The sequence below is a fragment of the Bacillus sp. 3255 genome, from assembly GCF_031456485.1.
GTDB lineage: Bacteria > Bacillota > Bacilli > Paenibacillales > NBRC-103111 > Paenibacillus_E.
This window is the reverse complement of sequence record NZ_JAVDUS010000017.1, coordinates 1-56914: the sequence shown is the minus strand read 5'-3', so window position 1 is coordinate 56914 and position 56914 is coordinate 1. Positions and strand designations below refer to the sequence as shown.

The 56914-nt window shown below is 44.4% G+C and carries 69 protein-coding genes and 1 pseudogene (1 of these 70 cut by a window edge); 61 read left to right on the top strand and 9 right to left on the bottom strand.

The window, feature by feature from the left end; translation table 11 throughout:
- The 24 genes from J2X61_RS23945 to J2X61_RS23830 all read left to right on the top strand — a co-directional run.
- Window positions 1-22 carry the end of a helix-turn-helix transcriptional regulator gene (locus J2X61_RS23945; RefSeq protein WP_310191245.1) on the top strand. The gene continues 290 nt to the left of window position 1, outside the view, so the window shows 22 of its 312 coding nt (coding positions 291-312); the start codon falls outside the window, past its left edge; the stop codon is at window positions 20-22.
- A 386-nt stretch (window positions 23-408) separates the two neighbouring features.
- Complete coding sequence (locus J2X61_RS23940) at window positions 409-558, top strand: hypothetical protein (protein WP_310191243.1); 150 nt, start codon at window positions 409-411, stop codon at window positions 556-558.
- Window positions 559-582: 24 nt separating this feature from the next.
- Entirely contained in the window at window positions 583-834 is a 252-nt protein-coding gene (locus J2X61_RS23935; RefSeq protein ID WP_310191240.1) for a DUF7667 family protein, read from the top strand.
- Window positions 835-1011: 177 nt separating this feature from the next.
- The gene (yyaC, locus tag J2X61_RS23930; RefSeq protein ID WP_310191238.1) at window positions 1012-1539 is read left to right on the top strand and encodes a spore protease YyaC; all 528 of its coding nucleotides are present in this window, start codon (window positions 1012-1014) and stop codon (window positions 1537-1539) included.
- Window positions 1524-3086 carry an ATPase gene (locus J2X61_RS23925; RefSeq protein WP_310191235.1) on the top strand — a complete coding sequence of 521 codons (1563 nt, stop codon included), beginning with the start codon at window positions 1524-1526 and terminating at the stop codon, window positions 3084-3086. The genes yyaC and J2X61_RS23925 overlap by 16 nt, the downstream gene beginning before the upstream one ends.
- A complete protein-coding gene (locus tag J2X61_RS23920; protein ID WP_310191232.1) occupies window positions 3083-3562 on the top strand; it encodes a DUF1360 domain-containing protein in 480 nt (159 codons plus the stop codon). The genes J2X61_RS23925 and J2X61_RS23920 overlap by 4 nt, the downstream gene beginning before the upstream one ends.
- Before the next feature lie 5 nt (window positions 3563-3567).
- Window positions 3568-3804 (top strand): HTH domain-containing protein, encoded by a 237-nt coding sequence (locus J2X61_RS23915; protein ID WP_310191228.1) that lies wholly within the window; start codon window positions 3568-3570, stop codon window positions 3802-3804.
- A 3-nt stretch (window positions 3805-3807) separates the two neighbouring features.
- A complete protein-coding gene (locus tag J2X61_RS23910; protein ID WP_310191225.1) occupies window positions 3808-4692 on the top strand; it encodes a RecT family recombinase in 885 nt (294 codons plus the stop codon).
- Between the two features lie 2 nt (window positions 4693-4694).
- Entirely contained in the window at window positions 4695-5462 is a 768-nt protein-coding gene (locus J2X61_RS23905; protein ID WP_310191222.1) for an MBL fold metallo-hydrolase, read from the top strand.
- The gene (locus tag J2X61_RS23900; protein ID WP_310191219.1) at window positions 5459-6082 is read left to right on the top strand and encodes a hypothetical protein; all 624 of its coding nucleotides are present in this window, start codon (window positions 5459-5461) and stop codon (window positions 6080-6082) included. The genes J2X61_RS23905 and J2X61_RS23900 overlap by 4 nt, the downstream gene beginning before the upstream one ends.
- A gap of 13 nt (window positions 6083-6095) precedes the next feature.
- A complete protein-coding gene (locus J2X61_RS23895) occupies window positions 6096-7016 on the top strand; it encodes a replication protein (RefSeq protein ID WP_310191216.1) in 921 nt (306 codons plus the stop codon).
- Window positions 6985-7308 carry a hypothetical protein gene (locus J2X61_RS23890; RefSeq protein ID WP_310191211.1) on the top strand — a complete coding sequence of 108 codons (324 nt, stop codon included), beginning with the start codon at window positions 6985-6987 and terminating at the stop codon, window positions 7306-7308. Before J2X61_RS23895 ends, J2X61_RS23890 begins: the two co-directional genes overlap by 32 nt.
- A complete protein-coding gene (gene dnaB / locus J2X61_RS23885) occupies window positions 7305-8702 on the top strand; it encodes a replicative DNA helicase (RefSeq protein WP_310191208.1) in 1398 nt (465 codons plus the stop codon). Before J2X61_RS23890 ends, dnaB begins: the two co-directional genes overlap by 4 nt.
- A gap of 4 nt (window positions 8703-8706) precedes the next feature.
- Complete coding sequence (locus J2X61_RS23880) at window positions 8707-9051, top strand: hypothetical protein (RefSeq protein WP_310191204.1); 345 nt, start codon at window positions 8707-8709, stop codon at window positions 9049-9051.
- Between the two features lie 10 nt (window positions 9052-9061).
- Window positions 9062-9361 carry a hypothetical protein gene (locus tag J2X61_RS23875; protein WP_310191202.1) on the top strand — a complete coding sequence of 100 codons (300 nt, stop codon included), beginning with the start codon at window positions 9062-9064 and terminating at the stop codon, window positions 9359-9361.
- On the top strand, window positions 9358-10521 hold the full coding sequence (gene dcm / locus J2X61_RS23870; RefSeq protein WP_310191200.1) for a DNA (cytosine-5-)-methyltransferase: 1164 nt from the start codon (window positions 9358-9360) through the stop codon (window positions 10519-10521). The genes J2X61_RS23875 and dcm overlap by 4 nt, the downstream gene beginning before the upstream one ends.
- Window positions 10451-11200, top strand: coding sequence for a DUF5651 domain-containing protein (locus J2X61_RS23865; protein WP_310191197.1), 750 nt, complete (start codon window positions 10451-10453; stop codon window positions 11198-11200). The genes dcm and J2X61_RS23865 overlap by 71 nt, the downstream gene beginning before the upstream one ends.
- A gap of 160 nt (window positions 11201-11360) precedes the next feature.
- The gene (locus tag J2X61_RS23860; protein ID WP_310191194.1) at window positions 11361-11597 is read left to right on the top strand and encodes a hypothetical protein; all 237 of its coding nucleotides are present in this window, start codon (window positions 11361-11363) and stop codon (window positions 11595-11597) included.
- A 14-nt stretch (window positions 11598-11611) separates the two neighbouring features.
- A complete protein-coding gene (locus J2X61_RS23855; protein WP_310191192.1) occupies window positions 11612-12169 on the top strand; it encodes a hypothetical protein in 558 nt (185 codons plus the stop codon).
- A 22-nt stretch (window positions 12170-12191) separates the two neighbouring features.
- The gene (locus J2X61_RS23850) at window positions 12192-12647 is read left to right on the top strand and encodes a hypothetical protein (RefSeq protein ID WP_310191189.1); all 456 of its coding nucleotides are present in this window, start codon (window positions 12192-12194) and stop codon (window positions 12645-12647) included.
- A gap of 57 nt (window positions 12648-12704) precedes the next feature.
- Window positions 12705-12956 carry a hypothetical protein gene (locus J2X61_RS23845; protein ID WP_310191186.1) on the top strand — a complete coding sequence of 84 codons (252 nt, stop codon included), beginning with the start codon at window positions 12705-12707 and terminating at the stop codon, window positions 12954-12956.
- Between the two features lie 3 nt (window positions 12957-12959).
- Window positions 12960-13169 carry a hypothetical protein gene (locus tag J2X61_RS23840; protein ID WP_310191183.1) on the top strand — a complete coding sequence of 70 codons (210 nt, stop codon included), beginning with the start codon at window positions 12960-12962 and terminating at the stop codon, window positions 13167-13169.
- 11 nt (window positions 13170-13180) lie between these two features.
- Window positions 13181-13711, top strand: a complete 531-nt coding sequence (locus J2X61_RS23835) for a pyrophosphohydrolase domain-containing protein (protein WP_310191179.1) — start codon at window positions 13181-13183, stop codon at window positions 13709-13711.
- Window positions 13712-14167 carry a hypothetical protein gene (locus J2X61_RS23830; RefSeq protein WP_310191176.1) on the top strand — a complete coding sequence of 152 codons (456 nt, stop codon included), beginning with the start codon at window positions 13712-13714 and terminating at the stop codon, window positions 14165-14167.
- Between the two features lie 549 nt (window positions 14168-14716).
- Here the strand turns inward: J2X61_RS23830 and J2X61_RS36455 are convergent.
- Window positions 14717-14968, bottom strand: coding sequence for a MerR family transcriptional regulator (locus J2X61_RS36455; protein ID WP_396135487.1), 252 nt, complete (start codon window positions 14966-14968; stop codon window positions 14717-14719).
- A 537-nt stretch (window positions 14969-15505) separates the two neighbouring features.
- Window positions 15506-15709: a hypothetical protein gene (locus J2X61_RS23825; RefSeq protein ID WP_310191175.1), complete on the bottom strand. Its 204-nt coding sequence runs from the start codon at window positions 15707-15709 to the stop codon at window positions 15506-15508.
- A 139-nt stretch (window positions 15710-15848) separates the two neighbouring features.
- Between J2X61_RS23825 and J2X61_RS23820 the strand changes: the two genes are divergently transcribed.
- From J2X61_RS23820 to J2X61_RS23810, 3 genes are read left to right on the top strand one after another with little or no spacing between them, the layout of a single operon-like run.
- Window positions 15849-16370 carry an ArpU family phage packaging/lysis transcriptional regulator gene (locus tag J2X61_RS23820; RefSeq protein ID WP_310191172.1) on the top strand — a complete coding sequence of 174 codons (522 nt, stop codon included), beginning with the start codon at window positions 15849-15851 and terminating at the stop codon, window positions 16368-16370.
- A 27-nt stretch (window positions 16371-16397) separates the two neighbouring features.
- A complete protein-coding gene (locus J2X61_RS23815) occupies window positions 16398-16580 on the top strand; it encodes a hypothetical protein (RefSeq protein WP_310191170.1) in 183 nt (60 codons plus the stop codon).
- 6 nt (window positions 16581-16586) lie between these two features.
- Window positions 16587-18179: a recombinase family protein gene (locus tag J2X61_RS23810; RefSeq protein ID WP_310191166.1), complete on the top strand. Its 1593-nt coding sequence runs from the start codon at window positions 16587-16589 to the stop codon at window positions 18177-18179.
- Between the two features lie 41 nt (window positions 18180-18220).
- On the opposite strand, the pseudogene J2X61_RS23805 reads toward J2X61_RS23810, so the two are convergent.
- Window positions 18221-18364 (bottom strand): annotated as a pseudogene (locus J2X61_RS23805) (LuxR C-terminal-related transcriptional regulator); the annotation flags it as partial.
- 122 nt (window positions 18365-18486) lie between these two features.
- Between J2X61_RS23805 and J2X61_RS23800 the strand changes: the two are divergent.
- Window positions 18487-19614 (top strand): tyrosine-type recombinase/integrase, encoded by a 1128-nt coding sequence (locus tag J2X61_RS23800; RefSeq protein ID WP_310191162.1) that lies wholly within the window; start codon window positions 18487-18489, stop codon window positions 19612-19614.
- A 50-nt stretch (window positions 19615-19664) separates the two neighbouring features.
- Here J2X61_RS23800 and J2X61_RS23795 read toward each other — a convergent pair whose 3' ends face one another.
- Window positions 19665-19874: a helix-turn-helix domain-containing protein gene (locus J2X61_RS23795; RefSeq protein ID WP_310191160.1), complete on the bottom strand. Its 210-nt coding sequence runs from the start codon at window positions 19872-19874 to the stop codon at window positions 19665-19667.
- 878 nt (window positions 19875-20752) lie between these two features.
- Between J2X61_RS23795 and J2X61_RS23790 the strand changes: the two genes are divergently transcribed.
- From J2X61_RS23790 to J2X61_RS23780, 3 genes are all read left to right on the top strand, one after another.
- Entirely contained in the window at window positions 20753-21013 is a 261-nt protein-coding gene (locus J2X61_RS23790; RefSeq protein ID WP_310191157.1) for a hypothetical protein, read from the top strand.
- 48 nt (window positions 21014-21061) lie between these two features.
- Entirely contained in the window at window positions 21062-21466 is a 405-nt protein-coding gene (locus tag J2X61_RS23785) for a hypothetical protein (RefSeq protein ID WP_310191154.1), read from the top strand.
- A 242-nt stretch (window positions 21467-21708) separates the two neighbouring features.
- A complete protein-coding gene (locus J2X61_RS23780) occupies window positions 21709-22167 on the top strand; it encodes an HAD domain-containing protein (RefSeq protein ID WP_310191151.1) in 459 nt (152 codons plus the stop codon).
- 17 nt (window positions 22168-22184) lie between these two features.
- On the opposite strand, the gene J2X61_RS23775 is transcribed toward J2X61_RS23780, so the two are convergent.
- Window positions 22185-22469, bottom strand: coding sequence for a hypothetical protein (locus tag J2X61_RS23775; RefSeq protein ID WP_310191148.1), 285 nt, complete (start codon window positions 22467-22469; stop codon window positions 22185-22187).
- 94 nt (window positions 22470-22563) lie between these two features.
- Window positions 22564-23415, bottom strand: a complete 852-nt coding sequence (locus J2X61_RS23770; protein WP_310191144.1) for a S1 family peptidase — start codon at window positions 23413-23415, stop codon at window positions 22564-22566.
- A gap of 961 nt (window positions 23416-24376) precedes the next feature.
- Between J2X61_RS23770 and J2X61_RS23765 the strand changes: the two genes are divergently transcribed.
- The 30 genes from J2X61_RS23765 (at window position 24377) to J2X61_RS23620 (ending at window position 54631) form a co-directional block, all read left to right on the top strand.
- Window positions 24377-25048 (top strand): recombinase family protein, encoded by a 672-nt coding sequence (locus J2X61_RS23765; protein ID WP_310191141.1) that lies wholly within the window; start codon window positions 24377-24379, stop codon window positions 25046-25048.
- Between the two features lie 37 nt (window positions 25049-25085).
- Window positions 25086-25595 (top strand): P27 family phage terminase small subunit, encoded by a 510-nt coding sequence (locus J2X61_RS23760; RefSeq protein WP_310191137.1) that lies wholly within the window; start codon window positions 25086-25088, stop codon window positions 25593-25595.
- On the top strand, window positions 25588-27282 hold the full coding sequence (locus J2X61_RS23755) for a terminase large subunit (RefSeq protein WP_310191134.1): 1695 nt from the start codon (window positions 25588-25590) through the stop codon (window positions 27280-27282). Before J2X61_RS23760 ends, J2X61_RS23755 begins: the two co-directional genes overlap by 8 nt.
- Window positions 27283-27388: 106 nt before the next feature.
- Window positions 27389-29560, top strand: coding sequence for a minor capsid protein (locus J2X61_RS23750; protein WP_310191131.1), 2172 nt, complete (start codon window positions 27389-27391; stop codon window positions 29558-29560).
- A gap of 30 nt (window positions 29561-29590) precedes the next feature.
- Window positions 29591-29878 (top strand): hypothetical protein, encoded by a 288-nt coding sequence (locus J2X61_RS23745; RefSeq protein WP_396135494.1) that lies wholly within the window; start codon window positions 29591-29593, stop codon window positions 29876-29878.
- Window positions 29859-32834, top strand: a complete 2976-nt coding sequence (locus J2X61_RS23740) for a hypothetical protein (RefSeq protein WP_310191126.1) — start codon at window positions 29859-29861, stop codon at window positions 32832-32834. Before J2X61_RS23745 ends, J2X61_RS23740 begins: the two co-directional genes overlap by 20 nt.
- A 19-nt stretch (window positions 32835-32853) precedes the next feature.
- Window positions 32854-33201, top strand: coding sequence for a hypothetical protein (locus J2X61_RS23735; RefSeq protein WP_310191124.1), 348 nt, complete (start codon window positions 32854-32856; stop codon window positions 33199-33201).
- Complete coding sequence (locus J2X61_RS23730) at window positions 33155-33688, top strand: hypothetical protein (RefSeq protein WP_310191121.1); 534 nt, start codon at window positions 33155-33157, stop codon at window positions 33686-33688. Before J2X61_RS23735 ends, J2X61_RS23730 begins: the two co-directional genes overlap by 47 nt.
- Window positions 33688-34092 carry a hypothetical protein gene (locus J2X61_RS23725; protein ID WP_310191119.1) on the top strand — a complete coding sequence of 135 codons (405 nt, stop codon included), beginning with the start codon at window positions 33688-33690 and terminating at the stop codon, window positions 34090-34092. Before J2X61_RS23730 ends, J2X61_RS23725 begins: the two co-directional genes overlap by 1 nt.
- A gap of 1 nt (window position 34093) precedes the next feature.
- Window positions 34094-34663: a phage virion morphogenesis protein gene (locus J2X61_RS23720; RefSeq protein ID WP_310191116.1), complete on the top strand. Its 570-nt coding sequence runs from the start codon at window positions 34094-34096 to the stop codon at window positions 34661-34663.
- Window positions 34660-35190 (top strand): hypothetical protein, encoded by a 531-nt coding sequence (locus J2X61_RS23715; RefSeq protein ID WP_310191115.1) that lies wholly within the window; start codon window positions 34660-34662, stop codon window positions 35188-35190. Before J2X61_RS23720 ends, J2X61_RS23715 begins: the two co-directional genes overlap by 4 nt.
- 15 nt (window positions 35191-35205) lie before the next feature.
- Window positions 35206-36732, top strand: a complete 1527-nt coding sequence (locus J2X61_RS23710; RefSeq protein WP_310191112.1) for a phage tail protein — start codon at window positions 35206-35208, stop codon at window positions 36730-36732.
- Window positions 36733-36735: 3 nt separating this feature from the next.
- A complete protein-coding gene (locus tag J2X61_RS23705; RefSeq protein WP_310191109.1) occupies window positions 36736-37170 on the top strand; it encodes a hypothetical protein in 435 nt (144 codons plus the stop codon).
- A 14-nt stretch (window positions 37171-37184) separates the two neighbouring features.
- Window positions 37185-37541: a hypothetical protein gene (locus tag J2X61_RS23700; protein ID WP_310191105.1), complete on the top strand. Its 357-nt coding sequence runs from the start codon at window positions 37185-37187 to the stop codon at window positions 37539-37541.
- A gap of 192 nt (window positions 37542-37733) precedes the next feature.
- Entirely contained in the window at window positions 37734-40232 is a 2499-nt protein-coding gene (locus J2X61_RS23695; protein ID WP_310191101.1) for a phage tail tape measure protein, read from the top strand.
- A 1-nt stretch (window position 40233) separates the two neighbouring features.
- Entirely contained in the window at window positions 40234-40824 is a 591-nt protein-coding gene (locus J2X61_RS23690; protein ID WP_310191098.1) for a LysM peptidoglycan-binding domain-containing protein, read from the top strand.
- Entirely contained in the window at window positions 40817-41935 is a 1119-nt protein-coding gene (locus J2X61_RS23685; RefSeq protein WP_310191095.1) for a phage late control D family protein, read from the top strand. Before J2X61_RS23690 ends, J2X61_RS23685 begins: the two co-directional genes overlap by 8 nt.
- Window positions 41932-42303 carry a hypothetical protein gene (locus J2X61_RS23680; protein WP_310191092.1) on the top strand — a complete coding sequence of 124 codons (372 nt, stop codon included), beginning with the start codon at window positions 41932-41934 and terminating at the stop codon, window positions 42301-42303. The genes J2X61_RS23685 and J2X61_RS23680 overlap by 4 nt, the downstream gene beginning before the upstream one ends.
- Window positions 42300-42710: a DUF2634 domain-containing protein gene (locus J2X61_RS23675; RefSeq protein WP_310191089.1), complete on the top strand. Its 411-nt coding sequence runs from the start codon at window positions 42300-42302 to the stop codon at window positions 42708-42710. The genes J2X61_RS23680 and J2X61_RS23675 overlap by 4 nt, the downstream gene beginning before the upstream one ends.
- A gap of 6 nt (window positions 42711-42716) precedes the next feature.
- Window positions 42717-43838 (top strand): baseplate J/gp47 family protein, encoded by a 1122-nt coding sequence (locus J2X61_RS23670; RefSeq protein WP_310191086.1) that lies wholly within the window; start codon window positions 42717-42719, stop codon window positions 43836-43838.
- Between the two features lie 18 nt (window positions 43839-43856).
- Window positions 43857-44402: a putative phage tail protein gene (locus J2X61_RS23665; protein ID WP_310191084.1), complete on the top strand. Its 546-nt coding sequence runs from the start codon at window positions 43857-43859 to the stop codon at window positions 44400-44402.
- 5 nt (window positions 44403-44407) lie between these two features.
- Window positions 44408-44671: a hypothetical protein gene (locus J2X61_RS23660; protein WP_310191082.1), complete on the top strand. Its 264-nt coding sequence runs from the start codon at window positions 44408-44410 to the stop codon at window positions 44669-44671.
- A 35-nt stretch (window positions 44672-44706) separates the two neighbouring features.
- The gene (locus J2X61_RS23655) at window positions 44707-47460 is read left to right on the top strand and encodes a phage tail protein (RefSeq protein WP_310191079.1); all 2754 of its coding nucleotides are present in this window, start codon (window positions 44707-44709) and stop codon (window positions 47458-47460) included.
- Between the two features lie 18 nt (window positions 47461-47478).
- Entirely contained in the window at window positions 47479-48417 is a 939-nt protein-coding gene (locus J2X61_RS23650) for a C1 family peptidase (RefSeq protein WP_310191077.1), read from the top strand.
- 24 nt (window positions 48418-48441) lie between these two features.
- A complete protein-coding gene (locus J2X61_RS23645; protein ID WP_310191074.1) occupies window positions 48442-48567 on the top strand; it encodes a hypothetical protein in 126 nt (41 codons plus the stop codon).
- A gap of 1 nt (window position 48568) precedes the next feature.
- The gene (locus J2X61_RS23640; protein ID WP_310191071.1) at window positions 48569-48889 is read left to right on the top strand and encodes a BppU family phage baseplate upper protein; all 321 of its coding nucleotides are present in this window, start codon (window positions 48569-48571) and stop codon (window positions 48887-48889) included.
- A 201-nt stretch (window positions 48890-49090) separates the two neighbouring features.
- Window positions 49091-52060, top strand: coding sequence for a fibronectin type III domain-containing protein (locus J2X61_RS23635; protein WP_310191069.1), 2970 nt, complete (start codon window positions 49091-49093; stop codon window positions 52058-52060).
- A 17-nt stretch (window positions 52061-52077) separates the two neighbouring features.
- A complete protein-coding gene (locus J2X61_RS23630; protein ID WP_310191067.1) occupies window positions 52078-53361 on the top strand; it encodes an SGNH/GDSL hydrolase family protein in 1284 nt (427 codons plus the stop codon).
- Between the two features lie 128 nt (window positions 53362-53489).
- Entirely contained in the window at window positions 53490-53894 is a 405-nt protein-coding gene (locus J2X61_RS23625; protein WP_310191533.1) for a phage holin family protein, read from the top strand.
- Window positions 53891-54631, top strand: a complete 741-nt coding sequence (locus J2X61_RS23620) for a DUF1906 domain-containing protein (RefSeq protein WP_310191064.1) — start codon at window positions 53891-53893, stop codon at window positions 54629-54631. Before J2X61_RS23625 ends, J2X61_RS23620 begins: the two co-directional genes overlap by 4 nt.
- Window positions 54632-54689: 58 nt before the next feature.
- On the opposite strand, the gene J2X61_RS23615 is transcribed toward J2X61_RS23620, so the two are convergent.
- From J2X61_RS23615 to J2X61_RS23605, 3 genes are all read right to left on the bottom strand, one after another.
- Window positions 54690-55565, bottom strand: coding sequence for a TIR domain-containing protein (locus J2X61_RS23615; protein ID WP_310191062.1), 876 nt, complete (start codon window positions 55563-55565; stop codon window positions 54690-54692).
- Window positions 55566-55629: 64 nt separating this feature from the next.
- Window positions 55630-56313, bottom strand: coding sequence for a hypothetical protein (locus J2X61_RS23610; RefSeq protein WP_310191058.1), 684 nt, complete (start codon window positions 56311-56313; stop codon window positions 55630-55632).
- Window positions 56313-56795 (bottom strand): TIR domain-containing protein, encoded by a 483-nt coding sequence (locus J2X61_RS23605; RefSeq protein WP_310191055.1) that lies wholly within the window; start codon window positions 56793-56795, stop codon window positions 56313-56315. The genes J2X61_RS23610 and J2X61_RS23605 overlap by 1 nt, the downstream gene beginning before the upstream one ends.
- Window positions 56796-56914 lie beyond the last annotated feature (119 nt).

The window sequence follows — 56914 nt, the reverse complement described above, 5'->3', positions numbered from 1 at the left end:
AGAAAACTTTTCAACCGTTTAAGATTTATCTTCGATGCAATTTATAATTACATACAAAGTATATTACGATATTAAGAATATCGCAACGCGGAACATTCGTTCGTATTTAAACATCTTTCTTTGAAAGAGGTTTATTTCCGCATGCCCTGTATGTAAATAAAAATTACATGGCTGGCATATCATGCAATTCATTGTTGAGAGGAACGGTGAATGCTTTGCAACCTGATTACAAATCATATCTGGTTTCGCTGTTACGCCATGCAGTTCAGAATGATCCGATACCCAAGCCAGTCACTATGCTTCAAATGTTCAGTGATATCGTTAATAAGTCCGCTGAGATCGACGATGACAAGACACTAGAATTCATTCACTGCATGATGCTGCTGCTTAAATCCTTCACGGAAGACGGTGAGTAATATGCGCATCAAAATAAATGGCCAAGATATTGAACCCGGCAGCCGCGTTACTATCGAAAGCTCCAGTTACTCCGATGCTCAAGGTTTACTCGTAGTCATTGCCGGCGCTGTAGCAGCGTGGCTCTGGTACAACTCCTTCTAAAACTTAAAAAGAGGATGTGTTCTCATGATTGGTATTCACGAAGTTCACCGTAAGATGGCAGAAATTGCTTTTATGAATACGAACGAAGAAGGAATCCTTGAATTGGATTCGGTCGCAACTATGAGAGTCATTCAACTTCTTAAGAAAAACATGGAACTTGTCTGGAAGCATGACAGCCTAAAAAGCCTAGCTTTAGAAGCTCAGGTTGCCGGTGACATGAGATGGGTCCAAGAAATCTGCATTCAAATTGAAGAGCTTGAAGCTCAGATGATATGAAAGGAGTCTTCCAAATGGGTATCGATAACCACACATCCGAATCCATCAACCATCTTGTCAGCTTCATAAATTCCTAAACAGCGGCGTTGTTCTGGAAGCTGCAAAGGATTGGCTGCGCGGCGAGATTTATCAAATAGAAAAAGATCTTGGAATTCAATATGAGGGAGAGTGTGCGGTGTGAACTTGAATGAGCTACTTCCCAAAGAATTAAATGCTACCGACGTCACATTCGTTTGTATTGGAACAGACCGCTCAACCGGTGATTCTCTTGGACCTTTAGTAGGTACGTTCCTCAGTGACCTAGGATATGACGTTATTGGGACACTAGAAAATCCTGCTCACGGTATGAACCTAAATGAGCGGCTGGAAGAGTTGAAACCAAACAAAACAGTCATAGCAATCGATTCTGGCCTCGGTCTAGTGACATCTGTAGGGAAAATCAAGTATCAAAGAGGCTCGATACAACCGGGTTCTGGAGTGAACAGAGAAGACCTCCCTAAGGTTGGTGACTATCATCTAATGGGGATCGTGAATGTTGGTGGGTTCATGGAATATTACGTTTTAGCAAATACACGACTATCTCTCGTAATGAGAATGGCTAAAGAAATGGTTCAAGAAATAAAAGTAGTATTGCCATTGACTGCCTCCTTTCATGAGGTGGCGTCCGGAAAAGAAAGAGAGGTAAATCAATGCCTAAAACAATAAAATTCGTCTCACTCCACCTTATCAGTTACACCGGACACGACGAAATCACAGTCAACTTTGGCGACGTCACAAAGCTTACTGGAAAGAACGGTCAAGGCAAATCCTCCATCGGCGGAGCTCCTGTTTGGATCTTTTGGGGGTGCGACTTAACCGGAGGTAAGTTCGATCCTTCGCCTACTGACCGTCCATTTGACCGCGTATACGGTTCTCTGACGCTCACTGTCGCTGGAGTTGAACAAACGCTAGCCCGTGAGATTATCGGCGGTACAAATAAGTTCTATGTGAATCAAGTGCCTATGAAAGCTAAAGAATTCGAGGCTCATGTGGCAGGTTTATTCAGCAAAGAGCAGTTCCTAGCGCTCTACAGTCCGGGCTTCTTCTTCACTCAACATTGGCAGAAGCAACGGGAACAGGTTATGCAGCATGTATCGGCGCCTACAAACACCGAAGTTTTCAAAGCGATGTCTCGCACATCTTCGGATCAGAAAGACAAAGAAATTGTTCTTAACCCTCACGCACTTCGGCTCATGGATGAACTCAAAAAACATTCAATTGCCGACCTGGAGAAGAAGTACACAGACCTAAAGGGTAAAAACGACAAGCTACATATTCAGTCACAAGGAAGCGTCAAAACACTCTCAGATCAGCTTAAAGCGCTGGGTCCTGCTGCTGAGATTGACAGAGAAGCATTGCAAACTGAAGGCGAAGAGCTTGATAGAAAGATTCAGTCTTATGAGGCTGATAAATCAAAGGTTACACAATGGGAGAATCAGCGGAGCCGACTTCAAATGCAGATCGATCAGCTATCCCAACGGATCCTTGATGGCAAGGCAGATCATGCAAGAACAAAAGCGAATGAGATTAGTACGACATGCAATTCCTGCGGCCAAGAGTTGACGGAAGAAGCTAAGGCGACATCGCTCGGAAATAAGAAGACTATGGTGAACGGCATAGCCAAAAGAGTGAACGACATGCTCGCACATAAGAAGGATCTCGTTGCTCAACTTGAAGCCTTGCCGGAAATGGAAGGCCCGAACTATTCTGTTGCAGACTTGATTAGCCGTATCGGTGAAATTAACTCTATCCTGCAGGCAGACATCACACGGTCAAAAGCGGCTGCTGAGTTGGAGAAAGCGAAGCAAAATGAGGTTGATTATCTCAAAGCCAAGAATGACTCAATCTTTGTACTTGATGCAATCAAAGCATTTAAGGCCAAGGAAGCTGAGCTCCAGGTGAGCAAGGTGCAAGAACTTTTCACCACATTATCTGTTCGATTGTTCGATTATGTCGCTTCCACAGGTGAATATAAGCCTGCTTTCGTCATCCAGATGGATGGTAAGGACTATCCGACCTTATCCGCGGGTGAGAAGATCGGCGCCGGCTTAGAACTATCGGATGTACTTTATAAGCAAAGCGAGTTAATTGTGCCGACGTTTGTGGATGGGATTGAATCCTTCACTGGCAAAGTCGCGGTGTATGGGCAACTCATCACAGGACGCGCGGTGCCGGATCAGGAACTGAAAATTGAAACGGAGGTTATTGCATGACCATTCTAACATTCATCATCCTGGCACTTGCGGTTTACCGAATCACTCACCTCATCGTCTATGACAAGATTTTCGAACCAGTAAGAAATAACTTTGTAACACGGGACTTCATTGATTATCAGTTTACTTATACTCTCCAAGGTGGTTTTATAAGACGCTTCATCGGCAGTGTTATGAACTGTTACTGGTGCGCAGGGATATGGGTTTCAGCGGTCCTCATTGGATCCTATCTCATAGCACCGACCATAACCTTCTATGTAGGCCTGATCTTCGCTCTATCGTCCATACAAGCAATTCTAGAGACGGGGGTACTTAAGTCGGTGGGCATGCCGCTTGATATGGTTGAAGTGAAGTCAGAGACTGAAGAGGACCCACTGAGTGTAGCGCGGGGCATTAAGAACGCATTATTTCTGAGTCTTATCTTCTACCTAGTAATAACGTTTATCGCATTAATCGTTATTAGTCTCTTTGGGTGACACATATGAAGAACCAGATGGCAAGTCTGTCGCTGAAGGTTTTTGTTTTATATGTTCACCGTGAGTACAGCACACATGAAATTGCGAAAATTTTAGGTGTTAGCCAGAGAACTGTCTCAGGTTACCTGAAGAAAATCGAATTAACGAGCAGGTCATTAAAAATATTGATTCAAAAACAAAGAAAGTTGAATTTGCTTAACGCTCAGACAAAGCAACAAGAACTTAAATTAGGGAGGATTTAACATATGTCAACTCAGGTACAAGTAATTGGAGATTTCACGCAAGCAGAACTGGACACTATCAAAAACACGATCGCTAAGGGCACGACGGATGCTCAATTTAATCTCTTCGCTCGGACAGCTGCTGCCGCTGGACTCAATCCATTCCTTAATCAAATTCACTGCATTGTTTATCAAAGCGAAAAGTACGGTCCGCAAATGTCCATCCAAATTTCCGTCGAAGGCATTGTAGCACTCGGTAAACGACATCCTCAGTACAAAGGCTTCATTGCTTCGGAAGTGAAAGAAAACGACGACTTTGAGATCGACATGGTTACTGGAGAGCCTAAGCACCGGATTATTTCCATGACGCGTGGAAAGACGGTTGGAGCTTATTGTGTTGCGTATCGTGAAGGTGCTCCGAATATCGCGGTAATCATTACGAACGATCAAGTGGATCACCTTACTAAGGGTCGGAATAAGGATATGTGGACCAGTTATTTCGATGACATGATTGTAAAACATGCAATCAAGCGGGCCTTCAAACGACAGTATGGTGTTGAAATCAGTGAGGATGAATATGCCACACAAAACAACCTAGACTTGAGCCAATCTCAAGAAACTCCGCAACGTAAAGACATCACAAGTGAAGCGACTCACACCAACACTCCGCCAGCTACAGTAATTGAAGAACCCAAAGTCGATCCAGTGAAACAAGCAATGAATGCTATTAACGACCGGTTCAATCAGTTAGGGATTACAGATAAAGCAGCAAGAAATCAGTACCTGAAAGATAACAAAATCACTTTCAAGGATCCGAAGGTACCGACTCTTGCTGAGTTGCAAGGCGCAGTCTTGATGCTTGATCAGAAGATTGCAGATAACGAAGAGCCACTCAACTTGGAGGAATAGCAATGAAAGTTAACATCATCGCCTCCGGATCCAATGGTAACTGCATTCATCTTCAGAGCGGTAGCACGAGCATCTTAATCGATGCCGGCATTGCCAAGACGAAGATCGAGCAGCGCCTGATTGATAATGGAATTATACCTGGGGAACTAACAGGAATATTCATCACCCACGCTCATGGTGACCATATTAAAGGCTTGCCGCTTTCTAATAAGTACCGCATTCCGGTGTTCGCAGGTGAAGAGGAATGGAAAGACATCTCGACTGTTGATGAAGAATTAAAAAATGATATCGACGATTACTCAAGTGTTCTATTAGGTGGCTCATGTGATGATGGATGGTTCCAAGTGGTTGCATTCAATACTCATCATGACGCCTATAACCCTCTAGGGTACGCAATCAAGGGATCATGTGGTGAGAAGGTTAGTGTTTGCTTGGACACCGGTAAAGTAGATAATGACATGCTAGAAGCAATGGCCGACTCAGACATCTATATTATCGAAGCAAATCATCATCCAGATTTAGTCCTAGCATCTAACTACCCGATCAGCACCCAAACCCGAATCCTTTCCGATATCGGCCACTTAAGTAATCAGCAGACAGCAGCAGCTCTTAGCAAACTGGTTAAAGGCAAAGGCGAGAAGATATACCTTACCCACTTATCCAACAGCAACAATACACCGATGCATGCCCGGGCAGAAGTCATGCGAGTTCTTAGGGAAAAAGGATTAAAAGAAGGACATCATTATCATTTGGAGGTGTGCAGTGAATGAAGGCAATAATTCAGAGATGGGAAAACGATAACTGGTATAAAGGAATGTTGAATGAACAATTCTTCGTAGAACCTGCAGGAACAAGCCATTACTATGTTCGTGGAAAAGGTGTTCATGCTGGAAAAACGATTAAATCCGAGCACTGTGACATTGTTATCTTGGGAACAACTTTGAGTGAAATGGTCGGAAACATCGAAGTTCTTGAAGAAGAAAGGGTTCTTCTGCTTAAGCAAATCGAGCGCGAACTTGAGAGACAGAAGCCGGTTGTAATTCCGTTAGATGTAGCGGATGCGATTGAATATTTCCGCTCTTGCGGTTATCGAAATATTGATTTTGTGAAGTATTTATTTGGAGTTGAGCGAGATGGTTTCAATCAACAATCTTTAACAATTAAAGAATTTATTCACGATAACGGCGGCGGCGACCTATTCCTGAAAGCTCTAGTGAATGATTACACGATAGAGACATTGGAGAGTAAAATTGAGGCGGCTATTCGAGCAATTCATAAAGAATGGAAGCAACTTGATTTTCCAGACGTTCAGGAATCCGATGAGCATCTAACAAAATGTATAACTGAGCGTGTTTCAGAAATCATTCGTGAGGATCATGCGACTCAGTAAGTGGGTGAGGTGAATGGCAAGCCCGCAAAAGGAAAAAGGATTCACACCGGTTGCTAATGAGATTCTAGATCAGATATGCCAGTACAATCTCAACGGGGCTCAGCTTCGGATCATTATGAAGATATGGCGGCAGACATACGGATATGGCAAGAAGGATCACGAATTTGCAATCAGCTTCATTCAAATGACAACCAAGCTGGCAAAGAGCACCGTAAAAAAAGAGGTCGCTGCACTTATCAAATCCAAGGTTCTCATTGTCACAAAAGAAGAAACGAACACAGAGGGTCGCATGTTAGGGTTCAATAAAAATTACGAAGATTGGATGGTTCCGAAAGGAAGTGAGTCCGTGAAAAAGACAGGTCAAGTTGATTTGTTCGATGAGTTGGAGGTACATGATTGTGACCCTCCAAACACAAATCTTGAGGTATACGATTGTAACCCTCCAGAGGTATACGATCATGACCCTCAAAGTAAGGAAAATGGTTACTTTGAGGTATACGATTGTGACCCCATTAAAAGAAAAAGATCTTTAAATAAATTATTTAAAGATAAGAGTAACGAGTATATATTCAATTACTTTTATAGTAATTACCCAAGAAGAATATCAAAAGCTGCAGCAAGAAAATCATGGGATAAACTGAGCAAAGAAAAAGGATTCGATGCAGCACGTATTATCTCTAATACAATCAACTTTGCTGAGACATGTAAACTCCTTGAAACAAAAACGAATTTCATACCTCACCCTTCGACTTACCTCAATCAGAAAAGGTATGAAGATTATTCAGTGGTCGATCCCGAGGGCTTAGTGGCGGAGAAGAAATCAAAAGTTGCAGATAACGTCGACTTCTTACTTGGTAATATGGGCGGTGGAACAATTGACAGAACAAGAAGTCAGACTCTTATTGGCGAAGGCGGTCGCGGCCTACCCGAATAAGGCGCCAGATTTTAAAGCCAGTCCGGCAACTTTGCAAATTTGGATTGAACGCTTAGCTTATACTGATCCGATCGTCGCACTTGAAAATTTGAATCGCCACATCGATAACGAGAAATTCTTCCCTGATATTGCCGACATCGTGAAGAAAAGAAAGATCGACACAAATAAGCAATTGAGGCTTCAGACGGAAATGCATTTCTTGCAGCTGGATTCATGGTCTGCCAAGGATGAACCGCCCCCGGATAACTTCTGGAAAGATGTCAGAGCGCGAATAGCAGGTGAAGGAACATGAAAAACATCATAGACACGCTCGGTATCGATATGCCATATGACGAGGCGAGTGAAAACGGGGTTGTCGGCGCGATCCTTGTAAACTCATCGCTTTTCGAGTCGGTCAGTGAGAGATTGAATGGTGAAGAGTTCATTAATCCGGCTCTCAAAACCGTTTATAAAGCCATGGGAGAGGTTGTAGATGCTAAGGATCCGCTAGACCTAATTACACTCACATCACGCCTACAAGACTCCAATAAGCTGCAAACAGTTGGCGGGGTAACATTCTTATCTAACCTGGCCTCTGCTGTCGGAAAGTTATCCAACGTCGATCACTACATCAGACGAATTAAGGAAATGCACCGTAAACGTCAAGCCATTGAATATGCAGCTGACCTGCTTGATAAGTCTGTACAGGATCAGGACGTAACTGAGTTCGCCTCCCAAGCTGAGAAGTATGCTGCAAAGATCAGGGAACAAGATAAGCCGGCCACCACGTTCAAACCAATTAGAAAGGTTCTGCTCAATGTATGGGACCAGTCAGAAGAACGTTATAAGAACCGGCATGAGTCAAAAGGGATAACTGGCATCCCCACTGGTTTTAATGACCTCGATAAGATGACAAAGGGTCTCCAGCGATCTGACCTTATCATTCTAGCTGCCCGGCCATCAGTGGGAAAGACAGCATTCGCCCTTAATATCGCTCAGAAGATAGGTGTAGCAGCCGATGAGGTAGTAGCAATCTTCTCCCTCGAAATGGGAGCAGAGCAGCTAGTAACGCGCATGATGAGTACTGAGGGACATATCGATGCTGAGAAGATGAAAACCGGATTTTTTGAAGGCGATGATTGGGAGAAGATGAGCGGGGCAATGAGTTCACTTGCACAAGCGAGAATTTTTATCGAGGATACACCAACTGTTACGGTGCATGACATCCGGGCGAAATGTCGGGAACTAGTGAAGCAACATGGAAGTCTCGGTTTGATCGTCATCGACTATCTGCAGCTTATCTCAGGTAATGGCAGCAAAGGTGGAGGCAGAGGGAACCGGCAAGAGGAAGTATCGGAAATATCTAGAGAACTGAAGCAGATTGCAAGGGATTTGAATGTCCCAGTCATTGCCCTATCCCAGCTCAGCCGAGGTGTCGAGCAAAGGCAAGATAAGCGTCCAATGATGTCGGACTTAAGAGAATCGGGTTCCATTGAACAAGATGCTGACATTGTAGCTTTTCTTTATCGGGATGATTACTACGACAAGGAAAGCACGAAGAAAAACATTGTTGAAATGATCATTGCAAAGCATCGTAATGGCCCGTTGGGAACTGTAGAGCTTGCATTCCTAAAGCAATATGGAAAGTTCGCCAACCTAGACCGCTCGCACCAGGAAAAGGCGGGTGATGTTATTGAGCAGGGTTAATCAGGTGACGAATGATGAAGAACGGCAACTCATGCAAAGCAGGATCATTAAAGCCTCAATCGTTATTGAAGACATGCCAGATAGTGCAGAGAGAACCCGTTTAGTTGCTGCTTATGATGAGATGGTTCGCATCATGAAGGCTTACGATCGGGCTCAGTACTGCAAGCAATACCCGGGAGTCCGAACTATCTATGAGCAACTTGGGTGGGTTGTGGCAGATGTAAAAACAGAGCAAAGGGATACGTCTGTCCATGACGTAACGGAAAATATCAAATCAGAAGTTAAAAGTAACTCAGGATTACATGAACAGCCAGATAGGGTGGAAGATGATACTCCAGACTGGCTGTAAAGGAGGCTTTATGAAATCCATCACCATTACATTCAGCAACGTAGAAACAGGTCACGACGAAGAGAAGGCGCGGCGCAAAACGCTTGAAGCATTGGACACTCTGATCGATGAACTATGCAAGCCGCCAGTTGATAAAGAGGCAGCGCTGAAAGCATTCTTCGAATCTGGGCAAGGATTGGTCAGTATGGTCCGGGCAGCTGGCAAGGAGACTCTTGTTGGTGAAGATGTAGGTTTATATGCTGAGGAGTTTATTCGGCAGCAGAATGAGATGCATCTTATTGTGTTGCGACAAAGAGGGGTGGTTTCTTGAATACACTCACCAACTCTCTGATAAATGGAATGAATGTGCTTAGCCTTTTCGATGGAATGAGTTGTGGTCGTATAGCTTTAGAACGTGCTGGGATAAAGGTATCAAAGTATTTCGCGAGTGAGATAGACCCGCACGCCATCAAAGTGGCAACAACAAACTATCCTGATACTATCCAAATCGGTGACATAAGAAATGTGAGATGTTCCGACCTTCCTAAGATTGACTTAATGATAGGTGGCAGCCCATGCCAAGGGTTCAGCTTCGCAGGTAAGTTATTAAACTTTGATGATCCTCGTAGCCGATTGTTTTTCGAATATGTTCGGCTATTGGAGACAGTGAAACCGAAATACTTCTTACTCGAAAACGTGAAGATGAAAAAAGAATCCGAAGCAGTCATCACTAAATATCTCGGGGTAGAACCGGTAGTTATTAACTCCTCTCTTGTTTCCGCTCAAAATCGAGTTCGTTTGTATTGGACGAACATACCTGGATTAGTTCAACCAGAGGACAGAGGTATCACATGGGGAGATGTAAGAGAGCGAGGGGTTGAAGCTGAACGGTACTATTACACCGAAAAGGCTTTGCAATGGATGGAACGTCATGGATATAGAAAACAAAAGGTATTGAAGGTTCATGAGGATCACGAAAAAATGCAAATGCTTGAGGCGTCACATCATAAAAACTACTCCTCTCAGAGATTTTTCGGAATTTTAGATAACGGAATAGAAAATGGTGTTCAAAGACAAGCCATTGCAGCTATGCGAGGCCGTTACATTGATGATGGGAATTGGAAAGATGGTCAAGGGAAAACAGTTCAGTATATCGAGTTCCGGAATGACGGCAAGTCTAATTGTCTAACAACAGTTCAAAAAGATAACGTTGTTGTTCCATTTGAACACTATGAGCGTGTGTTGGCTGAGGATTTCGCCTATCGATACATAACACCTTTGGAATGCGAACGACTCCAAACTGTTCCCGATGGTTACACGGATTGTGTGAGCAACACACAGCGTTACAAGATGCTCGGAAATGGATGGACGGTGGATGTGATCTCCCACATTTTCAAAGGAATAAAGGAGGCAAACACGAGTGGAACAACAAACTCCTACAGCAAAACATACCCATTATCGCTCCAAATGCCCGAAATGCTCTTATCCTAATATACTCAAAATTCCGGTTATACAACGTCGTAAAACTCTGGAGTTCGCCTGCAGCTTCTCTGATCCTAAAACAGGAAACTCACTCTGCGGAGCCCATTACACGGTGCTAGTAGAGGAGACAGAGACGTTTGAATTGGCTCAGCATAAGGTGAAGCCTTACATGAACAGCGCTGAGCGAGACGCCTTCATCGTTCTTCTCGCCTTAGCGAATGAACTGCCGGCCGCAATGTCCAAGATTCCAACAATGCCCCAGATGTCCAACTATGCGATTGAACAAGCAAAAGAGTGGATCTCATACGCTGTTAATGAGTGGGTTAAAGAAAAGGACCAGAAAACAACTGCAACGTTGTACCGTGAGAGCCAAGTTTATAAGTTTGGCTTAATGCATAAACGTGAGGCTCGGGAAATTGTCAGGAAGAATGCAGCGCTAGATGCAGAGATGCGAAATGAAACGGTCAAAGAAGAAACGGATATCGTTCTCAACATGGCTCTTGCCACTCTGCAATTTGCTTGCAAAGAGTGTGATGGATCACCAGAGAAGAACGGTGGATGTCCGGTGAAGAGTGCCATGGATAAGCTGGCGATTCCTCCATATGAAGCGATCGAGGCTTGCCACTACGCATACTCGGGACTTACGGATGATGAGATTGCCGAACGCAAGGCGGTGACGACGCAATGAAGTGGCGGGAAGCAAAGAATTATCAACTCGCAGAAATTGCATTCAATGACCAAGGATGCAGCTTGGAACATAAGCTGGCTGCCCTTGAAGAGATAAAACGACGGAAGCGTGAGAGTGCTCACAGCATAGTTCAACAAGCCAAGATAAGGAGGAAGCGAGCATGACAGCGATGTTCAGAACACCAACACTATGTAAGTATCCGGACTGTAAAGCAGTCGCAAGAGCAATGTGGGCTTTTGTCCCTTTGTGCCCGGGGCATCATTTAACAATCCGGCATGAAACGATGAACTACTACGCTAATAAATTCAGCTATCAACACCGGCAGCATTATTTGCAGATAGAACCTTTGGTTCGAGAGGCAAGGGAAGCATATTCGAAGTTAGTAAAGCGGCAGTGAAAGGATGAGAAGAGTTGAGGTTTGTAGGAATTGATCCTGCTACGCGAACTGGATTTGTCGTTTTAGATGAGTGCATGAACGTCCTCGTAGAAGAAGAATTAAGAGGTAAGGGAACAGGTGCAATGAGTATCCCGCAGCTGGTTTCCCTTGAAGATATGCTCTTCAAACGTCTTCAGAAAGAGGACGAAGTGGTCATAGAATCAGCATCGGTAAGCACTCAAATGGCTATTACAACAGGGATGATTCACGGAGGCCTCCGGTCGATGATTCATAGGGCTCGCTTGGATTTTGACGACGTTAACCCGATGCAAACAAAAAAATATGTCGGTGTCACCGGTTGGGTTAAAGAGGGCGGAAAGAATCGCAGGCTCAAGGATGCCGAGAAGAAAGCTGCCGTGAAGCAAGCTGTACTGGAACACTTCGGATACACACACAAGAGTGATAACGTCATTGACGCTTACATCATTGCTCGCATCGCTGTGAATGTTCATCGTTCACGTAATTTGCTTCCAGAAATAGATCGTATGCCTTATCAACTTGAAGTCGTTGAAGCAGTTTTAAATAAAAAATAAACCAAAGGATGAGTGATTCAATATGACAATCAAAACAACAGCTTCTATTAAGAAAATTACAAGTGGTAAAGGTGTAGAAATCGTCTTGAGCCTACCGTCAAGCGTGAGCCTCGATGATTTGAACGAACTGAAGCAGCGCGATGAGTTTTACCTGGCCCTTGGAATTTCCCAAATGGAAGTCCGGGATTACTTGGAACCACGACGCGGACTGCAGGTTGTTACGAATTCCGGCGCTGTTGAGTCAGTTAAGGAAGATGAAAATCAACTGGCGATTGACGATGTGGAAACGAAAGGATCATCCGATGTTGAGGAACAAACAGAAGAAGTTAATGAGCAATTAGAATCAGATGAGGCCCACGAGGAACCAGATCTACCAGAAGAGGACAGTGAGGTGTCTGAGGACGACCTTCCTTTTACTCCGGATCCCGATGAGGAAGAGGATCAAGATGCCCCGTTAACGTTCTTGGACGAAGAGTAATCTTTCAATGCCCCTGCTAGTCGGGGGCTACCGATTAAGGCAAGGGAGGACGCAAACATGTTTCAGGTATCGGATAAATGCTGCAACCAATGCTTGTTCAGCCCAAACAAAATAGTTTCAGATAAGCGCAGGGACAACTTACTCAAAGAAATATGTAAAGAACAAACTTACTTTGTGTGTCATAAAGCGACTATTGCAGGTAAGGAAACTTGCTGCAGAGGATTTTACGAAAGTCTTGGTCATCATTCACAAATGATTAGAATTGCAGAACGTTTAAGTGCTGTTGAATTCGTATCAGTGGAGTCCTAGCCCATGAAAAAAGAGCGAGTCGAAATATATCTACTCCCTCAAATCGTGATTCACGGGAAGACATATCGAGCAACAAACTTCAGGTGGAACCACAAAGGCAAGAAATGGGCCGAGGTTGATTACTGGATCGATGGACGCGGCTGGCAAGCAGTACACGATATTGACAAGATCGGCATGGTAGCTCGGCTGCTATGGAGCCAGAGAACAGAATAGGAGAGTGAACGATGGATAAGCAATATGAACAAGTTAAGCAGTTCCACACAGCATGTGGAATTGAAATGCCGGCTACACCGACGATGTTGGGGCGAGAAGTTGAAACAAGCATTTTATTTGGTAATCGTATGGATGATCTGTGTAAATCCATGAAGAAGTTTTCGAAAACATGGACTAATGCAGAGAATAGTCCTTTCCCTGCAACGTTCCCAGTCCTTGACCGAGCATCATACATGCTTGAAGAACTCACCGAGTTTATGCGAGCTAAGACAATTGAAGATCAAGTGGATGCTTTGGCGGACTTGATTTACTTTGCAATTGGAACATACACGCTAATGGGTGTTAAGCCTGAGCCTATCTTTGACATTGTGCATGCTGCGAATATGGGTAAGGTTGGTCCGGATGGAAAGGTTGAGCGAGATGAACAAGGGAAAATCAAAAAGCCTGTTGGCTGGACCGATGCCTATGCTCCAGAAGAAAAGATTAGGGTTGAGATATACCGACAATCAAACCCGACTAAGAGCTTCCAAGGAGGCGATTGAATGATACAACTACTAGCTGCTGAAGCCGTCGTGTTCGAAGGTTTAAAGGCTGGGAAGTCAGTTGCGCAAATCACTAAGGAATTCAACGATCCCAAAGGAACTAAAACTCATAGCCGAATTAAAAAGATGCGCGAGCTTGGTTTAATAACGCGTGAGGGAACTAAGAGAAATTTTGTGTACTTTTGCTCAGATCAATCTTATGAGATTGTCGAGAAAAGAGAGCCGAAACCTCCAGTAGTATCCTTGCTTACCGAACCAGATGAAACACTAAATGGGATGGTTAAGTTCTCGTTAAGTGAAGATAAGCTGCAGTTTCTGAGAAAGAACTATACGACAATGAGTCGAACGCAATTAGCTAAAAAACTTGGCGTAAATAAGCTTGAGTTAACCTATGTGATGCATAAGCTGGGATTAAAGCAAAAAGAGATTAATGGCGAAGCGGCTGTTGTCACATAATTAAATAAACAAATATAAGTGCTACGGCTACGGTGGTGCGGATCTGATCTCTATTAGAACAGCGTTTTTATTATCCTTCTCCATCTTTTGTAACAGTTCGAATAACTTTAATGCAGCTCTCCATTGTTGTTGGTCTGCACATGTCTGCATGATATCAATAAGGTCTTGCTTAGATGCCATATGATGAATCGAATTAGGGATTGTCACCATCTCCTTTCTACTCAATTTATATCCAAGCAACAGACCCTATATGATAAAACCCCGGTAAGTTATTCATTAGAAATTGATTAGAAATTAGAAAGGTCTTCAGAGTAAGGCAAGTAATTCAATGAATATTAAGGAACATTGGAAAGAGCCACCCCCACCGGCAAGGGGATGGCTCAATAACCAAAAGGGGATGAGATAATGTGGCCCTACATCAATAACATATTCCAGAAAGTGGTAAAGTGCTATGAGTATAATGCCTATCTTACCCCAACAGTAGCGTCCGGAGCATAAGGGAAAATTTGAATATTGAGGGACTTAAAAATTGCAGTGTGAAACACAAATTCAAATAACGGAAGATTCATCTACAGTTTCATATCCTTCTTCCAGTAAGATTTCCTTGATAGTTGAATGTGAGTATAAATGCTCTCGAAGAAAACTAATCCTTCTTAAGACAGACACAGCATCATTAGCATAAAAGGTGGATTTCCCTTGTTGGACAGTGGGTATGAATTCATGGTAAACAGTTAACCAATTTCTGATAGTAGTTCTGGGGATTTCCAACAACTCAGGTAGTTCGCATAAACGGTACTTCATAGTGACACCAACCTAATTCGAAGTGAGGTTTCTTTTTATAGTCAGTGTATGATTCTAAATATTGGAAATTACCTTAAGGGCTCAAGTCTGACGAACAAGTTTTGAATATTGAAGAACTTAAAAAAGTGCCCGAAGGCACTTATCTCTTACGATTGTTAATTATAGAGCAAGTGTAACACTTATACTTCGTACCTTTGATTTGTTGGATATTTTCGCAGTAGACACATTTCACGGTAATGCTCACCCCCAAGGCTATTCTGCCCGGAGTGCTGGAAATTAATGAATATTGTATCGCAGACTTGAAGATAAACAATTAATGATTGATGGCACTACTTGAATATTGAATTAGTTAAAAGCCCAAAGCAATATTTCCTCAGGCCCAATTTGATTATGACATACGTTACATTTTAAAGATATAAAAAAGAGTCATCTAGCCGGCAGGAACGGCTAAATGACTAAGGGGTGGAGTCTTACAGCAATATTATATTCCGTTTATTGGTATGGTGTTAAAGGCAGAAGACCTATCCTTTAAAATGTTCACTCGTAATCAATGCCGTACTTCTTCTTCAGTTCATACAAAATCAAAAATGTTCCAATCATTTGTCCTAGACCAAGACCAGCTTCATATGATTTTTTATCTTCAGCATCAATGTATTTGCTCATTCCTAAGTCACAGAGGATTTGCAATTGTTCATGGACGAATTTATTTAATTCACGATCAGTAGTTTGGTTCTTATCCATTTTAATCACCCACAAAAATATTATCACAGATAGGTGATTAAACAAACCAAGCAGTAGTCCGTCCTTGATGCAACGCAAAATGCCGGAAATGAAGAAAAATGTAACGGAGAATAGCTCCAGTAAAAAGGAGTTGGATTGTTTGGCTCAATTAAGCTTAGGTGACGATTTCTTAAAGGAGATCGATCGGGATTTAACAAAAGAGGCTGTTGAGAGATATTTAGCTGAATATCGCATGTTCAAACACATGGATTTTGAGTCAAGGGAAGCAACAATCACGGCTGCATACTCTGATATGCCGAGGAGCTCACCGACAAACGTCACCAGTGATCAGACCGCTAACATAGCAATTTTCAATGTTGATGAGCCAGCCAGAAGGAAAAAGCATTGCGAGAGGTTGGAAGCCGCAGTTAAGAGGCTGCCGCGGATGGAACGGCTGTTAATGGAAAGTCGTTACCTCTCGGATGATGCTGAATACATCACAGATTATAACGTATACAACCATGTTTTTAATCCGCCGATCGGAGCGACGTTTTATAGGAAGATCCGAAACAAAGCCTTCTACAAGATAGCTCTGGCGCTGGATATCGAGGTTTATAAGGAATCAGAGCCTGATAAGAAGCAGCGGGAGAAGAAGGAAAGCGAGAAAGATGTACAGCCTTAACGACATAGAATAATATGGGTGATGCTTATGGGGAAACGTGAAGGCAAGCAGGTGAAAAAGATAAAGATCAATTTCATTCCTGTAGAAGGCGATGTCTTGGAAGCTATTGCTTCGGCCGTAAATACGAATGTTAGTTCTGTATTAACAAAACACGGCGCAAAGCTTACAATAGGACTCAATGAAATAATTCGTAACCACGCAAAGGTGTGATATATTTTGCAACAAAAACTGACCAAAGAGAAGGCGCGGGCTTATGTCCGCGTCTCTACGCTTAAAGATAGCCAAAAAGATAGCCCTGAGCATCAAGAGGGATTGATCCGCGAAAACGCGGCATCCGACAATGTAGAGATTGAACATGTTTACCTTGATCGTGATACCGGTACAAACATTATTGAGAGGGAAGATGTCCGCAAATTAATTGAGGATGCAAAGAAGGGATTGTACAAAACAATTTACTTTGCATCTCTGTCCAGGTTTAGCCGTGACACTCTCGATGCTCTTTCACTAAAACGGATGTTGGTCAATGCTCTAGGTGTTCGTGTTATCTCAATTGAGGACATGTATGACTCAGGTAAAGAAGACAATGAAATGATCTTCAGCATCATCTCTTCAGTTAACCAAAAGCAATCAGAGAACATCAGCACGTCGTCTAAGCGTGGCAAGAGACAGTCTGCAAAGTCTGGGAACTTCACTGGATCTATTGCACCGTTTGGTTATAAGAAAATTGTTACAGCCGAAGGCAGGAAGTCACTGGAAGTAGTTCCTGAGCATGCTGAAGTGGTTAGGCTGATTTTCGATCTATACATCAATAAAGGTATGGGTGAAAAGTTGATTGTTGGGTTTTTGAATGACCCAATTAATGAGATCATGCCTAGCCCTAAAACTGGCACATGGGGAATAAGCTCAGTTCAACGTATTTTACAGAATGAAACATACACCGGTTATGTCACGTTCTCGAAGCTAGAAACCAGACAAGTCTATGATGACATTAATGATTTGCAGAACAGAAGAAAAGTCCTTAGCTTACGCGATAAAAGTAAATGGGAGAAGACAGACTTTCAAACACATGAAGCAATAATCCCAGCAGAGGCTTTCCAAGAAGCACAACGTATACGCTTGGTTCGTGGAGGCGGAGCTCGGGGAGGGCAGCGCAAATTTGTTAATGCATTCGCTAAGATGATCTTCTGTAAGTGCTGCGGATCGGCAATCGTAGCAATGTCCGGATCCCCGAGACCGGGAGCTAGGAAGTATACTTATCTGGTATGCAGCAAAAGACGCCGGCAAGGTGCTAGTGGTTGTGTAAATAAATCTTGGGTTCCTTATGAAGAGTTTAGAGACGAGCTTATTAATGGGGTAGTCGAGCGGATGAACAGAGCGGTGAACTTCGGTTCTTTCGCAGGTGGTATAACTGATACATCCGAATACGGAAACTCAGTTAATGATTTCGAGAAGGATATCAAACGACTGGAAAAGACGATCGCAGATAATCGGATGCTTCTTTTTGGAATCAGGAAGCAGCATATGCTCCAAGAGATGAATGACAACCAGTATGAATTTGAGAAACAGCAATATGAATTAGAAATTGCTGATGCTGAACAGAAGCTTGGTAGTATCCGGGCCAAGAATGCTCAGCGAAAAGATAAGGATAAACTTCATAAAGACATTAAAGCGGCGCTTAGTCAGATTACAGCTCGGGGTACTTATGATGATGTAGAGTTTACCAGGATCACCTTATCCAAGCTTATTGATCGTATTGAGATATCTGAAGAAGGCGAAGCGGATGTATATACTGTATTGGGGCAGCTATAAGCTAGCCTCTTTTTATTTGTTATGACTTGATAATACGTTACATTGGAAATATGATTTCTCACAGTTTTCTCACTGATGAAAAGCTGCTGTGCGATATCCTTCGTCGTTTTGTCCTGCACTAATAGTTCGAATACTTCGCGTTCGCGGTTTGTAAGTAGAAATTTGTTTTTGTGGTCGCTGCCCATGGATGTGTGGAAACCATTGAAGAAAACCCAGATATATCAATGCTTTGTTATTAGTTGATGCAAATTTGATGCAATTGGTTTATAATTGGTTGCATCAGATAAATATCAATGGAGGATCAATCATGGCAGCATCTTCGGACAAGACAATTAAGTTTAATGAGAATGCGAAAAGTAATCCCTATTGGTTTCAGGTTATGGTTAACGGCAAGCGTGTCACGCGCAGGGGGTTCAAGACTATTACAGAAGCGAAAAAAGCGCGGGCCGCAATTATAACGGAGCTCAGTAAAGGGGAGTACATAGAACCAAACAAGATGAGTTTTGGTTCTTATTTTGAGCAGTGGTTATCTGGTCGGGCCAATATTGCACACTCAACCAGGAAAATGTATGAGTCATACTTTAGAACGCACATTAATCCTGTTCTCGGAGACATTCCTTTGTCGAAGATCAATGCAACACACATGGAGCAACTCATTGCATCAATTCGCGAAAAAGAATTAGGCGATGAAATGGTAAAGCGGATCTTCGCTACCGTGAATGCCTCACTAAATGCCGCGGAGAGGAAAGACCTTATCTCGAAGAACGCTGCCAATAAAATAGAGAAGCCAACTGTCAAAAGGAAAGAACGAGCAGTTTGGGACATCGATACGGTTAGAGAGTTTTTCCAAGCAACAAAGAACGAGAGCCGTTACTGGATCGCCGCTTATTTGGCTGTTATGACGGGAATGCGGCAGGGGGAGATCCTTGCGCTTCGGTGGTCAGATATAGACATGGAAAAAGGAATTATTCAAGTGCGGCGTAATTTGGTGAAGAACATGACCATATTTACCGGATTGAAGACTGAGAAGAGCCGGCGCACAATCGCGATCTCTCAACAAATCATCTCTATTCTCGAAGAGCAAAGACAAAAGAACGAGCTTGAGAAGCAAAATCCAAAAATCAAGTATGAGGATAATGATTTGGTTGTATGTAGTTCCAAAGGGACACCGGCCACGGCAACTAAAGTTATTCATGCTTGGAAAACGATGCAGCAGAATTATAAACCAGAATCAGCTCCAACAATCACATTCCATGATTTAAGACATACACATGCTTCTATCATGTTAAGGCAAGGTGTGCATCCTAAAGTCGTCTCAGAACGTCTAGGGCACTCTACAATTACTCTGACCTTAGACACGTATTCTCACTTGCTGCCAAACATGCAAGAAGAAGCCGCGGATTCATTAGAAAGTACAATTGGATTGAAATTTTAATAAAAAGAAGAGGAACTACCATGTGGGATTATGGCGGCTCCTCTTTCTTATTAGCCCTGATTTTCAGGTTTGTGCTCGATGATCTCATTTGGTTGTACTCCAAAAAAAGTACAAAGTTTATCAATGACATCCAAAGACACATTTTCACCTTTATCAAATTTAGCAATTGTTGAAGGACCGAATCCCAATTGTCGCAGATCAGTTTTTTTCATCTCTTTATCAACAAGCAGTTTAAATAAGGGTTTATACGAAAATGGCATAAAAACACCCCTTTCTGTATTATATCTATCCATAGTAATAAAAAAAGTACAGAAAATCAAATATAATATTTGACTTCTTGTACAGAAAGTGATATATTTAATACAGGAAGTGAAACATTAGGGCTTCCTGAAAGGGTGAGAAGATGAAAGATTGGGTACTGCTTCTAACGGCTTTGGTTCAACTTTGGACAGCGATCATATTGAACCGTAAAAGTCGTAAGGAGGAAGAAGAAAAGAAAAAAGGAACCAGAAAACGACGCGTAGGGCGCAGACGTTAGAGGTTCCTCGGAGGGGTCGAAAGACCTCTCCACCCAATCTTAACATAAATGCTTTACAAATCAAGATCGGGAGGTAATTACTATGAACACAATTACATGGATCGTAATCGCGGCAGCTCTTGTCTTAAGCATCATTGCTCTGGTCCAGTCTATTCGGAATAAGTGATGACCAGGAATACACCTTTCGGCGGCCCGATCACTCCACAACGACAGAGGATGAAATTCATGATCAAGCGTAATGAGGTACTTGAACGGCGAGGTTTACTGAAGTTGCACATGGAGCAGAAAAGGAAAAGGGCATTGAGAGAGAATTTTGGCGCCGAAGATTATCAGTAAAAAGAAAGTAGTTTTGCCGCTCTCAAAACGACGCCATTTGGTTTTAAACGTGTTAAATTTATATCATAGGAAATCAAGAAGAAGGCAGCACCCGAATAAAACAATTCGTAAGCAGGCAGCGCCGCTGCATTGGTGAGAGAAGTAAGCACCGATGGCCGTGCATAAGCCCTGCTCTTTTTATTTTCGCGGGGATCTCGCCTTCTCTTGGTTTTCTATTAAAGATTTTTTTCATATTTCCGATATATGGAATATGGAGGCGATGTTTTGGAAGGTTTAACTACAGTATTTACAAACAATATTAATGCGATGGCTTATTCAGTAGTACAACTTTTACTTATGTATATTGTCGGGCCATCGTTAGTAACCGCGATTATCTTGAGGTTTGCTTTTAATATCCGCGGCAAGGTACATAGCATGATCGTTGGTATTGTTGCGTTTATCGGCCTTTATTTCTTTGCCAAATATGGCATTGTTCATCTTCCAGAAATGATGCAGAGTAAATTGTCTTTATCAAAACTTGATTAGACAAGCCGGCTGCATATGTTGGAAAATGTAGGTGGGAGGTGAGAAAGAATGAGGTACGAAGTATTTAAATCCAGGATCATAGAATCCGATCCAATCGATTGGATTTATGATGATGAGCTGGGGCTATTTGTTTTAACTAGCGATATTCAGATTACGATTTTAACAGTTCGTGATGATAATTTCGACAATGAATTTCATGAGTCTTGGGTAGAACGATATTCAGATCCCAAGGCTTATCGTAAGAAGTATTTGTTGAAATACAATGGAAACACAATCGAAACATTCTATACAGTAGCAGTTGATGGCTATAGAATGGATATTCCGTATCCAAAGAGACCTGAGATGACAATAACTAACGAACAATACAGATTAGGTAAAATCATCAACAGGATTCATCGTGGACATGGATTTGATGATTATTTAGAAAGAGCAGACATAAAAATCGTCGAGTAAGTCTTAAGCACCTCTTGGGTGCTTTTTTTATTACCCGAAACTGCATTTAGAAAGTGAAATGATCCTTAGCGCTGAGGTTGATGTAACGTAGGAGGCCGCCTGAATAAGCCGATGGTACGACCTTATCGTTTTACTTTTTAAGTGCGGTTAAACACGAAACCACATAAATGTACCTAGGGCATTCGTAAATGCCTGTTAAGTGCCAATGTGGACGTTACATGATGAACTAGAGGGGGATACTCATGAAGCTAATCTTTCTAGATATTGACGGAGTAATGAATCATCGAGATTACATGGTGCGCAGTCGATTACACATGATGCAGGAATTTTGCCCAGTAGCCGTCCGAAATCTGCGGGAAGTGATCAAGCGCACCGGTGCTAAGATTATTCTTTCCTCAGTATGGCGAAAAGGATTATCGATCGAGGAAATTAAGAAACTTTTCTCCTGGTATGACCTCGACAAATATGTTATCGGTGCAACTCCTGTATTGGATTGGGAGATCCGCGGCAAAGAGATTCAATTGTTTATGGATGAGCTCGAGCAGCCGGTCGAGCGTTTCGTAATCCTTGATGACGATGACGATATGGGCCAGCTGCTGCCGCACTTGATTCACTGCAAGAGTTATTCGGGATTTGTCAGTGATGAGAGAAGAGAGCAGGCAATATTGCTGCTTGGTGAAGTACCGATCGAGCGGAAATAAAAAACCACTAGCGGGGGCTAGTGGAATTCATTTGGTATTGCAAGGTGAAGCTGGCATACATCATTTCTATCGTCTTTATGAACTAATAATTTTTCCCCTAAAATTAATTCATAACCATTTTCAAAAGAGTCATTCAAGTAGGATTCATAAAGATCAAGTATCGACTTGCCTGTTTCTTGATTAGTAATGATTTCAATATCGTGTGGACCAGAAAAAACATCGGTCAGATCTTTAATACTTAACGAGTTCGAGTGCAATTCCAACAGGAATCTATTGCCACACAGTCTTTGGTTCTCTTTCAATTTCAACGTTAATATCACCTCCATTCCCATCCTATATTTTACCACAAAAAGAAAATGTGCGGAGATGAAATGAGAAAATATGTTCTGGTTGTGGTTAATTCTGTTGCGGGGATGATTTGTACAATTGAATTAACATTTCTTCGAAGTCAAGTAATTTATGTGCCTTGATCACATTTCCTAGATTCATAGGGATATGTGATACTGATACGGGTCTATTCGGGATGTTTTGCATTCGAATTTGACCGGTTGCAGTGAACTGTGGACCTGCATATAAGATGCCTAGTAGAAAAATTCTATTTACTCCCATTTGAAAGCCTGCTCTGTTCGTGAAGCTTCCTTCGTTAACGATCATTACAGGAGAACCGCTCGAACCTGGGTAACAAGCTGCATCAATTAAAAATTCTTCAACGCCATTATAATTAAGTTTTGGATGTGTTGCGGTTATTCCTCTTCGTACGATGGGTTTATTATTGACTGCATCCCATAAACCACTAGGGTATCCAACCATTGTTATCTCTTCCATTACCCCTAGCTCGTTTAATTGTTCAAAACTAGGAATGTATTGTTTTCCTAATGTCCTATAAAACAATTTTTCTCCATGATGGCTAGCATAATTGACATAAGGACCAATCGGCATTACACACAGGTCAACTTCTGGTTCTGGGTGAAGAAACCAACGGCTTTCAAAGTTATCTAACGCGATTGGATAATGCTCAGTATCAACCGGGTTACCCTCTGAGTCAGCAACATTAAAGAGAATGCGGCCAGTTACAGAATTCTCAATCACATGCTTGTTGGTAACAACAACAGGAATTTTAAGTGGACCATCATCAACGTCGAAAGAGAAGAAGAACCCAGTACCGGTACTTGTTCCATTAGCTAATGTACACTCAATGCGTGCAGTCGAATACAACAGTTGCTCAGAAAGACCTAGATTATTTGGCAAATTGAATCCCCCCTAAATATTTACAATTAATAGTATGAAGCAACTGTTTTTGCAATACAAGCCCTAATAATAATAAAGAAACCGTCAGGTTTCTAACCACCATCCCTGCATAACCCCACATTCAAGAACGTAGCAGGGTTAATCATTAGCATCGTTAAGGAGGCAATGAATCATGATGTCGCTCAATAATCAAAACCATACGTTTACCGGAGGCATACCAGCTGCTGTACACGACCCATAGTGATGGACCAGACGCAAACCTTAAGGGAACGGGGTTTTAAAAGATACGCTCTAACGTAACTTAGTACGTATAACAAAGGGCCTTATTAATCTAATATGTAGGGAAAAAAGAGTCGTCTTTAAATTCACTCGTTTTCGGGCAAATTCAGCCGTTTTGGGAATATGTCTGATACTCGATCTTACGAATGCTTGTTCTTACGAACATTTGATCTGGATTTCATGAGAGGTGCAAATGATGATTAGCGGAGAATTGATAAACTCTAAAGGCAGGGACGTGATGAAACCGTGATTTGGTTCATCATTATTCTGGTTGCTGTCGTTCTTCTTTTCGGCATTACATGGGGCTGCTTATTCATCGATTTGTCGGACTTTTTCAACTGGTTTGATTGAGGTAATTTTCGCAAAGGAATTTAACAATGACTGGAAAATAATCTTGCGCCCGCCTCGTTCAATTCTGTAAAAATTGCTTGTTGTGAAAATTTACTCTTGTGAACAGAATGATGCTTCTAATTATGTTTTGTAAACATCTGAGTAAAACCGCATCGATTCTGTTGCAAAACAGTGTCTCAAAAACACCCGTATTAGTGCTTTTTTGGTCCTGTGCGTTTAAGTGGCCGAAACGTTCATAATATCGTCTCTTTGTCCGTCTCTAAATTAATGTATCATTAGGTACGTGTTTTTGATACAATCGAAGTATCAAGAACTCTGGAGGCGGATTATTATGAAAATCGGCTATGCGCGCGTATCGACTGTTGACCAATCACTTGACTCCCAGATCGACGAATTGAAGAAAGCGGGATGCGAACGGATTTACACGGAGAAAGCGAGCGGGGCTAAAGACGATCGGATCGAGCTGCAGAAAGCAATTGATGCATTGCGTCCTGGGGATGTGTTCATGGTGTATAAGCTGGATCGACTTGCTCGTTCTACGATTAAGCTCATTACTACGCTCGATCAAATACAGAAGATGGGTGTGGAGTTTGTCAGCATCAGCGATAAGCTCGATACTACAACTGCAGCAGGCAAAGCCTTATTTGGTGTTCTAGCCGTGTTTGCTGAGTTTGAAAGAAACGTAATCGTTGAGCGGACCAAGGCAGGCCTTGCTGCTTCTCGGGCGAGAGGACGCAATGGCGGACGGCCAAAGACTGATCCGCGCAAATTGACACAAGCTTTAAAGCTTTACGATGGCCAAGAACATACCGTCGCTGAGATCGCTGAACTTACAGGCGTCAACCGTGCGACTCTATATAGATCGTTGAAGGAACGAGATATGAAAGCGAAGATCTCGACCACCGCCAATGATAAAGTAAAAATGAGTAGAAATATCGAAAAAATCGTAAAAAGTATGATCGGCGAGCCAAATACAGATATGAACGAGGCACTCTCTCCATGAGGGTGCTTTTTATTTGCAAAGAAAGGAGAAATGTCACATGTCAGAAGAAAAACAGGTCCAACAATCACACCAACCAAACCTCCAGCACGGAGTATTCCCATTCATCCGGTCCGGACTGCATCCGTGTAATAAATGCGCTAAGCGGCAGCAGTGTCCTAAGTTCCAGAAGGGCAATGATTGCTATTACCTTGCAGAGTTCCAGAAAGGAATAGAGAACGCGGTAATGGATCTGGACTTTGTAGCTGAGCAGGATCGTCCTATCGCCCAACTGCTTGCGAAGGAAATGGGCATCCTAGCTCTCTGTGAAATGTATTTCACTGAAGAGGGGATGGTTATCCATGATAGGCGCTCCAAGAAACTCGATGCACAGCCGTTAGTTGCCACTTACAACAACTTCATGAGGTCCGCAAAGCAAACGATGGCGGCGCTTGGGTTAGGTCCGGCTGCCCGTACAAAGATCGACCTTGAGAAGGCCAACGTTGGAAAGAAGATGAAAGAAATCGGACAGGACACTTCGCCGCAAGGGACTGAGTTCTTAGATGATTGAATATGCGAAGGAAATTAGAGCAAAGATCGATGCACTTGGGGCAAAGAACAAAGAAAAAGGACAGAAAGCCTATGCTTTATTGGGCGACTTCGAGCGATTTACAGCCAAGTGTCTAAAGATTAAGACCAAAGAAGGGAAGATTCTCCCCTTTGTCCTGAATGACGCGCAGAAGGATTTCGCCAAGCAATTGCTTGAGACTATTGCCGCAGGGAAGCCGGCTCGGTTCATTATCCTCAAGGCGCGGCAGCTCGGATTCTCTACGGTGACAGAGGCGATCATTTATTACCTTTCATCACTTCAGGAAGCTAAGAATGCCTTTATCGTAGCGCAGGACGCCAAGGCATCAGGTAACTTGTTCGACATGTTCAAAACGTACTACGACAACGTACCGCTGCTGTACAAGCCGATGAAGAAGAAAGACAATGCCAAAGCGTTCACATTTGAGAACCCAACTTCATTGGACTCTGTTCGGCAAGATAACCCCGGGCTAAAGTCAAAGATCACAGTGGATACTGCAGAAGCGAAGGTACTTGCGCGGTCAGGTACAATTCATTACCTGCATGTCTCAGAGCTCGCCTTCTGGCCTGAGAATCGGAAAAGCAAACATATGCTTTCACTGTTGCAATCATTGTCTGATTCTCCGGGTACCGTTTGCGTTATTGAATCGACGGCTAATGGTTTGGGAGAGTATTTTCAGCAGATGTGGGAAAAAGCAGTCACCGGCCAGAACGACTATGTTCCGATCTTCGTTGCGTGGCATGAATTCCCGACATATCGAGATAGCTTTATCTCTGAACAGGAAAGGCAAGATTTCGAGGATTCAATGCTTGAGGAAGAGAGGGAGTTGCAGAAACGGTTTAATCTTGATCTGGAGCAGCTAAAGTGGCGTCGCTCTACAATCAAGAATAAATGCGATGGAGATGCAAAGTCATTCCAGCAAGAGTACCCTTCCTTTCCCGAAGAAGCTTTCCTCGTATCCGGTCGATCAGTGTTCGACCAGGCGCAGATTCAGGGAGACATGCGAGATGCACCGGAGCCAATCAGAGAAGACAGAGAGGGAGATATCCTAATCTTTGAAGAACCGATTGAAGGTGAGCTGTATGACGCAGGCGCGGACGTGGCGGAAGGTCTGGATGAGGACGAGAACGATGCTTCCACGTTGGTGATCTGGAAACGAAGTACAGGTGAACAGGTTGCAGAAATCCAGTGTTGGGAAGAACCTTATTCCTTTGCTGAACTCATAAATGAATGGGGCCGCTATTACAATACGGCTCTGCTTGGCGTGGAAAGAAATAACCATGGGCATGCTGTGCTGCTTGCACTCATGCAAATCTTTGATTACCCGAATCTCTACGCTCATAAAGATTATGACGTGAAGGGCAATGTGGAAAAGCGCGAAGGGTGGCCAACTACATCGAAGACGCGGCCGATCCTGGTTGAGGAATACCGGCAGGCGTACATGAACAAAGAGGTTTTTCCAAAGTCACGCCGGATTCTTGGGGAAATGAGGACATTTGTAAAACGGAATGGTAAGGCGCAACATCAAAGCGGCTGCCATGATGATATCTTGCTTGGCGGCATGATTGGCTGGGAGATGCGGAAACACAGGCACAAAGGGCATTTCAAGCCGATAGGATACTCATTCATGGCCGATATTCCCGGACTATTTGACGAGGAGGTGAGTTAAAAACAATATGCCAAATGTGTTTTCGAAAATGACAAACGTAGTTCTCGACTTTTTCGGGCGCCGGCAGCTGACTCTTGATAGGCCAGACCAAACGGATTATGGCCACATGAAAGATGAGATGCCGATTGTGTCCTATGCGGAGTCTCCCAGCCTGTATGTATTCGAGCAATTCAAAGTGGCTACCGATCGCATTTCGACGATACGCGATGTGCAGCAGTTGGTTAAGGCGGACCTGCGATTCAGGATCACGAACAACCGCCTTGCAACTGATGCGACCCGCGGTGGTTTTAAAATCATCGTGTCGGGAAGTGATGCAGATAGAGCCCGGCTGAAGAAGCAAGGGAAATCATTAAAGCGAGTGACGCCAGGTGCGAATGTCGCGCAGGCTGTCATAGACGATTTCTTGAAGCGAACCAAGCTGCCAGCAAAGGCGAAAGAATACGCTCGAGTGCTACCGAGAGACGGTGATCTTTTCCTCAACCCCATCGTTGACCTTCAAGCCGGCTTGGTTCTTGATATCCGCCGAGCTCCTGCACTTACGATTAAGCGTAACAGCGATGAATTCGGTGAGTTTCCTGATCTAGAGCGTTCTTTTTCTCAGATCGACCCCAAAACGCAGATTCAAACCTTGTTGGAAGTTGGGCCGCCGTCTGTTGCGCGAACAAATTTCGCTCTCTTCCAGATGAACCATATCCGGTGGTTGGAAGAAGAAACGGAGATGTACGGGACAAGCCATTATGCCAGTGCCCGGGCTACATACAAGATTCTGAACAAGATGGAGATTGCTTCTGCAGTCCGACGTGAGTTTCGAAGCGTCCAGAAGTACAATCATAAGCTGCCGGAGAACACACAAGAGAAAGATGCCATCGAGTATATGCGCTTAGTTGGCTTGATCGATAAGAATGACAAGCCTACCCGCAATGCTCATTTGCTATCAGACTTCGTGGGTACTGCAGATGTGAAAGTGTTGGATGCGGATGGCCATCTTGACCAGATGAATGACATTAAGTACTTCGAAGACCTGCTCTGGCTTAATTTAAGTGTTCCCAAAGCGATTCTTACGTCCGGTCAGGATATGAACCGGGATGTGTTGAAAGTTCAGTACCCGCACTATCTGAAGACATTAGAGGACCTTACCGACTTGATCGAGTATGGCGACTCTGGTCAGTTTTCGGGGCTAAGAGCAATCGTAGACCTACAGCTGCTTCTAGCCGGCATTAATCCGGACTCCATTACTTATGATGTTGTGTGGAATGATAAGACGGATGAGACGGCAGCAGAGCGCCTGGAACGTGTGCAGCAGGCCCGTGGCAAAGGTGGCGGCCAGAAGCTCATTACTCTTGAAAAAGCGATTCAGGAAATTGCGGATGACTTCGATATTGAGGATCCTGCAGAAATGGCTGCGTTACTCGAAGAGGAGGAACGTCAGAAACAGGCCGAAATGCTCCTTATGGGAGCGGGTAAAGCGCCCAACGATAAAACACAGCCAAGCGCAGGTAAAACGCCTGTGAAAGGAAATGAGGCTGTTACAGATGTATTGCTTGAGGATAGACCAGAGTTTGAAGAGATTGAGACGAAAGCGAGGGCCACGGTTACTCGTTTTTTTAATTCAGTTTACAAAAGGATGGTGAATGAAAGTGAAGCGATCTCTGATGCTGCAGGTGATGAAAACGACTTTATTGATGAGTCTACTATCCTCGGTTCCTTTGAGGAAGCATGGGATGCCGAACAGGGGAGTTATCGTCTCGGAATCGTAAAGCACATGACTGAAACCGGTCTGATGGGCGCTGAGCGAGCGGTACAGCTTGTGATGGATCTACATAACGGTAGGGTTGTCGATCCGTCCGGACCGCAAACCGGTGCAGGTTTAAGTATGAGGATTGTTAAAACCGATATTCGGGACGATCTTTTCGAGGCTGCTGGTGAAAGGATAGCCGGCATCAGGGAAACGACCAAAATTCGAATTCAGCAACTGCTGGGACAGGGATTTGAAGAAAATCTCGGCTGGAAAGAAATTATGAGACAACTGCGTCCTCAAATTATGGATAATGCTCGTGCTGAAATGATTGCACGAACTGAGCTCTCATGGGCATATAACCGCAGTGCTAAGCGTATCTACTTGGACGCCGGATTTGAGCGTGTGAAGTGGTTGGCCGTAATCGACCAGCGTACCTGTCCAAATTGTAGGAGCCGGAATGGGACGGTCTACCCGATCGACAGTCATCCGGACATCCCGGGTCATCCGCGGTGTAGATGTACACTGGTTCCGGCTGATTGACCCTGAATAGGAGGTGATAAAAGAGTGAAGATGTCATTGCAGGAAATTATTGAGCAACTTGAGTCCTGCGGGTTTACTTGTGAAGCCGGGCCGCTAAAAACCAATGCTGCTTTTCAGGTTTTGAAGGAAAGAAGCCAAAATCGTGGGTTAGCTGTCGATGTCAGTATCCGAGATACAGAGATTTTTAAGAAGCTGCTTGAGTTGCTATATCGCATCGTGTCCACGACGACTGACGAAAAGGTAAAAGATCTAGTCCTGGATGAAATATCAAGAATAGTTCAGGGGGAGGAGGTGCCAAGTGAAAGAGAAGCGACATAGAATCAAACTAGATTTACAGCACTTTGCTGGGATCGGATTCACTGCAGGTGAAGAACCGGTGAAAGATGCATTAACAGATGACCCAGTTATGAAACAGATCCTCGATGCGTCAAGTGCCATTGGCTTGTTGGGTATTAAGAAGCAACTTGCGAATCAGCCGCTAACTGAGGTTGACCGGCGAATTTACTACGAGGCTATCGATGCTAAGTGCCGGTCAGAGTTTGGTCATTATGACGTCGAGTACGCAGCGAAAAAAGAAGAAGAGGATAGCAAACCTCCTCTTGGATTCACTGCAACAAACGCCACGGTGACAGTCACAACCGATTCGATTGAGGAGGAACCGACACTTGCCGTTATTACCGATTCAGCGGGCGAAGCAATTGATATCTGTCTTTCGAAGGCACTGGCAATTACAGATGCTGGCGGGCAGCCTTCGGGTTGGTATAAACAGCCGGTTTCTCGGGTTGATGCGATCAACGGAAACAATCGCTTGTATCCTCGGACAGTTTATCAACCTGCGCTTGATGCTATTAAACAAGCAGGATTCCCATACGCTGGAGAGCACCCACATCCGCCCACCATGAAGGGCTTAGATGGCAGGGTGCTTTTTGATTCCAAAGTTCCGAATCAAGCTGTTAAATTCCGAGAAGCTGTGATCGATGCGGCCGGGGTCGTCTGGGCGGAATATAAGCCGCTAGAGACGGAAATGGGCAAGCAGGTGAAGGCGATGCTTGATGCAGGGCTCCCAATCGGTTTCAGCAACCGAATGAGTGGATCCATGGCTCCGGCGAGTATTGAAGGCAAGACAGTCAATGTCGCTAAGTCACTGCAATTGTTTACCTGGGATGTCGTTCTTAATCCGGCAGAGCCCGATGCTTTTACAAAGCCGTTACCGCTCACTGATTCTGTGGTGACTGAAATATTAGATTCTATTCAAAAGGGAGATGAACCGAAAATGAATTTTCTTTCGATGACATTGGAGCAACTGAAAGCTTGGAAATCTGGCAAAGCAGGACATGCTGAAATGGCGATGTGCGATGCTGCAATTGCCGTTAAGGAGCGCGAAGTGGCGCTTAACGATGAGCTAGAGGCGATGCGTAAAGAAAAGGAAGATCGATTGAAAGCAGAGGAAGCTGCTGAAAAGAAAAGGAAAGCTCAGGCCGCTCTAACAGATGCAGTTAATGCTCTGCCGTATGATAACAATGTAAAGGCCGCCATTCTGAAAAAGGGTGAAGCTATCACAGATTCTGAAGCTATCGCAGGCTTCATCGATGGCGAAAAAGCGATCGTTGACGCGTATGTTGTTGGAACAAAACTCGCGGGCTTGGGAGTTCAAGGAAATGGAGGAGTTGCTGCAGTGCTAGATAATTCTGTCGTAGTTACAGGTAATCCACAGCCATGGAAGCCAATTGTGGACAACATCCAAGCAGCCATGGATGATCGCAACCGCTCCTTGGATACAAACTTCCGGGTTGACCCTAAAATGCGTGAAGCAAACAAAGCCATCATTGACCGCGTTATGGCGAAAATGGAGCGTGAGAATAACGAAGAGTACTCCAAATTCATGAAGTCTCTTACTGACTCTGCACAATCCATCCAGGATGGCGCAATCACCGATTCCGCTATGTCTTCAACTGGTGACTTTGCTCAATTGCCGACGATTTCTCTTGCCTTCATGTATCAAGTATGGCAGGATCTGCGCTTCTTGCAGTTGGTTCAAGCTGAATCATTCAGCGGAACAACCTTTAAGATTCCGGTTGAGTTTCAATCCTACGATCTCTACACGCAAGATGATTTTGTTGTAGGGGAGTTCGAAGGAATTCCGACCGAAGGCGTAGAGACTCGCTTCCTCGAGTTCGGTGCAGAGTGGCTGAAACGCGGAACTCTGATCTCGAAAGAAGCTCAGGTTGAAATGCAAAAGGGCCCATTCAGCTATGATGTTGTCGCTCGCAATCTGGCCAACTTGGCAATGCGTTATAACCGTGTGATTGACCAACGCTTGAGTCTAGAGATGCTTCATGTCTCTGATGAGTATCAAGCAACTGCAGTGTCGAATGAAGCGGTGGCTGCTGCTGAAATGACTGCTGGGGCTTCGGCTGGTCTTCCGGCCGGCCATAACGTGACTTGGTCCGTGAAATTGCTTTGCGGATACGCAACAGGTGCGATCGGGGCACAAGTTGCACCAATTGTTCGCCCGCGTAAAAATGTTTGGCTTGATCACAACGGCGTGAGACAGTCGGCGACGATCAATGATTTTGTTGCTAAGCGTGGATCCACTACCCTTACAAGAGGTACTTTCGATCCGATCTCCGGTAAGGTTAACGGCGGTGACTACGCAGTTGATTGGGAAGAAAGCAAAGTATACTTTGCATCTTCTTCCGGTGTAGATAACAGCACTAACAGACCGACTGTCTCTTATGCATACGCAACAAACGTGAACTTCTTCGATCTCACAATTCCGTCAGCTTATGCTGATAAGCCTGCTCAGTACTATAACCGATTGCTCGAGCGTTTTGATACTCAAAAGGCTTACATGGGTTCCGCTCCGCGTTATGTGACTCCTGATTTTGCGATCGGTTCTCTGAACGCTATGGTCAACATCAAGAACGCAGAACTCTTTTACAAGTGGGCTTCCCCAGAAGGAACAAGTTTCCTAAAAGGTGATATGTGGTTTGCTACTCGTGCAGGATTACAACTTGGTGAAATTAACGCACCATGGGCTGCACGTGACAAACGGGTCCTAATCGGTAAAACAAACGCAACCCGTTATGGTGTGGGCTCCCCATTGCAAATTGAAGGACCAGAACCATATTTCGATCCTACATCGCAAAAAATTACATCTGCAAAGCAATATTACGCGACTCAACAATCCGTTATTGCGACGCCACTTGTGATTGATGGCAGCGGCAAGCAGTATAACCCTCCTTACCGCACAATCAAGTTCTTCAACTCCTAAGAAAGAGAAGGTGTAAGCAATGAAAGTAAATAACGGTCATTCATTTATTCATCCTCACTCCGGGCTTATCGTTGGCCCGGGGGATATCTATCATCTGGAAACTGATCAGCCAGAAACCCCGGCTGCCGCCGAAGTAACCCTTGACGAGTTCAAGGAACTGAAGGCTCCCGAGCAAAAGGACTTACTTCAAGGTTTGGGTATTGAAGCAGGATCTAAAGAACCGGATCGGATCGCACAATATGAAGAATGGCTGAGCCGTGACCAGCAGCAGGACCCAGCATCTAATCCGGATAATACAGGTCAGAAGGGGGCGGCAGGAGATGGATCAAACGACCCTGCTAATAGCTCTGCGGACGGAGATCAATGATTTAGAAGAACCTTATAGGTATGAGGATTGGGCGCTACTGGACTTCGTCCAGAGCGCCGTTTCTGATTACTCTAGGTATCGCCCAAGGCATCGAAGGGGTTCTATTACCCTGTTGCCAAACATGTCGGAATACAAGCTCCCCGAGGATTACCAAACTTGGATAAAGGGGTTGGAGGATTACGAGATATTGGACGATATTCTTTATCTCGATTTTCCTCCTCTCGGTCCATTGGTTGTTCCATTCACTTACCTCGGCGATCATGACATTGCAAGTTTGCCTAATGCAGCTACCTCTTTGATCCTTGATTACTGTATGTGGAAAATGTTATCAGACGTTGTCCGTGAGGGCTCAGAGATCAGCGAGCTAAAGCTTGGGAAAGGACTCGACATCAAGTTCGATAACTTCGATCAAATTACGGAGTTGGCTGAAACAAGGCGTTGTAGCTATTTGGCGAGCGTACAAAAGCCGGTAGGTGGTGGTACCTAATGGATGCTGGAAAGCTTGCGATCAAAGTTAAGAGGGTACTTGAGAAGCAGATCAAGACAAAAGGGTATGAAACAGAAGCTATCCTACTTACATCATCAGAGATTAATCCACGGAAACTTAGCCTTGAAGATAGCGAAGACGATACTCCGTTTCTTCCTGAAATGATTAAAATCGTGGTGACATCGCATACCCTCCAGGAGAATCCAACTGAGGTCGGCGATAATCCTGATGTGGTTCTCGATTTCATTGTGATCGAGGACGGCTCGGAATCGGTTCAGAGGCAGGTTCAGGAAGGTAAGATCCTGATCTATAACAACAAAAAATATATTATTGATTTAGTTAGCCCGGCCACACTCGCGGGCCAACTTATCATCAAAGAAGTGACGGCAAAGGATGTGAAGTAGAATGTTGCCGGAATTCTTGGTTTTGCTACGGATCCTTGCGACTGTTCCGAATACAGTAGACGCGGCTATAAAAAAAGGCATTAAAAAGGGGACGATTAAAGCAATGGGAAGGGCCAAGGAGAAGCTTGGAAAGTACCAGGGAACATCCGGGTCGTTCACCGCTTGGTCAAAGCTTAAACCTGAAACCGTTAGGAGAAAGCATCTTTCAAAATCGGGTAGTGGCAGAATTACTCGAGCAGGGAAAGCCTATATCAAAAAACATGGTTCATGGGGAGCTGGTGGAAATGATGACGCTCCTTTAATCGACACCGGACACCTTAGGCAGGCAATAACAACTGATTTTTCGGAGTTGGAAAGTCGAGGTATTGCGTATCTCGGCGTTGCCGCTGGTAGTGACGAGCGAGGAAAAGGTAGCCCATCAGATTACGCTGCAGCTCATGAGTTTGGTGATGCAGCGCACCATATTCCGCCACGCCCATTTTTACGACCAGCTGTTGAGGAGTCTAGAAGCGACATTTTGAACGAGGTTAAAAAGGCTTTGGAAGAAGCGGCAAGAGGGTACCGGAGATGAGAGATCCTTTACTCTGCGCATACCAAGCGCTGTCTGCTGCAATTTCACATTTACATGGTTCTGATTTTCCTGTACGTGATGGTGAACCAAATCCGACCGAGTTTAAAAAGGTGCTTCCAGCTGCTCATATTCTCCTTATTAGCGGTACTGCTGAAAAGGCACTCATGCGTGAATATGAGCCGCATGGATTAATCGATAATGGTGATGGAACTTTCACTGTTGGTACAGAATCGGTTAGATTTGATTACCTAATTCAGGTTTCCTTCTTTGCTGATAAACCCGGCAGGTCCCAGCGCTTATCCAATGAATTCTTAGCGTTCATTGAGACTCAAAATGAGATACCGGTCCCTGAAGACAAATGGGGTGAGGTCTTGCAGATATTTCTTACTGCAGCACCACTACCGCCGAGGGGGAAGCCTGATCTGTACCAATGTGATGCCACCTATCGATGTTCAGGCAAACTCATTACCGAGGATACTGTCAGCAAGATAGACATGACGAACCTGAAATTTAAAATTACTTCTTGAAGGAGTTGAATTGAATTGACTATCATCCGTGGAGCATCTTCTTTGGTAGGACTTCCACCAGGACTTTATATCAATGAATTGGCAGTCCCACAGACTGACGAAGCACTTCAAAGTGACTTTGTACTCGGGTTTGTTGGTGACTTTGATCGTGGTCCGGTAAATCAATATGTCATGGTAACTGAAACCCCAACAAAACGTTTGAGCGAGATTGCCTCTTCAGTTTTGGGTAGCATGGCAAAAGCGAATGCTGGCAACGCTCTTATTGATCACCTTCATAGGGCCAATGTTAAAAAAGCGGCATTTGTTCGAATTCTAGGGGCAGGGTATGCGACGGCGTCACTTACGCTCCAGGATCGCCAAGGTACTCCAGCCAATACCTTAAAAGTTTCGGCTAAATACCCGGGATCATACGCAAACACTTTTTCTGTCCAAGCAGACAATGGAACAAATAGTAATACGTTCAAGCTGACCCTGACATCTGACTTTGGTATAGAGACATATGACAATCTGACTATGGATCCTCTAGATGCACGTTATGCTCCTAGTTATGTAAACGGTCAGAGCCTGCACTTTGCACTAACCGATATGAATTCGGCGGCAGCTACACGAGTACTTGCTCAGCCGGCAGTTAAAGCAAAAACTCAGCTGACTGGAGGAAACAACGGAGCTGCTATTGCCGCGAGTGATTACGTGGGAACAGTGGACTCGGGATCCGGGGCTAGAACTGGGCTTAAACTGCTTGAGTTTATCGGGAACATTGTTACAGATGTAGCGTTCGCTGACTTCACGGATGCTACTGCTGACGCCGCTCTTGCGACTTATGCTCAAAAATACAATTCTACAGCTTACTGCGGGACCGGATCGGCAAACACTGTAGCAGCCGCAGTTACGAATCGCGATGCTTTCGACACGGACTTTATGCAGATGGTATATGGACGGTTTCAATCAGTTGGCAACCAATGGACATCAGGCGCTTGTCTTTCGGCAATCAGTCATGTTATCGGCAATGTAGAGGACTCTGGGATTGCTGTAGAGTGCACATGGGTCGTGTCTTCGGATAAGAATCTGGACTTTACGGATTACTCTAATCTGTATTCCCACCAAGTAGCAGCTTTCCAACTGAAGCCTTCCGCTGCCGGTGATGGAACTCTGGCTTGGCGGATGGCAAATGATTATACGCTGGCTAAATCTGATGCATCAGGAACGGTTATATCTGATGACGAAAACCGGAAAGTGAACCGGCGCCGATTGAATAGTTGGATTGAGAAGGCTCTGGAATCAGTCGCAGCTCCTTGGCAGGGCAAGGCTATGACTAAGAAGATGAAGGATGATGCTGAGAGACGAATCCGGACCTACTTTGATCTTTTGAAAAAGCCAGTTGATCTTTCGCAAACCTCCAAGTTTGAGGATTACTCGGTAACGTTCAATGCTGCTTCTGCATCGATCGATCAATTTGTACAAGACATCAAAGTGAAGCACTACAACACCGCTGAATGGGTTGTTCTTAACTTCCAAGGCGGAACGAATGTGGAGGTGGGCTAATCAATGGCACAAGACGCATTGCTTGGGAAAAAGCTAGTTATCGCTCTTACGGATGAGAAAGGGGCCGCGCTAACCAAATCTCCGGAAATTCTTAAGTGGTCTGTTGAAGAGATCACGGCAGAAGAAAAAAAGAGTCCTATTGGTGAAGAAGAAGAGTATCGCCAAGTGATTCAAAACGGATTTAAAGGTACCCTTGAAGGTCAGGCAATCAATACTGCGATGGATGACATTGTTGATGCCAAAATTGCACATCAGCAAGCGAACGGCAGCACACTGTCGTTTGTAATCTTCACGACTGAAACATACCGCGATGGTACCGTAAGAAAGTATAAGTACGAGAATGTGACATTTGACGGTTACAAACGATCCGCTGATGGTAACAACAAGCCGATCACAAACAACTTGAACTGGCACTCTACAGGCCGGATTAAACAATAGGAGGATTACTATCCATGTCAGAAATCATTCTTTCAACTGGTAAGAAAGTGGGCTTGCGCCAAAAGAAAGGGCAACACCATTTTATTGAGCGTCGTTTGCTAGCTACTACAATGGGCGATGGCGGCTCAAACCTCGGCGGCCTTATGTCCACGGTAACGATTCAAACGATCGTCGCCATTGAGTCCATCGAAGGCGAGAATGTTAAAACTCCTGAAGATTCGGCTGGCATTTTTGAACTCATGGACCGTTTTGATTACGAAGAATGGTCTGAACTTGAAAAGAAATCGATGCCTGCCGAAGTTCAGAAAAAGCTGGATGAAGCAGCAAAAAACTCGCAGACCAACCCTGGTTCCGCAATCGCATCCAACTAGCGCTTGCATCCGGGGCTGGTCTTTCTTTTTCCGAGACTTTGCAGTTTGATGAGATTGAAACAGCTGCATCGATCCTTATTGTTAATGAATGGAATGAGCGACAGAATTCCTCCGAATAGTCGGAGGGCTTCCAAAGAGGGCGAACCGAATTAGTTTGCTTTCTTTGGAAGCTGTGAAAGGAGGTCATTGAAATTGAGTTCTATTTTAGATCTAGCCATTAGTATTAGTCTAGCTGACCATATATCATCTGGAATTCGAAGTGTAATTAGCCAATTCAGACTTATGGAAAACGCCACTGAAGATGCACAACGAAGAATGGATAAATTCAAAAACATGGCATTCGTAGGTGGTGGCATCGGGGTTGCAGGTGCTATTGCATTCAAGCAAATCACGGATGGGATTAGCGAAGCGGCAAGGGCTGCCATGGAGTTTGAAGATGTAATGATTAACGTGAAGCTGGCCGCATTCGGAAAAGATCTTATTAACCAAGATAAAGCGGCTGAGGTTAAAAAGACACTGGGTGAGTTGACGGAAGGTTTCGAAAAACTCGGTATGGCTACAAAGTTTAGTGATAAAGGAGTCGCAGAGGCAGCGTTGGGTATGCTGCGCGGCGGTATAGACAAAGAGTTTTTGCTGGGAACTAAAAATGAAAAAGGTAACTTCAACTATTCGGGGTTAACTGCGGCTATGTACGCTGCCCAGCTTGGACAGATTGATCCGAATGCATCGGGGGATTTTATCGCAAAACAGAAAGCTGCATTTAACATAAGCGGTGATCGTACGTTAAGTGCCATTGACTTCTATGCTAAGACGGCAGCAGCGTCAACTATGGGAATGAAGGACTTGATTCCTGGTATGCTTACTTCGTCTGGCGTCGCAGGTACGCTAGGCATGACACCAGAAGATACAGCATTGCTCGTGGCTGCAACTGGGACATACACCAAAGATGGAGGCGCAGCAGGCACGTTCACAAAAGACTTTCTCGATCGCTTAATCCCGCATACAAAGAAGCAGAAACAAGCAATGGCTGAATTAGGTTGGATGAACGCTGATGGGAAATCAAGTATCTTCTTTGATGAAAGTACTGGGAAAAGCAAGGGCGCAGATTTCATGTTTAATACACTTCAAGCAGCTAGTAAAAAGTACAGACCGGATGAATTTCAAAATTTGATGCATAAAGTATTTTTGGAACAAGGTAAAAATGCTGCTCTAGCACTTGCGAACGGCAGTGAAATTTATATGGACATCAAGAATAAAGTCGGCAACCAGTTGGACATGTACCAACAAGTAGAACAGCAAATGGAAGGTACCAAAAATAGAATGGAGACCTTAGCTGAAACTTGGAACATTGTAAAGCGTGTTTTTGGTGATCCATTCCTGGAACCAATTAAAAATGCATTGAACGGGTTAGGCGGAATACTAGGTGATTTCGTAATCCCTTGGGCAAAAGCTCACCCACAAATAATTAAAACAGTTGCTACTGTTGCACTTGGGATCAGTGCCTTCATGGCGATTGGGGGTGCAATTTTAGTAGGTGTTGCGGCGTTTGGTGCATTGAGCACAGCTCTCTCTGTTGCCGGCGTTGGCTTTGGTACTATCGCACTTGTGAGTGGTGGAGTAGTACTCGCAATTGCTGCAATTGCCGGTGCAGCATATTTAATTTATAAGCATTGGGATAAGATTCTTCCATTCATCACGGGGATATGGGATAAAGTTAAATCGGTATCATTTTCGGTGTGGGCTGCTATTGGACCTACAATCATGTCCGCAGTAAACAATGTCTGGAACTCTATTAAAACTGCATTTTCGAGGGTGCAGGCGTATATGCAGGAGATATGGCCGGACGTAAAAAAGGTAATCGATATGTATTGGCCGTTAATTAGTGGTGTGATCATCCTCCACTTTAAGATTATTTGGACTGGCATCCAAATGTACGCTAACTTGATTTGGATCACCATGAAACACACATGGACAATTATTTCTGAAATCGTCAAGGTGGCATGGACTCTGATCAAAGATACCGTTGTTTTTTGGTGGGATTTTATTTCAGGAGTCGTTAAATTTGGCCTAAAGGTTTTGCAGGGTGACTGGTCAGGTGCTTGGGAAGTTGTTAAAGAAACGGCAAGTAAGCTATGGGTTGACCTTGGTAGGTTTTTTCGCGATGGTTGGGAAGGTTTAAAAAGCATTGGCTCAACATGGCTTACGGCATCTAAACAATGGGGGTCTGACATCGTAGACGGCATAATCATTGGGATCAAAGGAATGTGGAATAACCTCAAAGACACAATTAATGACTTGTCGAATAACTTCCTTGTGGGTCCACTTAAAAAGGTTCTCGGAATAAACTCTCCTTCACGTGTGATGATGGAGAACGGCGGATACATCACACAGGGATTGGCAATAGGGATGATGAGTCAAGCCGGATTAGTAAAAGGAGCATCCGAAAGCTTATCAAAAGCAGTGCAAGTTCAGGGCTCAGGAAGCAATGGGATAAGGGTTAATCAGCCGTTAACAGCTGCCGGTGGAATTAATATTAATGGACCGCTGATCGGCGAGGTTCATCAACAACCTGGTGAGGATACTGGAGATTTTGCGGCCCGCGTTGCAGAGTTGGTAATCAGGAAACTCAATTCGGGTTCCCAGAAAGCAAACATGACTATTGGTTCACGCGGATTGTTAAGGAGGACTTAAAGTGAAAGTTACACTTGGAGAACTGGACCTGCGGGATTTCGAAAAACCTGACTTCGTACAGCGCGGCGGAAAGCAAATGCTAGCTATCCGTGAGTTCCCTGGAGGTAGTGTATCTATACAGAATATGGGCCCGACTTACCGTCCAATAACGTGGAGTGGTGTCTTCCTGGGAGCAGACGCACATGAACGCATGATGTCTATCGGTTTAATGCGGACAGCTGGAAAACCTATCGAATTTTCCTGTGAGTTGTTTTCCTTCACTGTCCTCATTGAAGAGTTTTATCCGGATCAAAAAAGCAATCAGCGTATACCATTTTCGATTACATTGCGCCATGTTGATACCGCGAGTAATAAGCCGGCTCTTCTCATTGATTCTATTGATAAGAACTCCTCAAACGACACAGCCTCTTCCAGCGATCCAAATAAAACTTATACCGTGAGAGAAGGGGACAGTCTATGGAGCATAGCCAAGAACGAAACTACATCAAAGAATCCAAATGATTGGGAAAAGATTTATCAAGCAAATGTTGATGTGCTGGTAAACGGACCTCATGTACTGACTCCGGGGATGGTGTTAAAAGTCAATGTTTAATGACAATATTGATCGGGGTGGGCCATTTAGGCCGCTTGGTAAACCGGTAGTGAATATTTCAATAAACGGGCAACACGTAACAAACTGGATTGACTTTACCGTCGAGTTAAACGGTTTAGGTGCTATAGATTCGTTCGATATCACTCTTCCTTGGGAAGTAACAGATAACCCATCTGATGAGTTTCTTTACAGCGGAAGTACGACATCAGCGAACTTAGTTAATGGACCAGCAGATGTAGTCATTCAAGCGGGATTTGAGGATGAAGATAAACTTGAAGATTTAATCGATGGTGTCATGGATCATGTTGTTTGGGAGTTCTCAAAGTCAGGGGAAGTCATTAAGCTTACGGGGAGATCGTATGCAGCCCGACCTTTTGATTATAAAGAAACAACCAAATGGCAGAATTTAACGAGTACAGCAGCCTTTAAACAAATAGCGGAATTTCATGGTTTGACTCCAGTTGTTCCAGTCGAGACCACCAAACTAATAGGGGAATATCAAAACGAAGATCATACAAGTACAACGCGCGAAGTCTCACATTGGGACTTCGTTTTGTATTTAGCGCAGGCAGAAGAATTCACGACTAGGGTTGTGGGGAAAGAGTGGTATTTCGGTCCCGAATTGTATCTTTCGGGCTTCTCACTTGATCCAATTCCTTTCTACTGGGGTCACAACATCTTCGAACCTTTCAGGATCGAGAGAGCCCCGAATGCCGCAAGAAATTTGATTGTCGAAGTTATTTCTTGGAAGCCGGGGAAGTACACGGGTGGGAGCAGAATTGTAGAGCAAGCTTCGATGGTTGGGTCGAGCTCGGGTCATAAATATATTTTGAGATACTACTACCCGAACCGCACCCGAGATCAGTGCCAACAAATAGCGCGGGGCATATTGGCGGAGTTGTCCAAGAATCAATTGTTTGGTTCCTTCGTAGCAGATTGGTTTCCAGGTCTTTCGAACGACAGGAAAATATCGATAGGCGGTATAGGTGCTGGATTAAACAACACATATTTCGTGCAAAAAATAACTGTTACTGGCGGGAAAGATCAAGGTTTATCTTGTGAAGTGTCATTCACGAATCTCCCTGTCGAGGAAGGAGGTCAATACGGATGAACATGTATTCTGATCAGAGGCGAACAATTGAAGATATGCTTCCTCAGTCATCTTTTGTTTTTGCAGAAATTGCTGCTGTAAATGAGAGAGACCGTGAGGTCAAGATAATCGTTGAGCCTTGGGGGCAAGAGAGTGGATGGTGCAGGGTCTTGAAAGATACTTTTTATCCGATACCAAATCACGCTAATCATGCAGCCCATTCAATCGGAGGAAGTTCCTATGCACATGATGCTCACTCTACACATGAACCAGTATGGCCATACAAAGTGGGGCAGGAGGTACTTGCCGGAGTCGTACGTGGTGCGAACGGTGTAGAACAGTACATTGTTTTAGGCTTGATTGACAAAGGTCCGGTGAATGAACAATGAACTTTGGAGCTGATCTACTTCTTGTTGCAGGTGAAATTGTTTGGGAAGGCGATAATTTAGCACTGGCTTCTGGAGAGGACAATGCTAAGCAGCAGACTGAGCTTCAAGTATTAACAGACCTGGGTGAGATGGTCTTTTACAAAGACTATGGTGGGAGGATTTCGTCCTTTCTAACTGGCAAGACTTTCACCTTGGAAAATAAGGTCAAGGCGGAAGCTGAGGTACGGTCAACGCTATTGAAAGTGGGGACTGTAGCTGGTGGGGAAGGTTGGATTGAAAATGTAAAGGAATGCAGTATCTCTTTAACTGAAGTTGATGGGAAGCAGGCATTCACCATTTTCGCTAAATACCTTCTCCGCGGGGATGTTGTGGAAAGGGAATTAAACGTTACGATACCGGAGGTGTGATGCTAAATGATCCAATTTCCTACGAAGGATGAAATAACTCAAGTGTTAGTAACTAACCTTCTGGGATCAGGAAAAACAATATCTGACTTACCAAATCAGTGGGTTATAAAAAGCTTGATTATTGGTCTTCGTGAAGCCATCTATATGTTTGTTGTTGTGCTGAAGTTGGTTTTTGATCAACTCACAGCCTCGGGAGCTCAAGGATCTAAGCTGGAGGAGTTCGGATATGAGTGGGGGGTTGATCGAAAACAGGCAACGGCTGCCATTCACTCCGTAACACTTAAAAAGTCTAGCCCAGTAGCTTCGAACACTAACGTTCCTGACTATTTTTTGCTTACAACAACTCCATACGGAAGTAATCCTCCTATGCAATTCAGGGTTGTGCCTGGACAGAATAAATTTATCCCTGCAGGTGGGAGTCAAGTTACCGGAGTCTTAGTTCAGTGTACTGAGGTAGGTACCTCGGGGAATGTACTAGCCGGCGCTATAAATCTAATTGCACAAGCAGGATTTGATATAGTATCGGATTCCACACTTGTAACAGCAGGGGCTGACATCGAAGATATCGAGGTTTACCGATCGCGAATTCTCGAAAGAAAACGTAATCCCGGACGTGGCGGCACAGTAGCTGACTACAAGATCTGGGCCGAAAGTTTTGAAGGCGTCGCTTCTGCTTTAGTACTCCCAATTAATAGAGGACCGGGCACTGTTGATATTGTAATTACGGGTGTAGAGGGTATGCCGAGTGCATCACTTATTACTGAGTGCCAGGAGTTTATTGATACCTTTACCCCTGCTGATTTAGACACAGGGGCTATTCAGGTCATAGCACCAACTCAGGTTAATATAAACATTACATTATCCGGGTGTGTTTGGGCTATTGGCTACACAGCTGCAACCGGAGCTCCGATCGTTAGGGCCGCTTTGGAATCATATATTATCAGTCAGTCCAACATTAATCGTGTAGTACGAGTTATGGACATAATTGCAGTAGCCAAAGAAGCATTCTTGAGTTCGGATATCACCAAGGCACCGGTTCTCGTCGACTTTATTCTGAGTGGTCCAACCACAAATAAAGTCCTGGCAAGCACTGAAATGGCAATACCAGGAGCGATCGTCATCACTTAAGAAAGGGGGCACCTAGCAATGAACTTTAGCACCTTTCTAGCAAGCTTCTTCCCACATCGATGGCTGGATTTAAAGAAGGGCGGAACAAAGAAGCTACTTGACGGATTAGGGCTCACCTTAACTTGGTTGTACGACCTTCTCCAACATGTTGTATACGAGTCCCGTGTGATGACATCTATTGATACATTAACGACGCGGGAAAAGGAATTTGGTATACTCCCTGATCCGTCTTTATCAAATGAATTCCGGAGAGCGAGGATCATTGCTAAGACGCGAGAATTAAGCGGGGTTGTCACCAAGGAAGCCATAGCTTTGTCTTTGCAGTCTTATGGTGTTTCCGTAGAGATTGAAAATGATTATTCTAACTCAATCATGAAAATTAAGGTTTTAAATGTGATTGGTGTCCCTGAGGGATATGATCAGATTCAAGCCTATATTCGCAATTCTGTTAGGGCACATGTGGAAGTTCAATTTCAATTCCGTTTTCTTTCATTGGCAGAAATTGAAGCAATGACTCTTGAGCAAGTTGAAAGCACGACTATGGATAATATTTCTTGGGGGTGAATTCATTGGCCAATCCAACAACACCTAATTTAGGATTGAAGAAAATAGACCGCAGCTCACCAGCTACGACAACTTTCAATACAAAACCAATCATTGATGACAACATGGACATATTAGATACAGCTATTGCGGGGAAAGCACCTATTAATAATCCGATATTCACCGGCACAGGCGTTACACTTCCAGCAAATCCAACTGATCCAATGCATGCGACAACCAGACAATGGGTTGAAGCTGAAATCGCCAAGGCTAAGAAATACGCCCCGTAAAGGGTGTGTATTTCTTATAAAGGGGATGAATTTGAATGGCAGACTATTTAGGTCAGATAAATAATGACTCAAATTTTGCGAATGGTGTCAGTATCGCCACAACAGCCAATGGATATATGTATGTAGCCAAATCAGAATACGGCGTTGCAGGTTTAAAAATTTACAGATCGACAGACAACGGGCAAACATGGGCCGTTTGCTATACCTTTACCGAGACAGCAAGTAATAATGGTGTCGTTTCGTTAGTGGCAAAAGGCAACAGGCTATATATCGGATGGGGCGTATATACAGGCGTAGCCACCTTCCGAATGACGATCATTGACACTATCGCCGTTCCAACGAGTACAGGCACTTCTTTAACGTTGGTCACGACAGGTCGAGTATATTGGCAAATTGGAACAGAGACAGCAAGGGGCGGCGCGCAAATTGATCGGATTTTTATTGATTCAAGTGGCGTCATTTATGCGGTTTGTCGATGGGCGGGCGATGAATTCGAAGACCTTTACAAAATGTCGGCATTCTGGGAAGGGGGAGGTTTCGGAAGTAACCAATACAGCGGTATTTATGGGCCGTCCGATTTTGCGGAATTCGGCGGAAATGTATACGGAGTAGTCAACTATAATTCGTCGGCTTATGTTTATAAAATTCCCGTTGGTAATCCGGGTGCATCTTGGACAAATGGACCATACCCATATGCTATTCCAAGGAATTTCACCTTCCTTCCCCATCCGTCAAATGGATGGATGTATCAAATTAACATGGATTCAGCGGGAACGGGTGTACAGCTTACAAGGACAAACGGTACAACCGTGCAAGGGTATAACTCTACGAGTAACACATGGGTAAGCTCCGCACCTACAACGTTCACCATCGCTAATTCAAATACATCGGTAAGCGCCCAAATTCATCCGAATGGAAGCCAAATTTTCTTTTTCCTTGTTGATAGCACTAATAAGACTGTATCTCTCAAAACGTATGCTATCAGCGGCGAAACAATGGTTGACCAAGGGACCGTGCAATTATTCACATTCTTGAATAGCGCGCCCGTGTATTCCTTGCGGACAAACAGTTACCCGCATTCATCGCAAACTAAAATAGGCATTGCCCTTTCCCAAAACCAAACAGGCGCATACATGGTGAAGACATGGACAAGGACATTTAACACAGCGCCTAATGCGCCTGTTATTACTTATCCGGCCGCGAATCAATGGATCAATACAAGAACCCCCCTTGTACAATGGACGTTCTCCGATCCAGACGCGGGAGACACACAGAGCCAATACAATATTCAATTAGTAAACGCTGCTTATACGGCAGTTTTGAAGGATACAGGTTGGTTATCCGGTAATGTACGAAGTTGGCAGATGCCCGCCGATTGGATTACGGCAGATGGTAATTATTACATTCGTATGGCAGTTAGGGACGCGGCAGGGGTCTGGAATACCGCAAATGGGCGTGGACCTGATCCAAACTACGAGAGTGTATACATTGGAGTTGACATTACAGCGCCGACCGTTAGCGCCGTAAATGTAGGCGCGGTATATTCGAACCAAGCAAGCGGAACAACAAAAAATGTATCGGTTGATATATCCGACGGCGGGAGCGGTGCATTTGTTTATGACGCCTATTATTCCAACAATAACGGGGCATCATGGACCCAATGTATAGGGCTTGTAACTGGCAGCGGAGAAACGAAAACAATTGCCGTTCCTATCACAGTAGAACACACATACTTAGTTGACTTCTATGTTCGGGATAACGCCGGAAACAATGCAGCGAATTGGCCGGTAAGAGGCGCATTCATCATTGACCGAACGGCGCCAGCAGCGCCAACGCAAACAAATGGGGTTCTTTACGCAACGTCTAACGGCGTTTCCTGGTCCGCGTTCTCGGATGGTCCGGCCGGGTTGACTTCAGGCCTGCTATTGACAACCTTGACGTTGCAAAAATGGAATGGTTCGGCCTGGGTTACGGAATCCGGGTACCCGAAGAGTGTTACCGGCCTATCGTACAGCTTTACCGGGTTAACGCCTGGTACGCAATACCGATGGGGCGTAACATATACGGATAATGCCGGGAATGTCAGCACGCTAAACTATACGACGTTCACGACAAATACCTACGCCGTTTCAACCATTAACAATTTATCGTCGAGTGGCAGCATTTTGAACCAAAGGCCCAAATTCAGATTCACGCCGACGGATGCGAACGACGCCACATTAACCAATTTTCAAATACAAATTAGTTCGTCGAACGCATTCACAACAAACATTGTTGATTCCACATACGGAACAACAGCAGCCGGATGGATCGGCGCCGGGAATGTGCCTTCAGGAACGGCAGTTTCATACATTCCGCAATTGGATCTAGGGGCCGGAACTAGGTATGTGAGGGTAAGATCCTACGACGGCAAAGAGTGGGGGACATGGAGTACAACAATCACCTTTACAATTCAGGCAACAACCTGGGCAACAACGGTTGCGGCAGATGACACGGCCGTTAGCAAAAGAACAATTGATGACATTAGAACAAAGGTTAATGCCGTTCGTCAGGCCCGCGGCTTGGCAGTGATTGTATGGACTGATCCCGTAATAAAAGATTGGAACGATCCGGCAGCGACTGACGTTAAAGCGACACACATTATTGAATTACGCCAAGCAATCAAGGATATTTACACGGCGTTATCAGTGACGGCGCCAACCTGGACGACAGATCCAATTATAGATTCGACAAAAGAACGAAAGGGACAACATTGGATTGATTTAAGGACCGCATTAATAGCAGCTTAATCTGAGGAGGATAAAAACATGATTAGACACTATTCATTAAAACCAGATCCAGTTGACCAGAGAGATTACCCATTCAAGGCTCGACTTTCAACAGCAAACCTTCCGGAAAGAGTTGACCTAAGAGACAGACTTTCACCGGTCGTCGATCAGGGTGGTCTCGGTAGTTGTACTTCAAATGCAATTGTAAGTGGGCTAAGAGAATATCAACTCATCAATGACGGCAAGCCATTAACCAGGCTAAGCCGTCTTTTTCATTACTGGAAGGAACGTGAACTCGAGGGGACGATCAATGAGGACTCAGGAGCATATATCAGAGACGGCATGAAAGTGCTGCAGCAGGTCGGCTGCCCGCCTGAATCTCTATGGCCTTATGTAGAATCGAAGTTCCGGGACAAACCATCTGACGAGGCTTACGCTCGTGCAGGAGAATTTAAGATCGCTGAATATCACCGGGTTATGTCCTATGATGATATGCTTGTAGCACTTGCGCAAGGACAGCCTGTTGTACTCGGAATCAGCATTTACAATAGCTTCGAAAGTTCAGCGGTCAAAAATACTGGAATGGTCCCGGTACCGGACACATCGAAAGAAACCTTTCTTGGCGGCCACGCAGTCCTTGCTTGCGGGTATCAAACCTTTGACACTGGGGAGCAATACATCTTAGTTAGAAATAGTTGGGGGACAAATTGGGGGCAGTTTGGATACTGTTGGATTCCTAAGAGCTTCTTCACCCGCGGGTTCTGTACTGACATGTGGACAGGTACCGCTGAGATCAGTCCTGATAAGATGACTTTCTCAGAAGCGATTGATGTTCTCATTAAGGAGAAAGTTTTTAATAGTCCTGATTTCTGGCAAGCTTTCGAGCAGAAGTATAATGCCGGTCAGCTCACGAACGCAGACTTTGAATATGTGTTTCTAGGCTTCAAGAAATTCGCGGCCTATCTTCAGAATAACTAAATCCCAAGAAGGTGATTACTGGTCATGCACAAGAGCATTATCATTGAATCGGTCAAGAACAAAGTGAATGTATCACTGGTGAAAGTAGAAACACTCGCTTATTTTATCGCTCCAGTGCAGAGTGTAGTTGAGAAGAAGGAAGTGGAGTAGCATGTTAACCATGAAGCGCCATGACACTCGAACAGCTATTAAAGCCCAGCTGATAACTCCAAAAGGCAATCCTGTGAATCTGAACAATTGTAATATTAAATTTGTCATGGTGAAGATTCAGGGTAATGATACCTTGATCAATCGTGAGGCCATTGTCTTAGACGAAGCGGATGGCTTAGTATGCTTTGCGTTTGAACTAGAAGAGACAGTAGAGCTGGGAAAGATGAAAGCGGAATTTAAGGTTACCCACGAAGACGGAAGTATCGAGACCTTCCCAAATCAGGGGTATATTCTAATCAATTTTGAGTCTGATCTAGCGTAAGGAGGCCACTTTAGAATGCCGGATGAATTAGAACCGATGAAAAGGATTGGCAACGTCACTCCTCCGCAAGCTTTAAATGAGCAAAATAAGTGGGAGATCATCAGATCACGCGATGGGATGTATCTAGTGGCGACTCCTGTGGATGTTTCGGATGAGCCCTTCAGCGGCAGTGGTAATCTGACAAAGGAATTCTCTGAACTAATGACTGGGATTGAAGTAAGTAATGATTCGGTACCAAACACTCCCGGGGCTGCCGATCTTACTTTTACGATTAACGGTAAGACGAGAGTCGTTAAAGCAGGGGAAGTCGTTACAGGGCGCTATAAACCATTTACAGTTGTCACAATAAACAGCACTGTGCCGTGGCGTGCAGAAGGAATCCAGACGATCGGCGGTTTCGCAATTTCCCCGCCGGCGGATGTCACTCCTCCGGATAACGTAACCAATCTTGAGGTATCAGCGCTCACAGCAACGAGCCTCACATTGACATGGGTTGCTTCCGCATCCGGCGATTGTGTTGGTTACGATATTTTCCGCGGATCCACTCTTCTGGCCAGCGTAACAGGGACCACATACAATGTAACCGGCTTGACGCAGGCAACTCAATATACGTTTACGGTCAAAGCGAAAGACGCAGTTCCTAATATCGCTTCGGGGACTTCAACGACTGTCACGACTTCTTCTAGCGCAGACACGACGCCGCCGGCTAACGTCACAAGCCTTACTACGGCAAACATCACACAGACTGGCCTTACGTTGAACTGGACTGCTTCTGCTTCGAGTGACGTTGCTTCTTACGACATCTATAACGGGTCGACATTTCTAGCGAACGTTACAGCAACAACATACAACGTAAACGGTTTGGCGGCGTCCACATCCTATACCTTTTGGGTGAAGGCTAAGGACGGAAGTGGAAATGCTGCTAGTGGCACGAATGTCAGCGCCACAACAAGCGCTATACCTACCGATACAACTGCGCCAAGTAATGTCACCAATCTTACGGCAAGTGGACCTACTCAAACAGGGGTTACGCTCAATTGGACTGCAGCTACGGATAACGTCGCGGTAACGGGATATGACATCTATAATGGAGCAAGCCTAGTGACAACCGTGACAGGGACCTCCTACAACGTCACAGGTCTTACAGCGGGGACGCAATACACTTTTACAGTCAAGGCTAAGGATGCTGCAGGTAATGTGGCGAGCGGTACGAGCACGACATTTACAACGTCAGCTCCGGCAGATACAACGCCACCAATTATCACAGCTAACCCTGCTCCGGGGGCTTACTCCAGCGTACAGAACGTTACGCTATCGTCCAATGAATCTAATACGACTATCTTCTATACGACAAATGGAGACACGCCGACAACGAGCAGTGCGCAATACAGTTCGGCTATCGCAGTCAATGCGAGTATGTCAATCAATGCTATCGGCAGGGACCAAGCAGGAAATGTAAGCTCAGTGCAAAACTTTGCGTACACGATTAACGTATCTGACACTACACCGCCGAATCCGGTTACGGGATTGAGCGCTGGAACACCGACATCAAACAGCGTACCTCTTTCATGGACGAATTCTGTGAGCGGTGATGTCACCGCATATGAGGCTGCATATTCGACAGACGGTACCAATTTTACAGTGGCGAGCGCGGTGATTAACCCGTCATCCAACAGCTACACAGTCGCCGGACTTACCGGTAATACGCCTTATACATTCCGAATTGTTGCTATTGATGGTGCGGGCAACCGATCAACAGCAGTGACGACGACGGCAACAACAGCAGCTCCGACTCCTTCACTTTTGAACATTACAGATGACTTTAATCGTGCTGACTCTGCTTCCCTTGGAACGACAGCGACAGGCAGTAAAGCATGGTCCGGCGGCATTCAAATTATCGGTAACCAAGCCGGAAGCGCAACTTCCCTGACGAGTACAGGGTGGACGTTCGTTGACGCTGCTAAATCCGACAACTTGGAGATCAGTGTGGATATCACAATCCCATCCACGTTCTCCGCGACAATGGTAGGGATCTTGTTCCGATATATCAGTGCAGGGAGCCTATACGCTTTTGGTTTCAAATCGGATACAAAGCTCGGCATCTTTACTACGAGTCCAGCTCCAACAGGCGGTGCAGAAACTGTCGACATTCCTGCTGATAAAACTATCGTAAGCGTGGCAGGTTCAACCCATACTCTGAAGGTTAAGCTGAGCGGCCAATTAGTAGAATGCTTCATGGATGGAGTTCTGCAATTCTCCTTCCTGGACACGCTGATGTTTGCTGCAACGAAGCATGGGATGGCTTTGTACGGTGCCACTGTTCCGAAGTTCGACAACTTCAGTATACAAGAAGTTGTGGATCTTGAAGCTCCAAGGGTATCTAACACTTTAATGGATGGAACTTATCCTACACCTCAAACGGTCACTCTCTCAACCATCAATACCGAAACCGCATCGATTTACTACACGACTGATGGATCTACTCCTGATAATACTAAGACACCTTACTCGGCACCTATCTCGATTCCTACAACTACGACGTTAAAATATCGTGCAATTGACGGTCTTGGTAACGTAGGCGCGGTGTATACAAGGGTATACACAATAACACCTATTGCTAGTGGAAGTGTGGTCATTGCTGACACCTTCGACCGTGCGGATTCTGCTACGAGCTTAGGTACGTCATCTTCCGGACATACGTGGACTTCTGGTAATGTTAACGGACTGGGTATCATCAGCAATGCTGCTTACTCTTCGTTCGCTGCAGGAACTCTTCTGAACTGGATCGACTCTGCGTACGCGAGTGGACTTGAATTGTCTGTGGATGTAGCAGCCGACGTCGCAACGCAGTACGGGATAGTGTTCCGATATACAGATCCATCCAACTACTTGGAACTGGTTCGTAAGGGTACCGCCGGCACGCACACGATTCAATTGATCAAGCATGTTGCGAACATCCAAACGGTGATAGTGCAATCAGTGCAAGCTGCGATCGCGGCTCCATACAAGCTGAGAGTGGTACTCGAAGGGAAGCGTATAAGAGGTTACCTTGGTGCGACTCTGGTTATCGACCTTCAAACAAGCGTTTTGTTCGGAGCAACCAAAGTAGGACTGGTATCCAATGGAGCAACCGATTCAAGGATGGATAACTTTGAAGTTAAAGTCATTTAGAAAGGAGGAAAAATTGCATGATTGATAAGCGCAACTCTCCGGGTCATTCTCATGACAACAAAGAAGATTTAGACAGGCTCGGCATTAACAATAACAACAAGCTTACGATAGACGGAGTCGAACAATCCGGTGGAGGGAGTAGCCATACGCACTCGAACCTCGCGACACTGAATAAGATAGGCGAGAGCGGAGGCATACCGACTTTTAACGGGGCACCGTTTGGCGGCGGGAGTGGCGGGGTTATCTTGGATAACTCCATTACAGCCCGGCAGACTCGCTTTCTGAATGAAGAGATATTGCAATGCTACAACAAAGCGACGGTCACGATGGACAGGCTTCTTGGGGCAACTACGGGTGTAGCGAACTCATACACCGGGGCTTTCGTGACGGACTTCATTGAGGTTGTTGAGGGTCAAACATATCGCACTAACTTGACGTGGAGTAGTTGCTACTATAACGCAAGCAAGCAATTCGTTTCGGCCGTCACGTTTGGCCCCGTTCCTTCGGGAATCGGCAATACGTTCACTGTTCCGGTGGGGGCTAAGTATGTTCGGCTTTCTTCGACGACAAACGGCGACCTTATCAATCTCGGTTACTTGAGTGAAAACATCTATGTTACATCGGCCTTGACGTACGATACACGGCAACTTACGATCAGGTCGGAGAATATAAGGCAATCTCTTGTAAAGGCACTTAAGCCGTCGTATAGAGGCTTAAAATACGCAGGAATTGGTGACTCGATTTCAAGCCCACCTGGAGCGTATCAAAAGACGGTCTGCGAGAATTTAAATCTAGAGCGCGTCACTTTGTTCGACATGAGCGGCGACCGATATTGTGTCACGTCCGGTGGCATCACAGGGACACTATTTGAAACATTGCAGAATGTCGTCACAGCCGCCGATGTTATCACCTTCATGGGTGGAACGAATGATATTGGGAATGATTCGCCAATCGGTACATTCACAGACCGAGAAATCACTACATTTTACGGGGCGCTCCACAAGACCTTCAAACTAGCTATGGACAAATTCCCGAATGCTAAGATTGGTGTCATGTCACCGATTCAACGGACGACTGTATCGCGTACAAAGATGCTGCAATACATTGCGATTATCAAAGAGGTTGCGGAGTATTACAACTTTCCTTATCTGAACCTATATGCAGAAAGTGGCATTGTTATAGAGAAAGGCACAGATTTTATAAACACCTACATGCCGGACGGAACGCATTTGAACGATGCCGGACATTTAATCATCGCCAAACCAATTACAAGATTTGTGGAATATTTGTTAAGTACATAGCTTGTAAAATTGGGCCACCGATCCGATCGGGGCTTATTTCATTTTCGGGAGAGTGGATCATGTTCATGTTCAAGAAAATAGCTGCCGACACATTAGGCCTTACAACAACTCAGCAACAAGCATCCATCATGACCGCAGCAGGCATCACTGGTGCCGCAGTATCTTATGCATTCGGGGGGTGGAGCGAATTGTTGAGTTTCTTTTTATTGGCAATCGGAGTTGACTACGTGACAGGATTGGTAGCTTCCTTGAAGGAAGGTAAAGGACTCAACAGTAGTGTTGGGTTCTGGGGTTTGGCTAAGAAAGCATTCATGCTCGTTGTTGTGATGTTGGCTCATCGGATGGATATCTTACTTGGCACCGACGTCTTAATGACTGGTGCCATTTATTTTTATCTCGCTAATGAGCTTATCTCGATCACAGAGAATTATGGAAGAATGGGTTATCCTATGCCACCAAAATTAAAAGAGATAATTCAGGTACTTAAAGCCAAAGGCGATGGAACATCACAGGATAAGGATGTGCAGCAATGAAGGGATTTGATTGCTCCACTCCATTAACGGCTAAAACGGCTGCTGCTTTTGCGGCAGCCGGCTATGCATTCGTTGGTCGGTACCTAGTACCCGCAAATTACAAAAAGGCTATGACGAAAGCTGAGTCTAGACTGATCAATCAAGCTGGCATCGATATCATTTCTGTATTCGAGACAACAGCCAATCGAGCCCTTGGCGGCAGGACTGCCGGACTTAATGACGGGTACACTGCTGTCGAAGTGGCCAAACAAGTCGGTCAGCCTGAGGGCTCCACGATCTACACGGCTGTGGACTTCGACGTCACGGCAGCTCAGATGCCTATAGTGCTTGAATACATTAAAGGCTTTAGTGAAGCTACTCCGAGATACAACACAGGCGTATACGGCTCATATACCGTAATCAATGCGGCTATGGCTGAACGCGTCTGTTCGAGGTTCTGGCAGACCTACGCCTGGAGCCGCGGGAAGAAAGCTAACAAAATTCATATTTACCAGTACAAGAACGACATAACGGAAAACGGAATCGGTGTGGATCTGAATGAGGGCTATGAAGGGCTAGGTTCATGGAATGCATTACGAGTTGAGGAGGAAGAACTGATGTTGAATAAAGAAGATGCGAATAAGGTGATCGGCGTTTTAAGCGCAGTATATGGCCTTTGCGTAGATCAGGCTAGCAAGGATGAAGTACATCGATTAGCAAATGAGCTGCGGAAAGTATCAGGACAGCCGGAAGAATAACAAATTAGTTAATTGGGAAAGAAGAGGACTCAAGAGGTCCTCTTCGCAATCCACGTACTCACAAAAGAGATTTCAATTGTTTGGCTATATCTGCTATTTCATCAACAGATGAATTCATAGCGAGTTTATCAGCTAATGTGGGGCTGTATTTTATTACTTCAGATTTAGAAACCTTGTGCCATATTGGCAAGATCACTTTACCCCCAGCCATCTCCCTGGCTACCAATCCATTAACCTCATACTCAGGCCATTTCTTACCTATAAAGGATGAAGAAATCACGATAACTCCAAATTTTGAATTAGAAAGCCCCTTGTCTATAGAAACCCTCAGGCTGTCTCCCCATTTTAACGAGAACTCATCATACCAAACTTTTACCCCGATCCTTACTAATTCCTCAGCGAGAGGGCGAACGAAGTCATCTTTATCCTCGCTAGCGTGAGAAATGAAGACGTCAAATAACTCATTCTCCTCAGTTGATGCTAAACCAGTATGTTTAGAATGAGAACCTGCATTTGTTAAGCTTAGTACAAGTTCCTTTTGTTCCTTAAGCTCACGTGTAATGCGCTGCTGGTACTCCAATCGTTCACGTTCACGCTTTTTTTCAAGATCAGCGAGTTTCCTTTGCTCACGTTCTTGTTCTTTACTTAGATTTATTTGTTGTTTGTTTAATTCATAAACCTTATTAGCTAATTGTTTTTGTAAGTCGGCCTGTTTGCTAGATATTCCAGCATTTTCTCTTTGAATTCTTTCAATTTGCATAAGCTTACTGTTTACGGAGGTAACTGGGGTCGACTTTGAAATGCTTTTTTGGATTTGATTGATTCTCCCGGTATTTGAAGCTTCTTTTTTCTTTTCATCACTTATTTTTTTATTTAAGTCAGCAATGTCGCGTTGAATTCTATTGATTGTGTTCGTTAAAGTACTTATTGACATGAACAAACTCCTTTAAATGGAATAACAAAGGGCACCCCTTATGATAAGGTGCCTCAATCTACCTTCATCGAGACTTACTCCAAATATCCTTAACCCATCCGACGGCTCTTGTAGAAAAACTAGGTGGCTCTTCATGTGAAAATCTTTTTAGTTCAAAAGCGTATTTTTTAAGCTCAGCATTTACTTCGCGGATATCAGAAATTATTTCTTCATACTGAGGGTATTGTCTCTGAATCTCTTGAGGCGACAGGTCTTTGTTTACTTCCTTTTGCAACGCTGAATCATACCACTTCCGATATTTCCCTTGCCATTTAGTTAAATGAGGACGTAAACCGTCATTTAATACATCTACTGAGAGTTTAACAATTGCTTGTGCATTCTCGTTTCCTTCTAAATCTTTGGCCGGCATCTCGATTAAGTAATCTCTTGTTGAAGAGAATAGCTGGTACCAGGAATCATATACTTCAGCAATGATATCATTCTCCTCATCGTAAGGCATTGCCGCTTTCCTCGTTGTTAGTTGTACATATAATTTCCAAGCTATATCTTGTTCTTTGCCAGATAATGTGGCTCGATCAAATTCATAAGTCCCAAGATTAAATGGTCCGTTAATAACGAATTTCCCTGGGTTATAAGTCCAAGTCCAATGAACGCAAAAGAAAGTGACACTTAACGCCAGAAATATTACAGCTGAAATTAACACTTTGAGGGAATGTCTCCTTTTCTTTAAATAAGGTCTTCGTGCCATCAGCTATTCCTTATCCTCCTAAGGCGCCAATTTTCAACAAGTTCAACTTTTTCTCTGTTATTAAATGCTTGTTCAATTTTGGACTCCAGTTGAAAGGAGATGTTGCTCCAAGTCATTGTAATGGCATATCCTGAATCAATATTATCTTGTAGCCGAGCCGGTGTTGCACCAGCAGTAGGCAAATATATACCTAACAGGCCATTTCGTGAGCGTGCTCCATGAGAACGAAGTGATGAGTAAATCTCCCAGTCTACCCATTTTCTTGCGTGTGTTTCGCTACCAATGAGTACTATTGTGACAGTTGAGTCTTTTAGATGCCTCGTCCGAATTTGTCCTAAGATGTACTCGTTATCGTCACTGTCAAGCTCAGAAGGCAATGATCGATCAATTAGCGTGTTATTAGATCCGTAATACGAACGCAAGTAATCAGCTTTAGTCTGGTCATTGGCATGATGATAACTAACAAAAACCTTATGTGTCAAAAACAGCATCCCCCTCGCCCCTTCTGGTCAAGACCCCAAATTGTAGACATTGAAAAAAAGCCCTATACTGCAAGCTGGCGCCGATACTCTATCGGTGTCAGCTTGTTTAGCTTTAATTG

Excerpts from the sequence above, each read along its gene's own strand:
- J2X61_RS23935 (WP_310191240.1), top strand. The coding sequence starts at position 583 with ATGATTGGTATTCACGAAGTTCACCGTAAGATGGCAGAAATTGCTTTT.
- J2X61_RS23925 (WP_310191235.1), top strand. The coding sequence starts at position 1,524 with ATGCCTAAAACAATAAAATTCGTCTCACTCCACCTTATCAGTTACACC.
- J2X61_RS23920 (WP_310191232.1), top strand. The coding sequence starts at position 3,083 with ATGACCATTCTAACATTCATCATCCTGGCACTTGCGGTTTACCGAATC.
- J2X61_RS23915 (WP_310191228.1), top strand. The coding sequence starts at position 3,568 with ATGAAGAACCAGATGGCAAGTCTGTCGCTGAAGGTTTTTGTTTTATAT.
- J2X61_RS23910 (WP_310191225.1), top strand. The coding sequence starts at position 3,808 with ATGTCAACTCAGGTACAAGTAATTGGAGATTTCACGCAAGCAGAACTG.
- J2X61_RS23905 (WP_310191222.1), top strand. The coding sequence starts at position 4,695 with ATGAAAGTTAACATCATCGCCTCCGGATCCAATGGTAACTGCATTCAT.
- J2X61_RS23900 (WP_310191219.1), top strand. The coding sequence starts at position 5,459 with ATGAAGGCAATAATTCAGAGATGGGAAAACGATAACTGGTATAAAGGA.
- J2X61_RS23895 (WP_310191216.1), top strand. The coding sequence starts at position 6,096 with ATGGCAAGCCCGCAAAAGGAAAAAGGATTCACACCGGTTGCTAATGAG.
- dnaB (WP_310191208.1), top strand. The coding sequence starts at position 7,305 with ATGAAAAACATCATAGACACGCTCGGTATCGATATGCCATATGACGAG.
- J2X61_RS23875 (WP_310191202.1), top strand. The coding sequence starts at position 9,062 with ATGAAATCCATCACCATTACATTCAGCAACGTAGAAACAGGTCACGAC.
- J2X61_RS23860 (WP_310191194.1), top strand. The coding sequence starts at position 11,361 with ATGACAGCGATGTTCAGAACACCAACACTATGTAAGTATCCGGACTGT.
- J2X61_RS23850 (WP_310191189.1), top strand. The coding sequence starts at position 12,192 with ATGACAATCAAAACAACAGCTTCTATTAAGAAAATTACAAGTGGTAAA.
- J2X61_RS23845 (WP_310191186.1), top strand. The coding sequence starts at position 12,705 with ATGTTTCAGGTATCGGATAAATGCTGCAACCAATGCTTGTTCAGCCCA.
- J2X61_RS23840 (WP_310191183.1), top strand. The coding sequence starts at position 12,960 with ATGAAAAAAGAGCGAGTCGAAATATATCTACTCCCTCAAATCGTGATT.
- J2X61_RS23835 (WP_310191179.1), top strand. The coding sequence starts at position 13,181 with ATGGATAAGCAATATGAACAAGTTAAGCAGTTCCACACAGCATGTGGA.
- J2X61_RS23830 (WP_310191176.1), top strand. The coding sequence starts at position 13,712 with ATGATACAACTACTAGCTGCTGAAGCCGTCGTGTTCGAAGGTTTAAAG.
- J2X61_RS36455 (WP_396135487.1), bottom strand. The coding sequence starts at position 14,968 with ATGAAGTACCGTTTATGCGAACTACCTGAGTTGTTGGAAATCCCCAGA.
- J2X61_RS23825 (WP_310191175.1), bottom strand. The coding sequence starts at position 15,709 with ATGGATAAGAACCAAACTACTGATCGTGAATTAAATAAATTCGTCCAT.
- J2X61_RS23815 (WP_310191170.1), top strand. The coding sequence starts at position 16,398 with ATGGGGAAACGTGAAGGCAAGCAGGTGAAAAAGATAAAGATCAATTTC.
- J2X61_RS23800 (WP_310191162.1), top strand. The coding sequence starts at position 18,487 with ATGGCAGCATCTTCGGACAAGACAATTAAGTTTAATGAGAATGCGAAA.
- J2X61_RS23795 (WP_310191160.1), bottom strand. The coding sequence starts at position 19,874 with ATGCCATTTTCGTATAAACCCTTATTTAAACTGCTTGTTGATAAAGAG.
- J2X61_RS23785 (WP_310191154.1), top strand. The coding sequence starts at position 21,062 with ATGAGGTACGAAGTATTTAAATCCAGGATCATAGAATCCGATCCAATC.
- J2X61_RS23780 (WP_310191151.1), top strand. The coding sequence starts at position 21,709 with ATGAAGCTAATCTTTCTAGATATTGACGGAGTAATGAATCATCGAGAT.
- J2X61_RS23765 (WP_310191141.1), top strand. The coding sequence starts at position 24,377 with ATGAAAATCGGCTATGCGCGCGTATCGACTGTTGACCAATCACTTGAC.
- J2X61_RS23760 (WP_310191137.1), top strand. The coding sequence starts at position 25,086 with ATGTCAGAAGAAAAACAGGTCCAACAATCACACCAACCAAACCTCCAG.
- J2X61_RS23755 (WP_310191134.1), top strand. The coding sequence starts at position 25,588 with ATGATTGAATATGCGAAGGAAATTAGAGCAAAGATCGATGCACTTGGG.
- J2X61_RS23750 (WP_310191131.1), top strand. The coding sequence starts at position 27,389 with ATGAAAGATGAGATGCCGATTGTGTCCTATGCGGAGTCTCCCAGCCTG.
- J2X61_RS23745 (WP_396135494.1), top strand. The coding sequence starts at position 29,591 with ATGTCATTGCAGGAAATTATTGAGCAACTTGAGTCCTGCGGGTTTACT.
- J2X61_RS23735 (WP_310191124.1), top strand. The coding sequence starts at position 32,854 with ATGAAAGTAAATAACGGTCATTCATTTATTCATCCTCACTCCGGGCTT.
- J2X61_RS23730 (WP_310191121.1), top strand. The coding sequence starts at position 33,155 with ATGGATCAAACGACCCTGCTAATAGCTCTGCGGACGGAGATCAATGAT.
- J2X61_RS23725 (WP_310191119.1), top strand. The coding sequence starts at position 33,688 with ATGGATGCTGGAAAGCTTGCGATCAAAGTTAAGAGGGTACTTGAGAAG.
- J2X61_RS23720 (WP_310191116.1), top strand. The coding sequence starts at position 34,094 with ATGTTGCCGGAATTCTTGGTTTTGCTACGGATCCTTGCGACTGTTCCG.
- J2X61_RS23715 (WP_310191115.1), top strand. The coding sequence starts at position 34,660 with ATGAGAGATCCTTTACTCTGCGCATACCAAGCGCTGTCTGCTGCAATT.
- J2X61_RS23705 (WP_310191109.1), top strand. The coding sequence starts at position 36,736 with ATGGCACAAGACGCATTGCTTGGGAAAAAGCTAGTTATCGCTCTTACG.
- J2X61_RS23700 (WP_310191105.1), top strand. The coding sequence starts at position 37,185 with ATGTCAGAAATCATTCTTTCAACTGGTAAGAAAGTGGGCTTGCGCCAA.
- J2X61_RS23685 (WP_310191095.1), top strand. The coding sequence starts at position 40,817 with ATGTTTAATGACAATATTGATCGGGGTGGGCCATTTAGGCCGCTTGGT.
- J2X61_RS23680 (WP_310191092.1), top strand. The coding sequence starts at position 41,932 with ATGAACATGTATTCTGATCAGAGGCGAACAATTGAAGATATGCTTCCT.
- J2X61_RS23675 (WP_310191089.1), top strand. The coding sequence starts at position 42,300 with ATGAACTTTGGAGCTGATCTACTTCTTGTTGCAGGTGAAATTGTTTGG.
- J2X61_RS23670 (WP_310191086.1), top strand. The coding sequence starts at position 42,717 with ATGATCCAATTTCCTACGAAGGATGAAATAACTCAAGTGTTAGTAACT.
- J2X61_RS23665 (WP_310191084.1), top strand. The coding sequence starts at position 43,857 with ATGAACTTTAGCACCTTTCTAGCAAGCTTCTTCCCACATCGATGGCTG.
- J2X61_RS23655 (WP_310191079.1), top strand. The coding sequence starts at position 44,707 with ATGGCAGACTATTTAGGTCAGATAAATAATGACTCAAATTTTGCGAAT.
- J2X61_RS23650 (WP_310191077.1), top strand. The coding sequence starts at position 47,479 with ATGATTAGACACTATTCATTAAAACCAGATCCAGTTGACCAGAGAGAT.
- J2X61_RS23645 (WP_310191074.1), top strand. The coding sequence starts at position 48,442 with ATGCACAAGAGCATTATCATTGAATCGGTCAAGAACAAAGTGAATGTA.
- J2X61_RS23640 (WP_310191071.1), top strand. The coding sequence starts at position 48,569 with ATGTTAACCATGAAGCGCCATGACACTCGAACAGCTATTAAAGCCCAG.
- J2X61_RS23635 (WP_310191069.1), top strand. The coding sequence starts at position 49,091 with ATGACTGGGATTGAAGTAAGTAATGATTCGGTACCAAACACTCCCGGG.
- J2X61_RS23630 (WP_310191067.1), top strand. The coding sequence starts at position 52,078 with ATGATTGATAAGCGCAACTCTCCGGGTCATTCTCATGACAACAAAGAA.
- J2X61_RS23625 (WP_310191533.1), top strand. The coding sequence starts at position 53,490 with ATGACCGCAGCAGGCATCACTGGTGCCGCAGTATCTTATGCATTCGGG.
- J2X61_RS23620 (WP_310191064.1), top strand. The coding sequence starts at position 53,891 with ATGAAGGGATTTGATTGCTCCACTCCATTAACGGCTAAAACGGCTGCT.
- J2X61_RS23615 (WP_310191062.1), bottom strand. The coding sequence starts at position 55,565 with ATGTCAATAAGTACTTTAACGAACACAATCAATAGAATTCAACGCGAC.
- J2X61_RS23610 (WP_310191058.1), bottom strand. The coding sequence starts at position 56,313 with ATGGCACGAAGACCTTATTTAAAGAAAAGGAGACATTCCCTCAAAGTG.